Genomic DNA, 57,466 nt, shown 5'->3' with positions numbered 1-57,466 from the left:
AGGCGTGAAGCAGATGGTCAACACCCTCAACGAACAGGGCCGCAGCGAAACCCAGAACCACTGCGAAGTCTATCGTCCGTGGGGCTCCTACGACTCGGTGGACATGGGCGGGCGCTTCCAGGTCAAGCACATCTCGGTCAAGCCGGGCGCGTGCCTGTCGCTGCAGATGCACCACCACCGCGCCGAGCACTGGATCGTGGTCAGCGGCACCGCCGAGGTGACCTGTGACGAGAACGTGTTCCTGCTGACCGAGAACCAGTCGACCTACATTCCGATCGCGTCGGTGCATCGCCTGCGTAACCCGGGGAAGATTCCGTTGGAGATCATCGAGGTTCAATCCGGCAGCTACCTGGGTGAGGACGATATCGAGCGGTTTGAAGATATCTACGGGCGCTCGACGCCGGTTGAGCGTGGCGTGTCGGTGAAAACCATCGCGCAGTAACGTTCAGTAAAACAAGAAGCCCTCGTCCAGCCTGTTGCGTTCCCTATCCGCAGCAGGCTGGGCGGGGGCTTTTTTTGCACTGGATTTGTGTTGCCTTGGCTGGCCTGCTCGCGATGGGGCCAGTCAGCACACCCCCTAATCGCCCATCGCCAACCCCACCTGCGCTTAGGTAGGATGACCCTCTCTATTCTCGAGATTTCACGTCATGTTCATCGGCGTTCTACTGGTCATCACCTGGCTGATCCTGTTGCTGCGCTATCCGGCCAAGGCCTTGCCCGTATCCATGGCCGCCGCCGCGGGGCTGGGTATCGTCGCCACCTGGGTCATCTGGATGGACCACCACGAGCTCAAGCAGCTGCAACGCCTGGAGTTGCGCATCAGTTACGCGCCACAACAATGTCCCGCCGACCGCCCATTGCAATTGACCCTGAACAACGGCAATGACGTGCCGCTGACTGAGTTGCGCTGGCGGGTCGCGGCTTATGCACCGGGCGATACGGTGAACCTGGCCGACAATCAATACACCGCCCCGCGCTATCGCGGCCCCGGCGAATTGCAGGCCGGTGGTAACTGGGAAGACTGTTTGCCGCTGCCGCCACTGCGTCCTGGCTACCGTCCGGAAACCCTGGAGTTTCGCGCCGAGCGATTGCAGGGTAGTTTTTCCGACTGACCCCTCCTCCATTTTTTGCACAAGGAATGCGCCATGCCCGTTGCGTTGATTACCGGTTGTTCCAGCGGCATTGGCCGCGCCCTTGCCGATACGTTCAAGGTCGCCGGCTATGAAGTCTGGGCCAGTGCGCGCAAGGCCGAAGATGTCGCCATGCTGAGCGCTGCCGGATTTACCGCCGTGCAACTTGACGTAAATGACGGTGTTGCCCTTGAGCAGTTGAGCGAGCGCATCAACCAGGAGCGCGGCGGTCTCGACGTGCTGATCAACAACGCAGGTTATGGCGCCATGGGGCCGCTGCTCGATGGCGGCGTGCCGGCCATGCAGCGCCAGTTCGAAACCAATGTGTTCGCTGTCGTTGGCGTCACCCGCGCGATGTTTCCCGTGCTGCGCCGGACCAAAGGTTTGGTCGTGAATATCGGCAGCGTTTCGGGTGTGTTGGTCACGCCATTCGCCGGCGCCTACTGCGCCTCGAAAGCCGCCGTGCATGCCTTGAGCGATGCCTTGCGCATGGAACTGGCGCCATTTGGCGTGCGGGTGATGGAGGTTCAGCCCGGCGCCATCGCTTCGAGTTTTGCAAAGAATGCCGGACACGAAGCCGAGCAGTTGATCAGCGAGCAATCACCATGGTTTCCACTGCGCGAAGGCATACGCGCCCGGGCCAAAGCCTCTCAGGACAACCCGACCCCGGCCAGTGAATTTGCGGCCGGATTGCTCAAGGCGGTGCAGCAGGCCAAACCGCCACGGCTGATCCGCCTGGGTAATGGCAGCCGCGCGTTGCCGTTGCTTGCCGGATTGTTGCCGAAGGGGTTGCTGGAATCGGGATTGATGAAGCGGTTCGGGTTGCGTGGGCAACTCTGAGACCGAGTCGACGCCTTCGCGAGCAAGCCCGCTCCCACATTTGAAATGCGTTCCCCTGTGGGAGCGGGCTTGCCCGCGAAGGCGCCAGAACAGACTCCACAGAACTCAAGGAATCAAACATGACCGACTACACCGAATACTTCGACGAAGTGATCCAGGCGCACGTCGCCATCGAACAATGGCTGGCCGAGGAACGCGACGCGGCTGAACTCGAACAACTGCTGACGCGTTTCTCCCAACAGTTTTCCATGGTCTCGCCCTTAGGCCGAGTGCTGGATTTTGCAGCGCTGAGCGAACTGTTCCTGCTGGCGGGCGGCAAGAAGCTCGGCTTTCGTATTGAACTCAGCGAATTGCGTGGCATCGCCCTGCACGATGCAGGCGCGACCGTGAGTTACCGCGAGCAACAGACCGATGCGACCGGGCTGCACTCGGATCGCCGCTCGACTGTGGTGTTTGAGAAACACGTTGATGGCCGAGTGATCTGGCGGCATCTGCATGAGACGTTTTGCAAAGAGTGAACGCCCTCCTGACGGACCGCGTTGTACCCTTCGCGAGCAAGTCGGTCTATCGGTTATGCCCCCTCACCTTGCTTGACCACCACCGTACAAGTAATCCCCGCCGCCAACAGCACCCCTTCCGGCACTTCATCGATGTGAATCCGCACCGGCACCCGCTGTGCCAAACGCACCCAGTTAAACGTCGGGTTCACATCGGCAATCAGCTCTCGGCTCTGCGGATTATCGCGGTCGTAAATGCCGCGTGAAATGCTTTCCACATGGCCCTTGAGCAACTCGCCGCTCATCAGTTGCATGTCGGCCTTATCACCCACGCGCACATGGGGCAGCTTGGTTTCTTCGAAGAAGCCGTAGACCCAGAACGAGTTCATGTCGACCACGGCCATTTTCGCCTCGCCGATGCGCGCGTAGTCGCCACGATGCACATTGAGGTTGGTGACGTAGCCGTCCACCGCCGCACGCACTTGCGTACGCTTGAGGTTGAGTTCGGCGGCTTCCAGTTGCGCCTGGGCCTGCTGGTAATCGGCCAGGGCCGAGTCGGCGAGGTTACTGGCGTCGTCGCGGTTTTCCCGGGAGATCACCAGATTGTCCATGTCGGCACGACGATGGGCGTTGACCTTGCGCATCTCCCAGGTCGCCTTGCGCGATGCCACCAGACTCTGTGCCTGTTTCACCGCGAGACGGTAGTGCTCGGGGTCGATCTGCATCAGCAAATCACCCTTCTTCACCAGCTGGTTGTCGCGCACCGGCACGTCCACCACTTCGCCGGTGACGTCGGCGGCGACGTTGATGATATCGGCGCGCACGCGGCCGTCACGGGTCCATGGCGTGTTCATGTAGTGCTCCCACAAGGAGCGGCCGACCCACAGCGCGAGGGCCAGCACCAGCAAGGTCGCGAACAGGCTGAAAAACTTTTTCATCGGGGCATTCTTCAGAGATAGAGAGTCAGTGATAGAGAGTCAACGGTAGACAGTCAGCGCCAACGCGCCGAACAGACAGGTAAACAGGCTCAGGCGCAGCAACGCCGGATGCCAGAAAAAACGGTACAGGTCGAACCCGGACAGGAACCGGTCCAGCGCCCAGGCAAGCGCCGCCGCGATGAAAAACATCAGGGTCATGGTCGGCATGTACACGCCGTGGAAGGCGATTTCACGAGGCATGTGCAAGTCCTTGGGAATGACTGTTTGCGAACGTAGCAAGCGGTGATTGCGGATCGAGCAGCGAGGTACGGATGAAGTGCAGGTAGCTCTTCACCCGGCGCAGCGCCGAGGTATCGAAGTGCGGGGCGAAGGGTTCGTCGGTGGACTGCACACGGCTGATCGCGTGATCGACGGCGACCAGCGCGCGCTCCAGGTTGCTGCCGTTCGGTTGCAGGAACAGCCGCACCAGCGCACGCCCCATCACCCGGATCGCCTGACGCCACGGCCGGGATTCGGCATAGGCCGGATGCACCGGCAGAATCGCCTGCTCCTTGCGCAACTCGATGATCGCGTGGCCGACTTCCAGCACCACGAACATCCAGCGCAGCAAGTCCCGCTGCACTTGCGGCTGACCCGCTGCGAAGCCGTAGGCCTGGTGCACCAGATCGCGGGTACGGCTTTCGAAACTCGACGCCAGCCCCTTGAGCTTGCCGCTGATGGCGTACACCACCTGAGCACGCAGGTCCTGTTCCAGGCGACGCCACAGCCATCGGCTGTTGGGCGGCAGAATGATTGCCCCGGCCGCTGCGCACACCAGCATGCCCAGCACCATGGCGATGTAGTCGTTGATGAAGGTGTAGGGGTTATAGACCGTGAGGTTGTCCGGCACCGAACCGGTACTGAAAAAGATCAGCAAGCCCAGGCCGACGCCGACGTATTGCGGCCGCGAAGTCAGGAACGAGCCGAGTACGATCACCGGTGCGAGCATCACGCACAGCAATGGAAATCCGTCGATCCACGGGAAAATGAAAAACATCTCGACGAAGCCGATCAACGCCCCGAGCAACGTCCCGCACGCCATCTGAAAGGCCATGCGTTTCGGGTTCGGGGTGGCGGCGGACAGGCCCACGGTCGCGGCAGCAATCAGTGTCATGGTCGCGCCGCTCGGCCAGGCGGTTGCCACCCAATAGCTGCCCAATACCACCAGGATAAACGCTGCGCGTATCCCCGATGCTGCCGCTGCCATCCAGTTGGTTTGCGGGGTGAACGGCTCGTCCCAGCGCTCCCGTTCGTGACTGTGATCGGCCAGGGAGGCGTGTGTCTGCGCATAACTGTGCAGGTCGTCGACGAAGCGATAGAGCAGTTCGTACGCCGTGTGGAAGTCCAGCAGCTCGTCGTCGCTCGGTTCGCTCTCCTGAAAGATCGCCCGCAGGCTGCGCACCCGCGCCGGCAACCCTGCCTTGTAGGCACTCAGCACCGTGACCAGGCGCGCCGCATCGGCGCTGGTCAGGGCACGGCCACTGAAGCCGTCGAGCAGTTCGGCGAGGTCTTGCAAGCCCGGTTTTATCGCCGCCACGGCATGATCCGTATTGTTGCTGCGCAAACGTTCGAGCAACTGATGCAGGGCATTGAAGCGCGTGGTGATGCCCATGAACTCACTGTTCAGGCGGCTGAGTCGTCCATTGCGCCGACGCATGTGCGGGTCTTCGAACACGGTGACGCTGCGCAGCCCTTCCAGTCCGACTGCCTCGGCAATGAAGCGCACATTGCCAGCCTCGAACGCCTCGCGCTGACTGCGGCCACGCAAGCCGTCGGTGACGAACAGGGCAAACACGCCGAAGCGCTGATACAGGGCGTTGCGCATGGCGGCGCTGGCGGTTTGCGGCAGGATGGCTGCACTGATCAGTGTCGAACAGAGAATGCCCAACGAGATTTCCAGCACCCGCCAGACCGCGGCCATGAACGCGCCGTCCGGGTGGGCCAGCGCGGGCAAGCCGACCATTGCCGCGGTGTATCCGGCGAGTACGAAACCGTAGGCGCGGAAGTTGCGGCAGCGGGCGGCACCGGCCGTGCAGATACCGACCCAGATCGCCAGCGAACCGAGGAACAGCTCGGTGTTCTGCGCAAACAGGGCGATCAGCGCGACCATCACTGCCGATCCGGCCAGGGTGCCGAGAAATCGATAGAAACTCTTGGCGAACACCTGGCCGCTTTGCGGTTGCATGACGATGAACACGGTGATCATCGCCGTGCGCGGTTGCGGCAACTCCAGGCGCATGGCCAGCCACAGCGTCAGGAATGCCGCGAACAGCACCTTGAAGATGTAGACCCAGGTCACGCCGTCGCTGCGTGCCCAGTCGAAGAAACCCCGACGCCATTCCAGGGAGTACAGCCAGCGCAAGGGTGCGGGCAAAGGAGTCATCAAATGCTGCTCAGTTAGAAAAGACTTGGGATGAGGGCAATCCTGTGGCGAGCGAGCTTGCTCGCGCCGGGCTGCGTAGCGGCCCCAAAATTCCGGCACCCCGTGAACATTTTGTGAGTGCTGCGCACTCAAGCGGGAGCAAGCTCCCTCGCCACAAAAGCGGGTGTGCCTGAAACAATCTGGTCACTTCAAAAGGCTCGGGGTTTTCGGCGCCTGGGTCTGTTCGGCGTTCGGTACGTCATAACCGGCACCGAGACCACCGCCCAGCGCCGTCACCAATTGCGCATGGGCACTCAAACGCGCCGCCTGAACCTGCTGCTGCACTTGCTGCTGCTTGAACAGCAGGGTCTGGGCATTGAGCACGTTGAGGTAATCGGTCAGGCCGCGCTGGTAGGCGATCATCGCGATGTCGTAGGTCCTCTGCGCAGTGGCCACCGACTCGGCGGCGAAAGCCTGTTGCTTGTCCATGGACTCGCGACGGATCAACTGGTCGGAGATGTTTTTCAACGCGTTGACCAGGGTCTGGTTGTACTTGGCCACGGCGATGTCATAACCCGCCGAGGCTTCGCCCAACTCCGAGCGCAAGCGTCCGCCATCGAAGATCGGCAAGGAAATCGCCGGACCCACGCTGTAGTTGAGTTTCTTCCCGGTCAGGAACTCCAGCGCCCCGCCGCCGGTGGCCATGTAGCCGAGGCTGCCGACCAGATCGACGTTCGGGTAGAAGCCGGCATGGGCGACATCGATGCCCCGCGCCTGCGCCGCCACTTGCCAGCGGCTGGCGACCACGTCCGGCCGTTGGCCGAGCAATTGCGCCGGCAGCGACGATGGCAGTTTCAGCGGCGCACCCAGCGACAGCGTTGGCCGCTGCAACTGCGCGCCCTCCCCCGGCCCCTTGCCGGCGAGGGCAGCGAGCTGGTTGCGGCTCAAGGCGATTTCTTCGTCGAGGGCGTCGATCTGGCGATGGGTTTCCGGCAGCGGCGTCTCGGCCTGGCTGACCTCGAAATGAGTGCCGATCCCCCCGTCCAGGCGTTTTTGCGCCAACTCAAGGATCTGCTGTTGCTGCTTCAAGGTCGCTTCGACGATATCCCGCCGGGCGTAATGCAACGACAACTCGATGTAGACCCGTACGATGTTGTCCTGCAATTCGAGCTGGGCCTGGCGCGCTTCGGCGACGCTCATGTGCGCCATGTCCACGGCGCGCTCGGTGGCATTGCTTTCACGGCCCCAAAGGTCGAGGGCATAGCTGAAACCCAGCGCCGCGTTATTGTCCCAGGTAGTGCTGTTGGCCAGCTCGCCGGGACCATAGAACTGGTCGGTAGGCCAGTTGTGACGCTTGAGGGTGGACTCGCCATTGATCTGCAGCGACTCGGCCGCTTCGGCCACGCCGGCCATGGACTTGGCCTGACGCACCCGGGCGGCGGCCATGGCCAGGGTCGGGCTGCCTTGCAGGGCGAGATCGATCCAGCGATTCAGTTGCGGGTCGCCATAGGCTTGCCACCATTGCGTGGTGGGCCAGTGCGCATCCTGCGCGGCACTCTGGATCGCTTCGTCGGTGACCAGTAAATTGGCCTCCAGCGCCTTGCCCTGCGGGGCAATACCTCCGGTTCCGATGCAGCCGCTGATTGCCAGGGTTAAAGCCAAAACACTGAGCGGATGAAGCGCTCTGCTGATGCGACGCGGCACTGCTGCGATTTCCTGAGGTGGGGAGTTTTGCGAATTGCGCAATTCTATGGGGCGGCCTGAATGGCGATAAGCTGGGATTCCTGTGAATCTTTGTTACCGTTAACGAGATAATCCGCAAGTCGATCTTTAGTCGCCTGTAAACAAACAGAAACTTCGTGTCACAATTTGTCATTCGACGAGAGAGCACCCCATGGACACTTTGCAAAACATGCGCGCCTTCAGTTACGTGGCCGAAGCCGGCAGCTTCACCGCCGCCGCCGCGCAACTGGACACCACCACCGCCAACGTCTCGCGCGCGGTCTCCAACCTGGAAGCCCACCTGCAAACCCGCCTGCTCAATCGAACGACCCGACGCATTGCCCTGACCGAAGCCGGCAAGCGCTACCTGTTGCGCTGCGAACAGATCCTGGCCTACGTCGAAGAAGCCGAAGCCGAGGCCAGCGACGCCCACGCGCGCCCGGCCGGGCAACTGAAAGTGCACACCATGACCGGCATCGGCCAGCACTTCGTGATCGACGCCATCGCCCGCTACCGCAAGACCCACCCGGACGTGACCTTCGACCTGACCATGGCCAACCGCGTGCCGGACCTGCTCGACGAGGGCTACGACGTGTCCATCGTCCTCGCCAGCGAACTGCCGGATTCGGGTTTCGTCTCCCAGCGCCTGGGCATCACCTACAGCATCGTTTGCGCCTCACCGGCCTACGTCAAAACCAACGGCTGCGCACAAAAACCCAGCGACCTGCTCAACCACGCCTGCCTGCGCCTGGTCAGCCCGGTGATTCCGCTGGAGAAATGGGCCTTCGACGGTCCTGATGGCCAGGAAATGGTCACCATCAACAGTTCACCCTTCCTGGTGAACTCCGCCGACGCGATGAAAACCGCGATCATCAGCGGCATGGGCGTTGGCGTCCTGCCGCTGTACGCCGCGATAGAAGGCCTGCGCAACGGCACGCTGGTGCGCGTGATGCCCAACTACCGCTCCCAGGAACTTAACCTTTATGCCATCTACCCGTCGCGCCAGTACCTGGATGCGAAGATCAAGACCTGGGTCGAGTATTTGCGTGGATCGCTGCCGGAACTGCTGGCGGCGCATCAGGCGGAATTGGCGGCGTATGAACTGAGCGGGAGTCTGGGTGGGGTTCGGGTGGCGAATTGATCCATCGGTTCAAAGCAAGATTGATCCCTTGTGGGAGCAGGCTCTCTCCCACAGTTTGAGTTGTGTACATCCTTGACGGGCAGCTCGGCTGACAGGCCGCCATCGCAGGCAAGCCAGCTCCCACAAAGATTGGGGACATCTGCAAAAACCAGGTCGGCTGGCCGGCCGCTATCGCGAGCAAGTCGGATCGCCGCACCGTCGCTCCCACAGAAGAGCAAAGGCAGATCGGCGTACACAGACGCTCTTCACCACTCAACAGGCCGAGCGTTAGCTCGCCTGCAGCTCTTGATCCACCCGCCCCCTCGGGAGGCTGAGCGGAGGTGTTCATCCGGGGATTGGCGCGCAGCGCCGTTCGACGCAGTCGAACTCATTGCATGTAGGTCGAAGCGAAGCCGACCGGAGGGCAATGCCCCCGGATGGATACCGCAGCGAAGGAACCCCGAGCCTCAGCGAGGGGCCGTACGTAAGGGGCGAGACCTTTGGTTCCTTTGGGCTGGGCCGGCACTCCGGCGTTTGCCAAAGGGACTCGCCGTAAGGGCGAAACCATAGGTGGCCGTTACCGAAGAAACGGATATGTACACGGTCACCCACAACATGGTCGGCCCAAAGGCCGCCAAGACCTAACCAAACCGCAAACTGACAGCGCCGTCAGTTAGCCGTCACCCTCCTGACCAGCAAACAGGTTTATAAAGGAAACTACCTTACCCACCTACCGACCACCCAGCCCCGGCGCCCCACTCGCATGCGAATCCAGAAAAAATCCGCCCTGCTCGTCGCCCTTCTGATCGTCCTGGCAGCGCTGGGCCTGTGGTACGCCAACAAACCGGCCAAGGCCAAACTCGCCACCCCCACCGCCATCCCCGTGCGCGTGGTCGCCGTTGCCGAAAAAGACGTGCCGCGCTATATCAGTGGCATCGGCTCGGTGTTGTCCCTGCACAGCGTCGTAGTCCGCCCGCAAATCGACGGCATTCTCACCAAAATCATGGTCAAGGAAGGCCAACTGGTGAAAAAAGGTGACCTGCTGGCCACCATCGACGACCGGTCGATCCGCGCCAGCCTCGACCAGGCCCGGGCACAACTGGGCGAAAGCCAGGCGCAACTGCAAGTGGCGCAGGTCAACCTCAAGCGCTACAAGCTGTTGAGTGTCGACGACGGCGTGTCCAAGCAGACCTACGACCAGCAACAGGCCCTGGTCAACCAACTCAAGGCCACCGCCCAAGGCAACCAGGCTTCGATTGACTCCGCCGAGGTACAGCTTTCCTACACACAAATTCGCTCCCCGGTCAGCGGTCGTGTCGGCATTCGTACCGTCGACGAAGGCAACTTCCTGCGCATGACCGACACCCAAGGCCTGTTCACAGTGACCCAGATCGACCCGATCGCTGTGGAATTCTCCCTGCCGCAGCAAATGCTGCCGACCTTGCAGGGCCTGATCAACGACCCACGGCACGCCCGGGTCAAGGCCTACATCGGTGCCGACACCGACGGCGAAACCGGCAACCTGCTCGGCGAAGGTCACCTGACCCTGATCGACAACCAGATCAACGCCAACACCGGTACCATCCGCGCCAAGGCCGAATTCGACAATGACGCACAGAAGCTCTGGCCGGGCCTGCTGGTGACGGTAAAGATTCAGACAGCCCTGGATAAAGATGCGCTGGTGGTGCCGCCGACAGTCGTACAACGCGGCCTCGACCAGCACTTTGTGTACCGGGTCAATGGGGACAAGGTCGAAGCCGTGCAGGTGCAGATGGTCTATCAAGGCAGCGGCCAGGACATCATCAAGGGCGTGAAGCCGGGTGATGTACTGGTCAGCGATGGTCAGTCGCGGCTCAAGCCCGGCGCTACTGTGCAAGTACTGACCGAGCCGCCTCAAGTGGTGCGATCGGAGGCCGCGCAATGAAGGGCCATGGTTCGATTTCAGCCTGGTGCATCGACCACCCGGTGGCCACGGTCCTGCTGACGTTCGCCCTGGTGCTGCTGGGTGTCATCGCGTTTCCGCGCCTGCCGGTAGCGCCGTTGCCGGAGGCAGAATTCCCGACCATCCAGGTGGCTGCGCAACTGCCCGGCGCCAGCCCGGAAACCATGGCTTCCTCGGTGGCCACGCCCCTTGAAGTGCAATTCAGTGCCATTCCCGGCGTAACCCAGATGACCTCGAGCAGTGCACTGGGTTCGACCAACCTGACCCTGCAATTCACCCTCGACAAGAGCATCGACACCGCGGCCCAGGAAGTGCAGGCGGCGATCAACACCGCCGCGGGCAAACTGCCCAAGGACATGCCGAACCTGCCGACCTGGCGCAAGGTCAACCCGGCCGACAGCCCGGTGCTGATCCTCAGCGTCAACTCCTCGCTGATGCCTGGCCCTGAGCTCAGCGACCTGACGGAAACCTTGTTGTCCCGTCAGCTCAGTCAGGTCGACGGTGTAGGCCAGGTCGTCATCACCGGTCAGCAGCGTCCGGCGATCCGTGTCCAGGTGTCCGCCGACAAACTCGCCGCCATCGGCCTGACCCTCGCGGACATTCGCCTGGCGATCCAGCAGACCAGCCTCAATCTGGCCAAGGGTGCGCTGTACGGCGAATCGAGCATTTCAACCCTGTCGACCAACGACCAGCTGTTCCACCCCGACGAATACAGCCAGTTGATCGTTTCCTACAAGGATGGTGCACCGGTTCACCTCAAGGATGTCGCGAAAGTCGTCAACGGTTCGGAAGATGCCTACGTTCAGGCGTGGGCGGGTTCGCAACCGGGTGTGAACCTGGTGATCTTCCGCCAGCCAGGCGCCAACATCGTCGAGACAGTGGATCGCATTCAGGCCGCGTTGCCGGCACTGCAGGCGATGTTGCCCGCCTCGGTGCAGGTCAAGGTGTTGATCGACCGCACCCAGACCATCCGCGCTTCGCTGCGCGAGGTGGAAATCACCTTGATGATCGCCGTGATGCTGGTGGTGGCGGTGATGGCGCTGTTCCTGCGCCAACTGTCGGCCACGCTGATCGTGTCGGCAGTGCTCGGTGTATCGCTGATCGCCAGCTTTGCGCTGATGTACGTCATGGGCTTCAGCCTGAACAACCTCACGCTGGTGGCGATCGTGGTCGCCGTGGGCTTTGTGGTGGACGATGCGATCGTGGTGGTGGAAAACATCCACCGACATCTCGAGGCCGGCGACGGCATGCGCGAGGCGGCGATCAAGGGCGCTGGCGAGATCGGCTTCACGGTGGTGTCGATCAGTTTCTCGCTGGTCGCAGCGTTCATTCCGCTGCTGTTCATGGGCGGTGTGGTCGGCCGACTGTTCAAGGAGTTCGCCCTGACCGCCACCTCTACCATTTTGATTTCGGTGGTGGTTTCGCTGACATTGGCGCCAACGCTGGCAGCGCTGTTCATGCGGGCACCGGTGCATCACGCTCATAGCAAACCGGGCTTTGGTGAACGTCTGCTGGCGTGGTACGAAAAAGGCCTGCGCCGCGCCCTCGCCCACCAGAAAATGATGATCGGCGTGTTCACTTTGTCGCTGGGGCTGGCCGTTGCCGGCTACATCTTCATTCCCAAAGGTTTCTTCCCGATCCAGGACACCGGTTTCGTCCTTGGCACCACTGAAGCCGCCGCCGATATTTCCTACGGCGACATGGTGAAAAAACACCTGGCGATGGCCGAAATCGTTGCCGCCGACCCCGCTGTCGAAACCTTCTCGCACTCAGTCGGCGTCTCGGGCAGCAACCAGACCATTGCCAACGGCCGCTTCTGGATCACCCTGAAAAAACGCGGGGATCGCGACGTTTCGGCCAGCGAATTCATCGACCGGATTCGCCCACAACTGATGAAAGTCCCGGGCATCGTCCTGTACCTGCGTGCAGGGCAAGACATCAACCTCAGCTCCGGCCCCAGCCGCGCCCAGTACCAATACGTGCTCAAGAGCAACGACGGTGCGACCCTCAGCACCTGGACCCAGCGCCTGACGGAAAAACTGCGCGCCAACCCGGCGTTCCGCGACATTTCCAACGACCTGCAACTGGGCGGCAGCATCACCCACATCAGCATCGACCGCAGCGCCGCGGCACGTTTCGGCCTCACCGCCAGCGACGTCGACGAAGCCCTGTACGATGCCTTCGGTCAGCGCCAGGTCAATGAATTCCAGACCCAGATCAATCAGTACAACGTGATTCTGGAACTGGACACCAAACAGCGCGGCAAGGCCGAAAGCCTCAACTACTTCTACCTGCGCTCGCCCCTGAGCGGGGAAATGGTGCCGCTGTCGGCCCTGGCCAGGTTCGATGCGCCGACCATCGGCCCGCTGTCCATCGCCCATGACGGGATGTTTCCGGCGGCCAACCTGTCGTTCAACCTGGCCCCCGGCGTGGCGTTGGGCGATGCGGTGATCATGCTCAACCAGGCCAAGGCCGACATCGGCATGCCGACCGCCATCAGCGGTAATTTCCAGGGCGCGGCCCAGGCGTTTCAGAGTTCGCTGGCCAGCCAGCCATGGCTGATCCTGGCGGCGCTGTTGGCGGTGTACATCATTCTCGGTGTGCTCTACGAGAGCTTCGTGCACCCGCTGACGATCATTTCGACCTTGCCTTCGGCGGGCCTCGGCGCGGTGATCATGCTGTGGATCTGCGGCCAGGACTTTTCGATCATGGCGCTGATCGGGCTGGTGTTGCTGATCGGTATCGTGAAAAAGAACGGCATCCTGATGATCGACTTCGCCCTCGAAGCGCAGCGCAACGGCGGCTTGTCACCGGAAGAGGCGATCTTCAAGGCCTGCATCACGCGGTTCCGGCCGATCATCATGACCACCCTCGCCGCCCTGCTCGGCGCCCTGCCGCTGATGCTCGGCTATGGCACCGGTGCCGAGTTGCGCCAGCCCCTGGGGATCGCGGTGGTCGGCGGCTTGCTGGTGAGCCAGGCGCTGACGCTGTTCACCACGCCGGTCATATACTTGTGGCTTGAGCGGCTATTCCATCGACCTGAACCTGCGCCAGAACCGGTGCTGGCGACCACAGACTGAGGCGGGTCATGCGCGTTCTGATTATCGAAGACGAAGAAAAAACCGCGGACTATCTGCATCGCGGCCTGACGGAACAGGGTTTCACTGTGGATCTGGCCCGCGATGGCGTGGAAGGCCTGCACCTGGCGCTGGAGAGTGACTACGCGGTGATCGTCCTCGACGTGATGCTGCCGGGCCTCGACGGCTTCGGTGTGTTGCGCGCCCTGCGTGCGCGCAAGCAAACCCCGGTGATCATGCTCACCGCCCGCGAGCGTGTGGAAGATCGCATCAAGGGCCTGCGCGAAGGCGCCGATGACTATCTGGGCAAACCGTTTTCCTTCCTGGAACTGGTGGCGCGCCTGCAAGCGCTGACCCGCCGCAGCGGCGGCCATGAACCGGTGCAGGTGAGCATCGCCGACCTGTGGATAGATTTGATCAGCCGCAAGGCCACCCGCGCCGGTACACGCCTGGACCTGACCGCCAAGGAGTTCTCGCTGCTCAGCGTGCTGGCCCGGCGCCAGGGCGAAATCCTCTCGAAAACCGCCATTGCCGAGATGGTCTGGGACATCAATTTCGACAGCGACGCCAACGTCGTCGAAGTCGCGATCAAACGCCTGCGGGCCAAGCTCGACGGGCCGTTCGAAGAGAAACTGCTGCACACCATTCGCGGCATGGGTTATGTGCTGGAGAGCCGTGGTGTCCAGTAACAGCATTGCCCTGCGCCTGAGCGGGATGTTCACGCTGGTGGCGCTGCTAGTGTTCCTGCTGATCGGCTGGGCGCTGTACCAGCAGGTCGACAAAGGCCTGGGCCTGCTGCCAGAAGCCGAGTTGGACGCACGCTACAGCGTGCTCGAATCCACGGTCGGCCGTTACGGCACGCCCGAGCACTGGGTGAAGATCAACAACAAGCTCAACCTGCTGAGCGAAGAAGACAAGCGCATCAGTTTCTGGATCATCAGTGGCGATCCACGCTACGAATACGGCAACCTGACCCCGCAGATCCGCGCCTTTGCCCAAGGGCCGCTGGGCACGCGCGACATGCATCTGCCGGACCACCCGTATCCGCTGAAAGTGCTGGTCAGCGAGTTCCCGGCCAAGGATCAGCGCCCGCCGCTGCGCTTTATGATCGCCATCGACACCGAAACGTTTTTCCATACCCAGCATCACCTGCTGGTCGCGCTGATCAGCCTGGCGATTGTCGGCGTGCTGCTGGCCTCGGCACTGGGTTATTGGGTGGCGCGGATCGGGCTCAAGCCGCTGATCAAACTGTCCCAGGAAGCCCAGCGCCTGGCTCCGCCGTTGCGCTCGGGACGTTTGCGATTGTCACCGTTGCCGCCGGAACTCGATCAATTCGTCAGCTCGTTCAACTCGACCCTGGAACGGGTCGAGCAGGCCTACTCGCGTCTTGAGTCGTTCAACGCCGATGTCGCCCACGAACTGCGCTCGCCACTGACCAACCTGATCGGCCAGACCCAGGTCGCGTTGACCCGCGGACGCTCCGCCGAGCATTACTTCGAAGTGCTGCAATCGAACCTCGAAGAGCTGGAGCGACTGCGTTCGATCATCAACGACATGCTGTTCCTGGCCAGCGCCGATCAGGGCAGCAAGGCGACCAAACTCACCCCGACCTCGCTGGCCGATGAGGTGGCCACGACCCTGGAATATCTGGATTTCATTCTCGAGGACGCTCAGGTTCAGGTCGAGGTCAGTGGTGACGCGCAGGTGCGGATCGAGATCGCCCATCTGCGCCGGGCATTGATCAACTTGTTGAATAATGCCGTACAGCACACCGCGCCCGGGCAGGTGATCCAGGTGCGGATCGAAGCCCAGGAGCATCAAGTCAGCATCGGCATCGCCAACCCCGGCTCGCCGATTGCCAGTGAACACCTGCCTCGCCTGTTCGAGCGTTTCTACCGGGTCGATGCCTCACGCAGCAACAGCGGCCACAATCACGGCTTGGGGCTGGCCATCGTCAAGGCGATTGCGCTGATGCATGGCGGCGATGTGTTCGTGCGCAGCGATCATGGGATGAATACCTTCGGTATCCATCTCCCGGTCTGACATACCTGCGATCTTTGCTTTTGCTGTAACAGTCCTTTCATGAATCCGCTCTTTTTCCCCTCGTCTCATATCCTTATCTTTGCCCGCACCAAACAGCACTTGCCAAGCAAGAAGGTTTCCAAGATGTCCAACAGTATGGGTATTGCCAGCGCTTTCGTTTTGTCCTCTTTGTTCCTGTCGCCATTGGCGATGGCGGAAGAATCGCAGACTTTCGTCGCGCATAACGCCGCACGTGCCGCGACGTTCGAAGAGCATCGGATCGAGATGACGGCGAAGGCTGCGCAAGACTCCCAAGCCCCGCAGGCATCCAGCATCCAGGGCGAGCCGCTGGTCGAGAAAGACAGCTGACCGGCACCGATCACTACCGTTTTCAACGACACTTTTCATCGGCTCTTCCCTTTGAAAAGTTGTCTCCAAAGCCGCTGTTGTCAGCGGCTTTTTTTATAGTGGCGACTCAGCCTTCATTGCAATTTCTGCAACGAAAGTCACTGACGCCCGCGTCAACGGTCAATCGCTCGAGCAACAGGAAGGATTCACTCGGCTGCTACGTTTATGCAACTACGCTTAGAGCGTCCCTTTAGCAGACGTCAGCCCTATGACCGCAAGCCGCACCGCACATTTTCAAGGCCCGACCGGGCGCCCCGAAATCATGGTGATCCTGGGCAGCACCCTGACAGTCATCTCGATCCTGTGCATCGTCACTTTCCTGCTGATCCGCGAACACGCCAACGCCCAGCAGACCGCCACCCGCAGCGCGACCACCATTGCGCAACTGATCGATGCCGACGTCCTGCGTACGGTCGAGCTCTATGACTTGACCTTGCAGGGCCTGATTGCCGCCGCCCAACGGGACGACCTTAAACAGGTTGCACCGCAGATCCGTCATCTGGTGTTGTTCGACCGCTCCACCACCACACGCTACAAGGGTGACATCCTGCTGCTGGACAAGCACGGCGACGTGCTCGCCGACTCATCATTGATCGAACCGAAACCGGGCAACTTCGCTGATCGCGATTACTTCCTGGCCCATGCCTTCAATCGCGACACCGGCATGTTTATCAGCCGGCCGTTCAAGCCACGGTGCGACTGCAATGACAGCGACGAATGGCGCATCAGTTTCAGCCGGCGCATTTCATCGCCCACGGGTGAATTCCTGGGGGTCGCGGTGGCGTCGATGCGCATGAGCTATTTCGATCAGCTGTTCAGCAGCCTCGACATCGGCAACGGCAGTACGCTGGGCATCATCAACGACGACGGGATCCTCCTGGCACAGAAACCGTACCGGGAACCCAACACCATCGGTAAAAGCCTCTCCAGCCGCCCCAACGTCGCACGCATGCTGCGCGAGCGCAGTGGCACCTTTGAAAGCGTGTCGAGTGTCGACCATCAACGGCGCCTGTACACCTTTACCCGGGTCGGCAATCTGCCGCTGACCGTCATCGTGGCCCTTTCCATCGACGAAGTGTTCGCTGCCTGGAACCGCACGGCCTACGCGATCAGCGGTGCAACAGGGGTTTTGTGCATCGGCCTGTTGTGGCTGACCTGGCTGCTCTGCCGCGAGCTGCGACGGCGTCAAAATGCCGAGCAGGAATTGGCGCAACTGGCGGCCACCGATGCCTTGACGGGCGTGGCCAACCGTCGATCCCTTGACCAGACCCTGCGCCATGAATGGTTTCGCGCGCAGCGCAGCGGCAAGCCGTTGTCGTTGCTGATGATCGATGCCGATCACTTCAAGGCCTTCAATGACCGGCACGGGCATCAGGCCGGCGACGAAGCCTTGCGGGCGTTGGCCGAGGTCATCCGCGCCAATGTCCATCGCCCGGCGGATCTGGTGGCTCGTTATGGTGGCGAGGAGTTTTCAGTAGTCCTGGCTGAAACTGGCAGTGAAGGCGCGAAGCAAATCGCCGAACACATCCGCGAAGCGGTGCAGAAACTGCCACTAGTAGACCCTGGTGAGCCGCCGATGAGCGTGAGTATCGGTATTGCCACCTGGACGGTGGCCAGTGATATCAACCTGGAGCAATTGCTGTTCAGCGCCGACAAGGCGTTGTATCAGGCCAAGGAAGGGGGGCGTAACCGGGTGGTGTGCGCCGGCTGAATTCTATGCTGAATCGACTGGCCTCTTCGTCGGAACGCCGCCCGGAGCAAGCCCGCTCCCACAGGGAATCGCGGTCAACTGTGGGAGCGGGCTTGCTCGCGAAAGCGGCCTGTCAGGCAACACAAAATTCAGGGCATAAAAAAAGGCCACCAGAAGGCAGCCTTTAAAAAACTAGAGAGGTTTTTTGCTTACACCGCCGCAACCGGGCGCATGTAAGAGATTGGTGCGGTGCTGGCGTCTTCGAACGTCACGACTTCCCAGGCATCTGTCTGCTCAATCAACTTGCGCAGCAGCTGGTTGTTCAGTGCGTGGCCGGACTTGAAGCCCTTGAACTCACCAATCAGGCTATTGCCCAGCAGGTACAGGTCGCCAATTGCATCGAGGATCTTGTGCTTCACGAATTCGTCTTCATAGCGAAGGCCGTCTTCGTTCAGTACGCCATCGGCGTCGACCACGATTGCGTTTTCAACGCTGCCGCCGAGTGCGAGGTTGTGCTTGCGCAGGTACTCGATGTCACTCATGAAACCGAAAGTACGGGCGCGGCTGACTTCTTTTACGAACGAAGTGCTGGAAAAATCCACGCTTGCACTTTGGGTGCGGTCCCGGAAAACCGGGTGATCGAAATCGATCTCGAAGCTCACCTTGAACCCTTCGAAAGGGACGAAAGTGGCGCGCTTGTCGCCGTCTTCCACTGTCACTTCACGCAGGATGCGGATGAATTTCTTGGCGGCGTCCTGTTCTTCCAGGCCTGCCGATTGAATCAGGAATACGAAAGGTCCAGCGCTGCCATCCATGATCGGGACTTCGGACGCGGAGAGCTCGACGTAGGCGTTATCGATGCCCAGGCCAGCCATGGCCGAGAGCAAGTGCTCTACCGTGTCCACTTTGACGTCGCCATTGATCAGCGTGGTCGACATAGTGGTTTCACCGACGTTTTCCGCGCGGGCAGGAATCTGCACCACGGGGTCGAGGTCAGCGCGACAAAACACAATGCCAGTGTCGACAGGCGCAGGCTTGAGGGTCAGGTAGACCTTCTCCCCGGAGTGCAGGCCTACACCTGTGGCACGGATAATATTTTTCAGTGTGCGTTGTTTAATCATGGCTTGGGCCGCTTCAGCGCAAATTGCGAACTGGTATCAACAAAGGCTGGCGATGATAGCAGACCGAGCCTTTGCTGAACACCAATCACCTTCATAGCCCTGATACATTCCATCAATCGGCCTGACGACGCAGGAAAGCCGGGATGTCCAGGTAGTCCAGGTCATCTTGCGGATTCATCTTCGCGGCAGTCGCAGCACCGGCCTGGGCCTGGTTGCGCATGACGGTCGGACGGTCCAGGTCACGGTAGTTCACCGCTGGAGCTTCCTGACGAACAGGGGCCTGTTGTTGTGGCTGTGCAGCCATCGAAGTGTGAACGGTGTTGTCGATGACCTTCACAGGCTTCTCGATTTTAGCGCCCAGACCTGTGGCAACGACAGTCACGTGCAACTCGTCACGCATGTCCGGATCGATAACGGTACCGACCTTGACCATCGCGTGCTCGGAAGCGAAGGCTTCGATGATGCTACCCACGTCGGAGTACTCACCCAGGGACAGGTCAGGACCGGCGGTGATGTTCACCAGGATGCCGCGTGCGCCTTGCAGGTTCACGTCTTCGAGCAGCGGATTGCGGATGGCCGCTTCGGTCGCTTCACGTGCACGGTTCGGACCGCTGGCGCAGCCAGTGCCCATCATCGCCATGCCCATTTCGCTCATCACGGTACGCACGTCGGCGAAGTCGACGTTGATCATGCCCGGACGCTTGATGATGTCGGAGATACCGCGAACGGCACCGGCCAGCACATCGTCGGCCTTGGCGAAAGCCGACAGCAGGCTTGCGTCTTTACCGAGGATGGTCAGCAACTTCTCGTTGGGAATGGTGATCAACGAGTCGACGCTTTCCGACAGCAGGCGGATGCCTTCGTCGGCGATCTGCATGCGCTTGCGACCTTCGAACGGGAATGGACGGGTCACCACCGCAACGGTGAGGATCCCCATTTCCTTGGCCACTTCGGCGATGATCGGCGCAGCACCGGTACCGGTACCACCGCCCATGCCGGTTGTAATGAACACCATGTTGGTGCCCTGCAGGACTTCGGCAATGCGCTCACGGTCTTCGAGAGCGGCCTGACGACCTACTTCAGGGTTGGCACCGGCTCCCAGGCCTTTGGTCACGCCGGTACCCAGTTGCAGGATGGTCCGCGCGCCGATGGATTTCAGCGCCTGGGCATCAGTGTTGGCGCAGATGAACTCAACGCCTTCAATGTTGCTCTTGACCATGTGGTTGACAGCGTTGCCGCCGCCACCGCCGACACCGATAACTTTGATTACCGGGCTTGCGGGGATGTTGTCTACGAGTTCGAACATTTTCCCTCTCCTTTCAATTCTCTAGTTTTTTCGCCTACTGCGTGCTTCGGTGTAACGGTATTGCGGTAAATCTTCAGAAATTGCCCTGGACCCACTTCTTCAGGCGGTCCAGCAGCGGAGCCTGCGGCTCTTCGTTGCTGTAGCTGTCGCGGCTGCCGATGCCCGAGAACGAGATGCCGTCGGACTGCTTCTGCAGGCCATACATCAACAGGCCGACGCCGGTGGAATAGATCGGGTTGCGCACCACGTCATCCAGACCTTTGACGCCGTGAGGCACGCCCAGGCGCACCGGCATGTGGAAGATTTCCTCGGCCAGTTCAGTGGCGCCTTCCATCTTCGCGGTACCGCCGGTCAGCACGATGCCGGCCGGGATCAGGTCTTCGTAGCCGCTGCGGCGCAGTTCGGCCTGGATCAGCGTGAACAGTTCGTCGTAGCGTGGCTCGACCACTTCGGCCAGGGCCTGGCGGGACAGTTCGCGCGGCGGACGGTCGCCGACGCTTGGCACCTTGATGGTCTCACCGGCACCGGCCAGCTTGGCCAGGGCGCAGGCGTAGCGGATCTTGATTTCTTCGGCGTACTGGGTCGGAGTGCGCAACGCCATGGCGATGTCGTTGGTCACCTGGTCGCCGGCAATAGGGATCACCGCGGTGTGACGGATCGCGCCTTCGGTGAAGATCGCGATGTCGGTGGTGCCGCCACCGATGTCCACCAGGCACACGCCCAGCTCTTTCTCGTCATCGGTCAGTACCGAATAGGCCGAAGCCAGCTGTTCGAGAATGATGTCGTCGATTTCCAGACCGCAGCGACGCACGCATTTTTCAATGTTCTGTGCGGCGTTGACGGCGCAGGTGACCACGTGGACCTTGGCTTCCAGACGTACGCCGGACATGCCCAGAGGCTCGCGGACGCCTTCCTGGTTATCGATCACGTAATCCTGCGGCAGGGTGTGCAGCACGCGCTGGTCAGCCGGGATCGCCACGGCCTGGGCAGCGTCGAGCACGCGCTCAAGGTCGGCCGAGCTGACTTCGCGATCACGAATCGCCACGATGCCGTGGGAGTTCAGGCTGCGGATGTGATTGCCGGCCACGCCGACGAACGCCGAGTGGATGCGGCAACCAGCCATCAGCTGCGCTTCTTCGATGGCGCGCTGGATCGATTGCACGGTGGACTCGATGTTCACCACCACGCCTTTTTTCAGGCCACGGGACGGATGGGTACCGATCCCGACGATTTCCAGCGTGCCGTCGTCCGCGACCTCGCCCACCAGCGCCACCACCTTGGAGGTGCCGATATCGAGACCGACGATCATTTTGCCGCTTTGCACGTTTGCCATGGGTCCTGCCTCTTCTTAATTCTTCGCGACAGCGGGTTGGGCTGCCGTGGGCGCTACAGGTTCCCGCCAGCCAACAGCGAGGCCGTTGGCGTAGCGCAGATCGATGCGCGCAATGTTCGTAATCTGTTCTTTAAGCGTCTTGTCATAGATGGCGATGAAACGGCGCATCTTTTCCACCTGGTTGCCACGTCCCAGCAGCAGTTCGATCCCGGGACCCGCGCTGCCGGGGCCGGTGGTCAGGAACCAGCTGCCGCGATCACGCAGTTCCAGGCGTGCAATCGAGAAGCCCAGCGGCCTGAGCATCTGGCTCAGCACCTGGTATTGCTGCATTACCTGCTGCTGGGCCCGCAGTGGGCCGAACAGCTGTGGCAGGTGTTCATAGTTCGCCAACTCGCGCGGCGTGAAGGCCTGGCCCTGGTTGTTCAACAGCGACTCGTCGCCCCAACGGGCCACCGGCAGTTGTTCTTCCAGGCGGATCACCACTTGATCCGGCCATACCCTGCGCACTTCGGCGTGGGCAATCCATGGCATCGTTTCAAGTTCGGTGCGCATGCTCGCCAGGTCGATGGTGAAGAAGCTCGACGCCACGTAAGGGGCGATCCGTTGCTGCACCGCTTGCTGGCTGATGTAACTCAAGTCGCCCTGCACGTTGACCTTGGTGATCGGTCGGTCGGCATACGGCAACAGCCGTGTCGCGCCTTCGTAAGTACCGAACCCCAAGGCCACCAGCAGTACCGGCCAGAACAACGCTTTGAGAAAACCGAAGTTGGCTTTCGGCAGGCGCGCGGACATCGGCTCTTTGGCCACCATTCGGCTGGCACCCCGCGGTACCGGCTTGCGGCCGGTCGGTACGGTGGGCTGATGTCTGAGCTGAGCGCCTTGCATGGCCTTAACCTCTCATTGACTCTTGGTTACCGGCAGTCTTGCCGACAACGCTCTCGGCCAGAATGGCCAGGACCAGTTGCTGGAAATCCAGACCGGCGGCACGGGCCGCCATCGGCACCAGGCTGTGATCGGTCATGCCCGGTGCGGTGTTGACTTCCAGGAACCAGAACTGCCCGTCGGCGTCCTGCATCACGTCTGCCCTGCCCCAACCGGCGATACCCAGCGCTTCACAGGCTTTCGCCGTGAGGTCCATGAGTTCCTTTTCCTTGGCACTGTCCAGACCGCACGGAATGCGGTACTGGGTATCGTTGGCGATGTATTTGGCGTCGTAGTCGTAGAAGCTGTGCGTCGTGCCCAGGGCAATCGGTGGCAACACCTGGTCACGCAGGGTGGCGATGGTGAACTCCGGACCGTGAATCCATTGCTCGACCAACACTTGCGAATCGTAGGTACTGGCCGCTTTCCATGCGTCGATCAATTCGGACGCGGAACTCACTTTGGCCATCCCGATACTTGAACCTTCATGGGCCGGTTTGACGATCAAAGGGAAGCCCAGTTCCGTCGCCGCCGAAATACAATCGGCCTCGCTGCAAAGGACCGCGTGACGAGGGGTCGGAATGCCCAGGCTGTGCCAAACCTGCTTGGTGCGCAGCTTGTCCATGGCCAGGGCCGACGCCAGGATGCCGCTGCCGGTGTACGGAATGCCCAGGCATTCGAGCAGGCCCTGCATGCTGCCGTCTTCACCGCCACGACCGTGGAGGATGATGAAGGCGCGGTCGATCTTTTCGCTCTGCAGACGCTGCAGCAGGTCATCGCCCACGTCGAGGCCGAACGCGTCCACACCGGCGGTTTGCAGTGCGTCCAGAACAGCGTTGCCGGATTTCAGGGACACTTCGCGCTCGGCGCTCTTGCCGCCGAACAGCACAGCGACGCGGCCGAAGTCTTTCGGCGCGATCGTGGAGACCAGGTTGGCGTAGGCAGCACTCATTTCAACTTCCCCTTCTCCGGCGCGGCAACGGCACCGGCGAACAACTCACTTTTCAACAGTTTTGGTGCGAGACCGCCGATATCGCCGGCGCCCTGGCACAGCAGGATGTCGCCGGCACGCAACAGTGGCTTGACCACTGGCGCGAGGTCGACACCACGCTCGATGTAGATCGGGTCAAGCTGGCCACGCTGACGGATGCTGTTGCACAGCTTGCGGCTGTCGGCCCCCGGAATCGGCTCTTCGCCGGCCGGATAGACTTCCATCAGCAGCAGGACGTTGGCGTCGGCCAGTACATTGACGAAATCGTCGTACAAGTCACGGGTGCGGCTGTAACGGTGCGGCTGGTAGACCATCACCAGGCGGCGCTCCGGCCAGCCACCGCGTACGGCCTTGATCACGGCCGCGACTTCCGTCGGGTGGTGACCGTAGTCATCGACCAGCATCACATTGCCGCCCTCCACCGGCAGTTCGCCGTAGACCTGGAAGCGGCGGCCGACACCCTGGAACCCGGACAGGCCCTGGACGATGGCTTCATCGCTGACGCCTTCGTCGGTGGCGATGCAGATGGTCGCCAGTGCGTTCAATACGTTGTGGTTGCCCGGCATGTTGACCGAAACATCCAGCGGCTCGCGGTCAGGGCGCAGCACGGTGAAGAAGGTCTGCATGCCTTGCTGGCGCACGTTGATGGCGCGCACGTCACAGTCTTCGCCGAAACCATAGGTGACCGTCGGGCGTTTGACCTGCGGGAGGATTTCACGCACCACCGGATCGTCCAGGCACACCACCGCCAGACCGTAGAACGGCAGGTTGTGGAGGAATTCGACGAAGGTTTTCTTCAGTTTGTTGAAGTCACCGTCGTAGGTCGCCATGTGGTCGGCGTCGATGTTGGTGACCACGGCCACCAGCGGCTGCAGGTGCAGGAAGCTGGCGTCGCTTTCGTCGGCTTCGGCAATCAGGTAGCGGCTGGTGCCGAGCTGGGCATTGGTGCCCGCGGCGTTCAGGCGTCCACCGATCACGAATGTCGGGTCCAGGCCACCGGCGGCGAACACCGAAGCGATCAGGCTGGTGGTGGTGGTTTTACCGTGGGTACCGGCCACTGCGATGCCGTGGCGATAGCGCATCAGTTCGGCCAGCATTTCCGCACGCGGCACCACCGGGATACGGCGTTCCAGCGCGGTAGCGACTTCCGGGTTGGACGTGTTCACGGCGCTCGACACCACCAGCACGTCAGCGGCCGCGGCGTTCTCGGCGCGGTGGCCGATGAAGATCTGCGCACCGAAGGACTCCAGACGCTCGGTCACCGGCGATGCCTTCAGGTCAGAGCCGGACACGGCATAACCCAGGTTCAGCAGCACCTCGGCAATCCCGCACATGCCCACACCGCCGATACCGACGAAGTGGATGCGGCGGATGCGGCGCATTTCCGGTTGCGGCATGGCTTTCTGACTCTCAACCATGGGCCACCTCCAGGCAGCTATCGACCACGTTACGGGTGGCATCGGGTTTGGCCAGGCGGCGTGCCGCGGCGGCCATTTCGTTGAGTCGTTGTGGTTGCATCAGGACCTCTGTCAGGCGAGCGGCAAGATCCGCTGCGCCGGTCGTTCTTTGTGGCATCAGGAAGGCTGCGCCTTCACGGGCCAAATATTCGGCGTTGCGGGTCTGGTGATCGTCGATGGCGTGAGGCAAAGGCACCAGCATCGAGGGCAGACCGGCGGCGGCCAGTTCACTGATGGTCAGCGCGCCTGCGCGACATACCACCAGGTCGGCCCAGCTGTAGGCTTGGGCCATGTCTTTGATGAAGGGCTGCACCTGCGCCTCGACGCCAGCCGCGCGATAGCGCTCTGCAGTCACTTCATCGTGGTTTTTGCCGGCCTGATGGAACACTTCCGGACGCAAGTCGGCAGCGACTTGCGACAGGGCTTCAGGCAGCAATTTGTTCAACGGTTCTGCGCCCAGGCTTCCGCCCAGGATCAGCAAACGCGCCTTGCGACCGGCCAGGGCAGGTCGCGATGTTTCGAGGAACAGCTCGGTGCGCACCGGATTACCGGTGGTCCGGCGGCTGTCCGACAGGGTAAAGGTGTCGGGGAACGCTTCACAGACTCGGGCGGCCAACGGCACCAGCAACCGATTGGCGGTACCGGCCACGGCGTTCTGTTCGTGAACGATCACCGGCACACCGGCCAGTTTTGCCGCGACGCCGCCAGGACCGGTCACAAAGCCACCAAAACCCACGACACAGACCGGTTGCAGACGGCGAATGATCGCCCGCGCCTGCCAGACTGATTTGAGCAACATGAACGGTGCCTTGAGCAGGGACAATTTGCCCTTGCCCCGCAGACCGCTGGCATTGATCCGATGCAGTTCGATACCGGCCGCCGGCACCAGATCGTTCTCGATCCCACGCGGGGTGCCGAGCCAGTGCACGGTATAGCCGCGCGCCTGGAATTCGCGGGCACAGGCCAGCGCCGGGAACACGTGCCCACCGGTGCCGCCAGCCATGATCATGACGTTAGCGCCCATGGTTCGGCTCCTCGGCGAAGTCGCTCTCATGGAACTCCATCTCTTCACTGCCCAAGTGGGTTCGACTTTCCCACTCGATGCGCAGCAACAAGCCGAGACAGGCACAGCAGATCACCAACGAACTACCGCCATAACTGAGGAACGGCAGGGTCAAACCTTTGGTCGGCAGCAGACCGACATTCACGCCGATGTTGATCAGGAACTGGCCGATCCACAGGAACGACAGGCCGTATGCCACATAAGCTGCAAAAAACTGCTTGGCCTTTTCAGCCCACAAACCGATGTACATGCCACGAATACACACGAAGACGAACAGTGCCACGGTGCACAACGACCCCACTGCACCCAGCTCTTCGGCCAGGACCGAGAACACGAAGTCAGTGTGGGCTTCGGGCAGGTAGAACTGCTTCTGCACGCTGTTGCCCAGGCCGACGCCCAGCCATTCGCCGCGACCGAAAGCGATCAAGGCCTGGGACAGCTGATAGCCGGCGCCGAACTGGTCGGCCCACGGGTCGGCAAAGTTGGTCAGGCGCGCCATTCGATAGGGCTGCATTTGAATCAACAGCACCACCGCGCCGACGGCCAGGACCACCATCAGGGAAAAACGGAACAGCCCGACCCCGCCGAGGAACAGCATCGCCGCCGCAGCACCCATCATCACGACGGTGGCACCGAAGTCCGGTTCCATCAGCAGCAGGCCCGCCATCGGCAGCAGCACGATGAACGGCTTGAAGAAGCCCATCCAGCTTTCGCGCACTTCTTTCTGGCGACGCACCAGATAACCGGCGAGGTAGATCACCACGAACACCTTGGCGATCTCGGAAGGCTGGACGTTGAAGAAACTGAAGCCGATCCAGCGCATCGAGCCGTTAACCTCACGGCCGATCCCCGGAATGATCACCATCACCAGCAAGCCGAACGCCCCCAGCAGCATCAGCCAGCCCAGGCGTTGCCAGGTGGCAATCGGGATCATCATGGTGACGATGCAGGCACCCAGGCCCAGCACCACGTAAATAAGGTGGCGGATCATGTAGTACAGGGCGCTGCCCGACTGCACGGCCGCCACTTCGGTCGATGCCGAGGCGATCATGATCAGCCCCAGGCCGAGCAGCGTCAGGCAACCGGCGAGCATCGGGAAGTCGAGGTCGATACCGCGCCCGGTGATGAGCGGCGATGGATACGGCTTGATGATGCCTTTGAGGCTCATGCCAGATCCTCCACGGCTTGGACGAACTGGTGGCCACGGTCTTCGTAGTTCTTGAACATGTCGAAACTGGCGCAGGCTGGCGACAGCAACACCACATCGCCCGGCTGGGCTGCGGCGCGGCATTGCTCGATAGCTTCGATCAGGGTGCCGGCGCGGATCAGCGGTACGGCATCGCCGATGGCTTCGCCGATCTTGTCGGAGTCACGGCCCATCAGGACCACGGCACGGCAGTTGGCCGCCACCGGATCGCGCAGATCCTTGAACTCGGCACCCTTGCCGTCGCCACCGGCGATCAGCACGACCTTGCCGTCAATGTCCGCGCCCAGGCCTTCGATGGCCGCCAGCGCGGCACCGACGTTGGTGGCCTTGGAATCGTTGTAGTAGCCCACGCCGTCGAGGTCACGGACCCACTGGCAGCGGTGCTCGAGACCGGCGAAGGTGCGCAGGGCCGAGAGCATGGCGTCGAACGGCAGACCGACCGCATGACCCAGGGCCAGGGCGGCAAGGGCGTTGGACTGGTTGTGGACGCCGCGAATCTTCAATTCGCGCACCGGCATCAGGTTCTGGAATTCGAAGGCCAGGTATTTCTCGCCCTCTTCTTCACGGATGCCGAAGGCTTTGAAATCGGGTTTGCTCAGGCCGAAGGTCCAGCACGGCTGGCCCTCGCCCATCAACGGACGACTCAAAGCGTCCTGGCGATTGACCACGAACTGCCTGGCACCCCGGAAGATCCGGTGCTTGGCCAGGTGGTAGGCCGGCAGACCGCTGTAACGGTCCATGTGGTCTTCGCTGACGTTGAGCACGGTCGCCACTTCGGCGTTGAGCTGATCGGTGGTTTCCAGCTGGAAACTCGACAGCTCCATCACGTACAACTCGATGTCGTCGCTAAGCAAATCCAACGCCGGGATACCGAGATTGCCACCGACGGCAACACGTTTGCCGGCCGCAGCCGCCATCTCGCCGACCAGCGTGGTGACGGTGCTTTTCGCGTTGGAACCGCTGATGGCCACGATCGGCGCCTTCGCGTTACGCGCGAACAGCTCGATGTCGCCGGACAACTTCACGCCACGGGCGGCGGCAGCCTGCAGGGCCGGGGTCGCCAGCGCCAGGCCGGGGCTCACGTAGAGCTCGTCGGCACGGCACAGGAATTCGACGTCCAGCTCGCCACAACGCACTTCCACGTGGGGATAGTCACGCTTGAGCGTGGCCAGTTCCGGTGGATTTTCCCGCGTATCGGCCACGGCAAACGCCACGCCCCGGTTCGCCAGGAAGCGAACCAGGGACATGCCGCTCTTGCCGAGGCCGACAACGATGCGGAAGTGGTCAGAAGCGATCAGAGACACGTGTTTCTACCTCAGCTTCAGGGTGGCAAGGCCGACCAGCACGAGAATCACGGTGATGATCCAGAAACGGACGATCACGCGCGGCTCGGGCCAACCCTTGAGTTCAAAGTGGTGGTGAATGGGCGCCATGCGGAATACGCGGCGACCGGTCAGTTTAAAAGAGGCGACCTGAATGACGACTGACAGGGTTTCCATCACGAACACACCGCCCATGATGAAGAGGACGATTTCCTGACGGACGATCACCGCGATGGTGCCCAGGGCCGCGCCCAACGCCAGTGCGCCGACGTCCCCCATGAAGACTTGTGCCGGATAGGTGTTGAACCAGAGGAAGCCCAGGCCCGCTCCGATCAGTGCGCCACAGAACACGATCAACTCACCGGCGCCCGGTACGTAAGGAATCAGCAGGTATTCGGCGAATTTCACGTTACCCGACAGGTAGCAGAAAATGCCCAGGCCACCACCGACCATCACGGTCGGCATGATCGCCAGGCCGTCGAGGCCGTCGGTCAGGTTGACCGCGTTGCTCGAACCGACGATCACAAAGTAGGTCAGCACGATGAAACCGGCGCCCAGCGGAATGCTGTAGTCCTTGAGCATCGGCAGGATCAGGGTGGTTTCCACTGGCGTGGCGGCAGTCATATAAAGGAAGACCGCTGCCCCCAGACCGAACACCGATTGCCAGAAATATTTCCAGCGGCTCGGCAAGCCACGGGAGTTCTTCTCGATGACCTTGCGGTAGTCGTCGACCCAGCCGATGGCGCCGAACAGCAGGGTCACCAGCAACACGACCCAGACATAGCGGTTGCTCAGGTCAGCCCACAGCAGGGTGCTGACACCGATGGACGACAGAATCAGCGCGCCGCCCATGGTCGGTGTACCCGACTTGGACAGGTGCGACTGCGGGCCGTCGTTGCGAACGGATTGACCGATCTGACGGTTCTGCAACGTGCGGATCATCCATGGGCCATAGCACAGCGACAAGACCAGCGCGGTCAGTACACCGAGAATCCCGCGCAGGGTCAGGTACTGGAAGACCGCGAAGCCTTTGTAGAACTGTTGCAGATACTCCGCTAGCAGCAGCAGCATTAATGTTTCTCCAGACTGGACCCGCACAAGGCGGCAACGACGTTTTCCATCGCAGCGCTGCGCGACCCCTTGATCAAAATGGTGGTGTTTGTATCTTGCTCGGCGCCCAGGGCCTTGATCAGTTCAGCCTGCGTGCTGAAGTGAAAAGCCTGTGGACCGAATGCGTTCACGGCGTGAGCCATCATTGGCCCAACGGCGTACAGCGCAGAAACCTTGCCACGGGCGTACTCGCCCACGTCGCGGTGCCCCTGCTCCGCCCATTCGCCCAACTCGCCGATATCCCCGAGCACCAGGACGGTGCGACCGGAAAAGCCGGCCAGTATATCAACGGCAGCGCACATGGAGGTGGGGTTGGCGTTATAAGTGTCATCGATCACGCGCATGCCATTGCTGGCCAGTTGCGCGACGGTGCGGCCCTTGACCGGTTGCACCGCACCAAGGCCGGTGGCGATACCGAACAGCGACACGCCCAAGGCATGAGCAGCAGCGGCGGCAGCCATGGCATTGGCGACGTTATGGGTGCCAAGCAGGTTCAGTTGCACGCGCTCCACACCTTCAGGGCTGTGCAGGTTGAATGCCGGGCAGCCACGAGCATCGGTGGCCAGGTCACTGGCATGGAAATCGGCGCTGGAGTTGCTCAACGCAAACGTCAGCACTTTGCGGTCGCCGGCGCGGGCCTTCCAGATCCCGAATGCCTTGTCGTCGAGATTGAGAACGGCGACGCCATCGGCATCCAGCCCTTCGATAATCTCGCCCTTGGCTTCGACGATTTTTTCCGGACCGCCGAACTCGCCGACGTGGGCGGTCCCGGCATTGTTGAGAATGGCCACGTGCGGCCTGGTCAGGCCGACGGTGTAGGCAATTTCGCCCAGGCGCGAAGCACCCAACTCGATCACGGCAGCGGTGTGCTCCGGCGCCAGTTCGAGCAAGGTAAGCGGTACGCCGAGGTCGTTGTTCAGGTTGCCACGCGTGGCCAGCACCGCGCCGCGCGTGCGCAGGATGCTCGCAAGCATCTCCTTGACCGTGGTCTTGCCGCTGGAACCGGTGACGGCCGCGACCGGATGGGTGTAGGCGGCGCGATTCAGCGCACCCAATTGACCCAACGCCTGGCGGGTGTCGCTGACCAGCAACTGCGGCAGCGTGCTGTCGGCCACTTCACGTTCGACCAGCGCAGCCACGGCGCCCTTGGCGGCGACATCATTGAGATAGTCATGACCGTCAAAACGCGGACCGGTCAGGGCAATAAACAGTTGGCCCGGCTTGATCGCGCGGCTGTCAATGCTGACGCCGTCGAAGCTGGCATCGGCGGACACCAGGCGAGCATTCAGCGCAGCGGTCAGTTCACTCAGCTTCAAGGCCTTAAGCATGGGCCACCTCCCACGCGGTCAAGGCGTGATCGGCCTCGACCAGATCGGAAAAGGCATGACGCTCGCCGTTGATTTCCTGATAGTCCTCGTGACCTTTACCGGCCAGGACAATCACGTCATCCGCCGAGGCACTGGCGATCAGCCGGGCAATCGCCTGACCACGACCGGCAACGAACTCCACTTTATCCGCAGCCGTGAAACCGGCGCGGATGTCATCGAAAATCACCGATGGATCTTCAGTGCGCGGATTGTCATCGGTCACCAGCACGCCATCGGCCAGGCGCTCAACCACTTCGGCCATCAACGGACGCTTGCCGCGATCGCGGTCGCCGCCACAGCCGAACAGGCACAGCAACCGGCCCTTGGCGTGTGGACGCAGGGCCAGCAATACTTTTTCCAGGGCATCCGGAGTGTGGGCGTAATCGACCACCACCAGCGGCTGCGAGCCACCGCCCAGACGCTGCATGCGACCGGCAGGGCCTTCAAGCTTCGGCAGGACCGTGAGGATTTCGTCCAGGGCGTAATCCAGACCGAGCAACGCACCGACCGCGGCCAGGACATTGCTCAGGTTGAAGCGACCGAGCAAGGTGCTGCGCAAGTGGTGCTCGCCCTGTGGCGTGACCAGCGTGGCGCGCACGCCTTCGTCGTCGAATTGCGCCTGACGGCAATACAGGTAGGCACTGGAATCTTCCAGGCTGTAGGTGATCACCCGCGACTCGCGCTTGTCGGCGGCCAGTTGCCGGCCGAACTCGTCGTCGAGGTTGACCACGCGGCATTTCAAGTCATTCCAGTCAAATAGCCGGGCCTTGGCTTCGCCATAAGCCTGCATGGTGCCGTGATAATCCAGGTGATCGCGAGACAAGTTGGTCATCACAGCCACATCGAACGCCAGTGCAGTCACACGGCCCTGGTCCAGGCCATGGGAAGAAACCTCCATCGCCACGGCTTTGGCGCCGGCCTTTTTCAGGTCCGCCAGGGTCGCTTGCACAGCAATCGGGTTTGGCGTGGTGTGCAGGCCGCTTTCCAGCGCGCCGTAGAAACCCGAACCGAGCGTGCCGACCAGGCCGCAGTGCTGACCGAGCAGATCCAGCGCCTGGGCAACCAATTGCGTCACGCTGGTCTTGCCGTTGGTGCCGGTCACGCCCACCAGGTTCAGGTGATGGCTCGGCTCGCCATAAAAGCGCCCGGCGATGTCCGACAGCTGAGCCGCCAGACCTTTGACCGGAATCAGTGGCACTTCAGTGATCGGCAGGACCGTGGCGCCTTCTACTTCATAGGCCACCGCGGCTGCACCGCGCTGCAAGGCGTCGGCAATATGCGCGCGCCCATCGAACTTCCCGCCTGGCACGGCGAGGAACAGATCGCCCGCGCGCACATTGCGGCTGTCCAGGGCGAGTTCGCGAATCAGCAAATCGTGGCCGGCATGAGGGAAAATCTTGTTCAGGCTCAGAGACATCAGCCGCGCCCTCCATTGGCTTTCAGCGGAACGACCGGTGTTGCGTTCGCTTGTTGAGTTGGTGGCAGGTTGTCCGGCGTGATGTTCATCAGGCGCAGGGTGCCCGACATCACGCGACTGAACACCGGCGCGGAAACCAGGCCACCGAAGTAACCGGCCTTGGTCGGCTCGTCGATTACGACCACTATGGCGTAACGCGGATCGCTCATCGGGCCGAAGCCGGCGAACAGCGAACGGTAGGAGTTCTCGGCGTAACCCTTGGTGCCGACCGAGGTTTTGCGTGCAGTACCCGACTTGCCGCCCACGTGATACGCCGGTACCTGCGCACGGAACACACCGCGCGGGGCTTCGATCACTTGTTGCAGCATGCCTTGCATGGTTTTCGCGACCGCCTCCGGCAACACCTGGGTGGTTTGCGGCGCCTTGTCGGTCTTGATCAGGGTCAGCGGTGCGAGGCGACCATTGTTGGCCAGGGCCGAGAAGGCATGGACCAGCTGGATCGCTGTCACGGAAACACCGTAGCCATAGGACAGCGTCGCGGTCTCGGCCTTACGCCACTCGCGGTAGTTCGGCAGGTTGCCGACACGCTCACCCGGGAAGCCCAGGCCGGTGTCCTGGCCGAGCCCGACTTTCTGCGCCAGACGGAAAATGGTTTCGCCGCCGATATCGAACGCGACCTTGCTCATGCCGACGTTACTGGAATTGATCAGAATGCCGGTCAGGTCGAGCACCGGGCCTTCGGTCTTGGATACGTCCTTGATGGTGTACTTGCCAATCTGCAGGGAGCCCGGATACACCTCGACGGTGTCGCTCGGCTTCCAGCGGCCGGTTTCGATGGCAGCGCTCATCGAGATCGCTTTCATGGTCGAGCCTGGCTCGAACACGTCGATCATGGCGCGGTTACGCATCATCGCCGGCTGCAGGTTGCGGCGATTGTTCGGGTTGTAGGTCGGCTGGTTGACCATCGCGAGAATCTCGCCGGTCTTCACGTCCATGATCACCAGGCTGCCGGCCTTGGCGCCGTTCTCGATGATCGCGTTACGCAACTCGCGGTTGGCCAGGTATTGCAGGCGCAGGTCAATGGACAACGCCAAGGGCTTTCCGGCCTTGGCGTTTTTGGTGACCTGGACATCCTTGATCAACCGGCCGCGCCGGTCCTTGATGACTTGTCGTTTACCCGGCACCCCGGCCAGCCATTCGTCATAGGCCAGTTCGATACCTTCCTTTCCATGGTCATCGATGTCGGTAAAACCGACCATATGCGCGGTCACTTCACCGGCCGGATAGAAACGGCGGAACTCTTCGATGCCATAGACGCCTGGCACTTTCAGATCGAGCACGGCCTGGCCCTGCTCAGGCGTCAGCCCGCGCACCAGGTAAATGAATTCTTTATTGGCTTGCGCTTCAAGGCGCTCGGCCAAGGCTTTAGGGTCTTGCCCCAGCGCAGCGGCCAATGCTGGCCACTTCTCTTTGGCCGTTTGCATCTCCTTGGCATTGGCCCAAAGGGTGGTGACAGGAGTACTCACGGCCAATGGCTCGCCGTTACGGTCGGTGATCAGACCACGGTGAGCCGGAATCGGAATATGACGAACACTGCGGGCATCGCCCTGACCTTTAAGGAAGGCACGGTCGACCACTTGCAAATCGATGATGCGCCAGGCAATCGCGGCCACCATTATCCCTAGCAAACCCAGCACCACGCGGAACCGCCAAGGAAAGAGTGCACCTTCGAGTTTCATCATGGCGCCACCATCTTCACGTCAGCGGCACCGGGGATGTGCATTTTCAATTGTTCGGTGGCCAGCACTTCGATACGGCTGTGGGCGGTCCAGGTGCTCTGCTCCAGAATCAACCGGCCCCACTCCGCCTGCGCCTTGTCGCGCACGCTCAGTTCGTTGTACAGCGAATTCAATAGCTGACGGTTCCAGTGCGCGCTGTAGGACACGCCGATGGCCGACACGAGCACGCCGACAAACAGCAGCAGCATGAAGAAGCTTCCGCCGGGCAATGGCTTGGCGAAAAGCTTGCTCACCGCAGCTTCTCCGCCACACGCATGACAGCGCTACGGGAACGTGGGTTGGCTTTGAGTTCGGCGTCGGAGGCCGTCTGCGCTTTGCCATGGACTTTGATTTTCGGTTCGAAGGCGACATGCCGAACCGGCAGGTTACGCGGCAGGTTGTCGGCTTCGCCTTTGACCAGCTTGCGCATGAACAGTTTGACGATACGGTCTTCAAGGGAGTGGAAGCTGATCACCACCAGGCGACCACCCACTTCCAGGCATTCCAGAGCGGCTTCGAGGCCGGTTTCCAGATCACCCAGTTCGTTGTTGACGTGAATACGCAATCCCTGGAACGCGCGGGTTGCAGGGTTCTTGCCCTTTTCCCACGCCGGGTTGGCGACCTTCAGGACTTCTGCCAGGTCACCGGTACGCTCGAATGGCCTGATGTCGCGGCGCTCGGCCACGGCACGGGCCATGCGACCGGAGAAACGCTCTTCGCCGTATTCCTTGAACACCCGGGCGATTTCCTCCACGGGCGCGGTGTTGACGAATTCGGCGGCGCTGATGCCACGGGACGGATCCATGCGCATGTCCAGCGGGCCGTCATTGAGGAAGCTGAAGCCGCGTTCAGGATCATCGAGCTGTGGCGAAGACACCCCCAGATCCAGCAGCACGCCGCTGACCTTGCCGGCCAGACCGCGTTCGGCGACTTCCGAACCGAGCTCGGCAAAGCTGCGCTGCACAACGACAAAGCGGCCGTCTTCGGCCGCTAGCGCTTGCCCGGTGGCAATCGCTTGTGGATCTTTATCGAATCCGAGCAACCGACCATCGGGTCCGAGCTGGCTGAGGATCAACCGGCTGTGTCCGCCGCGCCCGAACGTACCGTCCAGATAGCAGCCATCAGGACGTACGGCGAGAGCCTCGACGGCTTCGTCAAGCAGTACGGTGATGTGGTTAAAGCCGCTATCAATAGTCACAGGATCAAATCACGCAGTTCATCAGGCATCGCGCCCGGTTGTTGAATGGCAGCCAGGTCAGCGGCAGAAACCGCGTTCCAGGCATCCTCGTCCCACAATTGGAACTTGTTCAGTTGGCCTACCAACATCGCGCGCTTATCCAACTTGGCATATTCACGAAGACGCGGTGGAACCAGAAAACGACCACTGCCATCGAGCTCGAGGTCGACGGCATTACCAATCAGTAAACGTTGCAGGCGACGGTTCTCTTCGCGAAGCGAAGGCAATGCGCGCAGTTTGGTTTCAATAATTTCCCACTCATCGAGGGGGTAAACACACAAACAAGGATCAACGGCATCAATTGTCACGATCAATTGACCGGAGCTACGCGAATCGAGCTCGTCACGGTACCGGCTCGGCATAGCGAGACGGCCCTTTGCATCGAGACTGATAGCGTTGGCTCCGCGAAACACGTCAGCGTTTCTCCAAATTCTAGCGTTTTGAGTTCAAAAAACCCACTTCATGCCACTTTCCGCCACTTGCGCACACTATAGGAATGCGCCCACCACACCGTCAAGGCGCGGAGTAAAGGAAAACCCTTACAGAACTGAGATTTAGGAGCATTAACGGAGAGGTAACGAGAATCCGGCAGATGAAACTGACCAATAACTTGAATCAGCACAGAAGGCTGCGTTCGAAAGTTAAAGTAATTTATTAAGAGTAAGATTTTTTTGGTATTACAAAAGAGGTTCTGCGGATGATTGTGTAAGGAGGGAAATTGCTATCACTTGCCCCCCTGCCTGATGATTCAAGCAGAGGAAAGAAAAAGGTGGAGAGTCGATCTGTAAGCCGGGTTCTGTCTTGAACAGTCATTCGTCTACGATGGCCATCACTGGACATCTTTAGCAACCTACCCGGTCCCAGCGCGGGCCACGCCTTGGGACCCTATTTGGTCTTGCTCCAAGTGGGGTTTACCTAGCCACGAACTGTTGCCAGACGTGCGGTGCGCTCTTACCGCACCTTTTCACCCTTACCGGCGCCGAAGCGCTTAGGCGGTTATTTTCTGTGGCACTTTCCGTAGGCTCACGCCTCCCAGGCATTACCTGGCACTTCGCCCTATGGAGCCCGGACTTTCCTCCCCCCCCTAATTTTCATAGAGGGCAGCGACTGTCCGATCGACTCTCCGCCGCGAAGGTTACCGGCAGAGCGCCTGAAGAACAAGCACCAAGCGCCATAGAGCACGCCTGTGCGTCGGCTTTTACTCGCCCTTCTGCTGATCCAGCGCGATCTGGTACAGCACATTCTTTCGCTCGCCGGTGATTTGCGCCGCCAAAGCCGCCGCACGCTTGAGCGGCATTTCTTCGAGCAACAGGTTGAGGATGCGCATCGCCTCGCTGCTGACGGTGCCTTCCTCCTCGGGCGCGGACCAGCCCGCCACCAGCACCACGCACTCGCCACGCTGCTGATTGCTGTCCGACTCGACAAACTCGCGCAGCTCAGCCAACGGCAGCCCCTTGAGAGTCTCAAACGTCTTGGTCAGCTCACGGGCAAGCAGCGCCGGGCGCTCGGGACCGAACACCAACTCCATGTCCTGAAGGCATTCCAGGATGCGATGCGGGGCCTCATAGAAGATCAATGTACGAGACTCTTCCTTTACCTGCTCGAGACGCGCACGCCGCCCCACCGCCTTGGCCGGCAGAAAACCTTCGAAAATGAATCGGTCGGAAGGCAGCCCGGCCGCCGACAACGCCGCAATCAATGCGCAAGCACCCGGAACCGGCACCACACTGATGCCCGCTGCCCTGGCCTGCCGCACCAGGTGATAACCCGGATCGGAAATCAGCGGCGTGCCGGCATCCGAGATCAACGCCACGCTGTCACCGGCAAGCAGGCGCGTGATAAAGCGGCTACCTTCATCACGCTCGTTGTGCTCATGGCAGGCCGCCAATGGCGTCGAGATGCCGAAATGTTGCATCAAGCGCTGGGAGTGACGGGTGTCTTCCGCGGCAATCAAGGCCACTTCGCGCAGAATCTTCAGCGCCCGCGCACTGATGTCATCCAGGTTGCCGATGGGCGTCGCCACCACATAAAGCGAGCCAGCAGCGGAATTCAAAGCACCTGGAGCAGTCAAAGCGCACACCTCATGATCGGTAAAAGTCGCCATTGTAGCGCGTAGCGAGACTCTCGAACCCGTAAGCAAACAAGGTATCGGTGACCGTTTGTGCGCTGGCGCAACATTTACACCAGCTAAATTGATCGATTCACGCCAGTAACATCGCGCCCCGGCCAGTGCTTGGGTACAATTCCACGCTAATTTGATCGAGTATCAGGAACGCTTACATGATCGCTTGCCTGCGGCTGTTATCTGCCCTCTGCCTCGCTGCCTTGCTGGCGGCTTGCGCCAGCTCGCCCTCGTCCAGCCTTGGCGAACTACCACGGACACCGGATGCCAGTATCGAGCAACTGCTTGAGAAGGCCTCCCAAAGCAAATCACCGGAAGATGCTGCCTTGCTGCGCTTGAGCGCTGCCGACCTGGCCTATCGCCAGGGCAATGCCGGCCAGTCCGCGCAAATCCTGCAACAGGTTCCTGTCGAACAGCTCAAGCCGGCCCCACAGGTTTTCGCCAACACCCTGGCGGCTGAACTGGCCATGACCCGCAATCAGCCCAAGGCCGCGCTGGCCGCATTGAGCCATCCGAGCCTGCAGTACTTGAGCGAACTGCCCGACGAACAACAGGTCCGCACCGGCACCGTTCACGCCCGCGCCCTTGAAGCCGATGGCCAGACCCTCGCCGCCGCTCGCCAGCGCATTTTCATCGCCCCGATGCTCGAAGGTGAAGCCGCAAGCAAAAACCATGAAGCCATCTGGACCCTGATCGCTTCGCTGCCGACCGATCAGCTGCAGCCAAACACCACCGACGATCTCGGCGGCTGGATGGCCTTGGCACTGGCCGTGAAATCCGCCGGCACCCTGGAGCAGCAACAGGCCGCCATCGACAACTGGCGCGCGCAGAATCCGAAGCACCCGGCAGCCAAACAATTGCCGCAGCCACTGACCCAACTCAAGGAGCTGGCCAGCCAGCCCCTGAACAAGATTGCCCTGCTGCTGCCTCAGGACGGCCAACTGGCCTCGGTTGGCAAAGCGCTGCGCGACGGTTTCATGGCCGCTCACTACCAGGCCCAGCAGGCCGGGCAGAAACCACCCGCCATCGAGTTCTATGACAGCTCGCGCCTGACGTCCATGGACGAGTTCTACCGCAAGGCCCAGGCCGATGGCGTGCAACTGGTCGTCGGCCCGCTGGAGAAGCCGCTGGTCAAACAGCTGAGCACTCGTCCGCAGTTACCGATCACCACCCTGGCGCTCAATTACAGCGAGGGCGATCAAGGCCCGGCGCAGTTGTTCCAGTTCGGTCTTGCCGCTGAAGACGAAGCCCGCGAAGTGTCGCGCCGCGCTCGCGCCGACGGCCTGCATCGCGCAGCCATCATGGTGCCAAAAGGTGAATGGGGCGAGCGCGTGCTCAAGGCGTTCAGCCAGGATTGGCAAGCCAATGGCGGCACCATCGTCGCCACCGAACGCGTCGACCAGCCGGTCCAGTTGGCCCAGCAGATTGCCGACATGTTCCAGCTGCGTCAGAGCGAAGGTCGCGCCAAGAGCCTGCAAAGCACCGTTGGCTCGCAAGTGGCCGCCCAGCCATCGCGCCGCCAGGACATCGAGTTCATTTTCCTCGCCGCAACGCCGCAACAGGCCCAGCAGATCAAACCGACCCTGAACTTCCAGTACGCAGGTGATGTTCCGGTCTACGCCACCTCCCACGTGTTCAGCGCCAGCGGTGACGTCAACCAGTACAACGACATGAATGGCATTCGCTTCTGCGAGACGCCATGGTTGCTGGACGCCAACGATCCACTGCGCCGCCAGGTCACTGCCCAGTGGCCACAAGCCGCCGGCAGCCTGGGGCGCCTGTATGCCATGGGTGTGGACGCCTATCGCCTGGCACCACGCCTGGGCCAGCTCAAGTCACTGCCGGACAGCCGCATCGACGGTGAGTCGGGCAGCCTTGGCATGTCTCAGAGCCAGCGGGTCGTGCGCCAGTTGCCATGGGCCGAGTTCGTCAATGGCCAGGTTCAGCGCCTGCCGGACACCGCTCGCTGATGCCCGACAGGTCACGCCAGCAAAGCGGCAAGGATGCCGAGCGCCATGCGCTCGAGCATCTTCAACAACAGGGTCTGCGCCTGCTGGCGCAGAACTGGTTGTGTAAACGCGGCGAGCTTGATCTGGTCATGCTAGATGGCGATACAGTAGTATTCGTTGAAGTCCGCTACAGAAAAAACACTCAATGGGGTGGCGCGCTCGATAGCATCGATGAGCGCAAACGGCAAAAACTGATTTTCGCCGCGCAATATTTTCTTCAGCGCGAGCCGCGCTGGGCCAATTCCCCTTGCCGCTTCGACGTGATTGCCATCGACAGCAACCTCGATCAGTTGAATTGGCTACAGAATGCCTTCGACGGCTGATCGCCGGCATTGCGAACCGGACACTATCACCCAACATTTTTGCTCTTTGCTTTGCGGGCTGCACATTCACGTGCCGAACAGCCGCGCTACTTAAGGTCACACAGATGGACATGCAATCGCGAATTCGCCAGCTTTTTCAGGCCAGTATCGACACCAAGCAACAGGCGATGGAAGTACTTGCACCGCACATCGAGCAAGCCAGCCAGGTCATGGTCAACGCCCTGCTCAACGAAGGCAAAATGCTTTCCTGCGGCAACGGCGGCTCTGCCGGCGATGCCCAGCACTTCTCGTCCGAACTGCTCAATCGCTTTGAGCGCGAACGCCCGAGCCTGCCGGCCATCGCCCTGACGACCGACAGCTCGACGATCACCTCGATCGCCAACGACTACAGCTACAACGAAATCTTCTCCAAGCAGATCCGTGCACTCGGCCAACCGGGCGATGTGTTGCTGGCTATCTCCACCAGCGGCAACTCGGCCAACATAATTCAAGCGATCCAGGCCGCACATGATCGCGAAATGATTGTCGTAGCATTGACGGGGCGTGATGGCGGCGGCATGGCGTCGCTCCTGTTGCCCGAGGACGTCGAGATTCGCGTGCCGGCCAACGTCACCGCTCGTATTCAAGAAGTCCACCTGCTGGCGATCCACTGCCTTTGCGACTTGATCGACAGCCAATTGTTCGGGAGTGAAGAATGACCCCTAATCGCCTTGGCCTACTGGCCTTGACCCTGTGCCTCGGCATCAGCGGCTGCACCTCGGTGGTGACTGCCAGCCGCGAAGCACCGATTGAAGATGACCGTGGCACTCGCACACTGGGCAGCAAGATCGACGATTCCCTGATCGACACCAAGGTTGGTGTGAACGTCGCCAAGGCCGACCCGGCCCTGGATAAGGATTCGCACATCGTCGTCACCAGCTTCAACGGTGTCGTGCTGCTCGCCGGGCAAACGCCACGCGCGGACCTCAAGGCCAAGGCCGAACAGGCCGCCGCCGCCGTCCAGCGCGTGAAACAGGTACACAACGAACTGCAAGTCCTGCCACCGTCCTCGTTGCTGGCACGCCAGAACGACATCTGGCTGACCACCAAGATCAAGACCCAGATGCTCGCCGATGCGAACATCCCCGGCTCGCGCATCAAGGTTGTCACTGAAAACGGCATCGTCTACTTGCTGGGCCTGCTGACCAAGCAGGAAGCCGCGCAGGCGACCAACCTGGTACAAGGCGTATCCGGCGTGCAGAAGATTGTGAAGCTGTTCGAGTACATCGACTGACCTGCAAATCCCACGCATAAAAAAGGCGATCCATCTGGATCGCCTTTTTTATTACTTCACCACTTTCAGACTGGGGCGACCGCTTGGACGCGGCGGCTCACTGTCGGGTGGCGGTAGATCGTCATCCGGTTCGATCTCGTCGTCCTCGCCCATGGGCGACTCCAGATCGAACACCATGCCCTGGCCATTCTCCCGGGCGTAGATGCCCAGGATCGAAGCAATCGGCACGTACAAGGTGTGCGGTACGCCACCAAAGCGCCCTTCGAAACTGACCGCTTCGTTATCCATGTGCAAATGACGCACGGCTTGTGGCGATACGTTCAGGACGATCTGTCCGTCACTGGCAAACCCCTGAGGCACCTGCACCGACGGGTACTCGGAATTGACCAGCATGTGCGGGGTGCAATCGTTGTCCACAATCCACTCATAGAGCGCACGGACCAGATAAGGTCGACTGGAGTTCATAACGGCTCCTTAAGCCTTAGCGCATGTCGCGTTCGACACCAGACAGACTCGCCTGGAAAGCCTCACGCGCAAACTGGCGCTCCATATAATCAAGCAGCGGCTTGGCCGGCCGCGGCAGTTCTATACCCAGAATCGGCAATCGCCAGAGTATTGGCAATAGGCAGCAATCCACCAGACTTTGTTCCTCACTGAGGAAAAACGGTTTGTCGGCAAACAGTGGCGACACACCCGTCAGGCTTTCGCGCAACTCTTTTCGAGCCACGGCACGGGCCGCTTCCTTGGTCCGCGAATCCAGAATCAGGTCCACCAGACCACACCAGTCGCGCTGAATGCGGTGTATCAGCAGGCGACTGTTGGCACGCGCCACGGGATAAACCGGCAGTAGCGGCGGATGCGGGTAACGCTCATCCAGGTATTCCATCACCACAGTCGACTCCCACAACGCCAGGTCACGATCGACCAGTGTGGGCAGACTGCCATAAGGGTTCACCTCAATCAGTTTAGGCGGCTGCCGACCAGCCTCCACGTAAATGATCTCGGCGCTGACACCCTTCTCTGCCAGTACGATGCGCACTCGGTGGGAATAGTGGTCGGCGGGGTCGGAGTAACAGGCCAACCGATTGGTCACGCCCATGGCGATCCTCCTCGCTTGTAGAAATTATCGAAAGCTCAAAAACGAGCGCGCCCAGAGGGCGCCTCCCGTAACGACTGGATCACCAGTTTCGCTACATCTTCAGAGGCGCCCTTGGGCGCGCGCGATTAACAGCAATAGCTTGAAGCTTTATCAGTGCACGTCTTTCCAGTATTCGCGCTTGAGCAGGTAAGCGAAGACGAAGAAGAACGCCAGGTACAACAATACGTATGTACCGATGCGCTGATGTTGCAGCTTAACCGGGTTAGCCGAGTAAGCCAGGAAGGTTACCAGATTCTTGACCTTCTCATCGAACTGCTCTGCAGTCAGGGCACCGCTTTTCGGCACGATGGTCAACTGATCGCATGCTTCATGAGTCAGCGCCGTACCGGTCAGAGGATCATATTGCTTCTTGCCGCCCTCGACGATCTGAACCTGTTTGCAGCCAACCACCTGGCGACCTTGCAGGCCGGCCAGGACGTTAGGCATGCCCACGTTCGGGAAGACCTTGTTGTTCACGCCCCATGGACGCGCAGGGTCTTCGTAGAACGACCTCAGGTAACCGTAGAGCCAGTCGGTGCCGCGAACACGGGCAACCAGGGTCAGGTCCGGCGGCGCTGCGCCAAACCAGGCCTTGGCGTCCGCCGGCTGCATGCCGATACTCATGTGGTCGCCGATCTTGGCGCCAGTGAACACCAGCTTCTCGAGCATCAACTCGTGGGGAATGCCCAGGTCGTCGGCAACACGCTCATAGCGTTGAAACTTGGCACTGTGGCAACCCATGCAGTAGTTGGCGAACGTACGCGCGCCGTCCTGCATGGCCGCTTTATCGGAAACGTCGATATCGACCTTTTCCAGCTCGGGGCCACCGTGCTCAGCCGCGAAAGCAAACACTGGCAGCGCAGCAAGCATCAATACAGCAAATAGTTTTTTCATCAGCCAGTCACCCTTTCCGGAACCGGTTTGGTCTTCTCGAGCCTGGTGTAGAACGGCATCAGAATGAAGTAGGCGAAGTACAGGAAGGTACATACCTGCGACAACAGCGTACGCTCAGGGGTTGGGGCCAATACGCCCAGCACGCCCAGGATCACGAACGAGATGCAGAACACCCAGAGCCAGATCTTGCTCAGCCAGCCCTTGTAGCGCATCGACTTGACCGGGCTACGGTCCAGCCATGGCAGGACGAACAGCACAGCGATGGCCGCACCCATGGCGATCACACCCAGGAGCTTGTCCGGAATCGCACGCAAGATGGCGTAGAACGGGGTGAAGTACCAGACCGGAGCGATGTGCTCTGGGGTCTTGAAGGCGTTCGCCACTTCAAAGTTCGGCTTCTCGAGGAAGTAGCCGCCCATTTCCGGGAAGAAGAACACGATCGAGCAGAAGATGAACAGGAACACCACCACACCGACGATATCTTTCACGGTGTAGTACGGGTGGAAGGCAATGCCGTCCAGCGGGATGCCGTTTTCGTCCTTGTGCTTCTTGATGTCGACGCCGTCCGGGTTGTTCGAACCGACTTCGTGCAACGCCAGGATGTGCAGCACCACCAGACCCAGGATAACGATAGGCAGGGCAACCACGTGAAGGGCGAAGAAGCGGTTCAGGGTAATACCGGAAATCAGGTAGTCACCACGAATCCACTGGGTCAGGTCGTTGCCGATGACCGGGATCGCACCGAACAGCGAGATGATCACCTGGGCACCCCAGTAGGACATCTGGCCCCACGGCAGCAGGTAGCCCATGAAGGCTTCGGCCATCAGCGCCAGGTAGATCAGCATGCCGAAGACCCACACCAGCTCACGAGGCTTCTGGTACGAACCGTAGAGCAGGCCACGGAACATGTGCAGATAGACCACGATGAAGAACGCCGAAGCGCCGGTGGAGTGCAACAGACGCAGGATCGAGCCGTACTCGACGTCACGCATGATGTATTCGACGGAGGCGAACGCCTCTTCCGCCGACGGGTTGTAGCTCATGGTCAGCCAGACACCGGTGACGATCTGGTTGACCAGAACGAGCAGCGCCAGGGAGCCAAAGAAGTAGAAGAAGTTGAAGTTCTTCGGTGCGTAATACTTGCTGAGATGGTCTTCCCACATTTTGGTGGCGGGAAAGCGCGCATCAACCCAATCCATGAACTTGCTCATCACGCTTTCTCCGTATCGACGCCAATGATAATAATTTCATCGGTCTCATAGGAATGCGGGGGAACTGGCAGGTTCAAAGGCGCAGGCTGCGACTTGTAGACGCGACCAGCCAGATCGTAGTGGGAGCCGTGGCAAGGGCAGAAATAGCCGCCTACCCAGTCTTTACCCAGATCCGCAGGTGCCACTTCGGGACGGAAGGTCGGCGAGCAACCCAGGTGCGTGCAGATACCGATCAGCAGCAGGACCTCGGGTTTGATCGAACGGGTTTCCGGATCAACGTAAGTCGGTTGTGTCGAGTTCTTGGAGGTCGGGTCAGCGAGCTGGCCCTCGATCTTCTTCAGATTCCCCAGGATTTCCTGTGTACGGCGGACGATGAACACCGGCTGGCCGCGCCACTCAGCAATCATCTGCTGGCCTGGCTCGATCTTGCTGACATTCACTTTCACCGGTGCACCTGCGGCTTTCGCCTTGGCACTGGGAAACCATGACCCCACGAACGGGACCGCAGCCCCCACCGCTCCTGCAGCACCCACCACGGATGTGGCTGCTACCAAGAAGCGACGCCGGCCTGCATTCACGCCGTCATTGCTCATTCAGTCCTCTCCCATCAGCTTTGTGGCCTGTTAAATCAGGCGTCTACTAAGTAAAACTATGTACTTATAAAAATTTTGCCGAATGGTAATGAAAAGCCCCAATTCTGACAAGGTAATTACCGGAACCCATCACCCCCAAGCCTTGTAGTATAGGGCGTCTGCGGATGTGGCAAGTTGTCACAGCGCAATTCTTTGATAAATCGCAGACATAAAAAAACGCCCAGCTCCGTGAGGAAACTGGGCGTTCTTTTTTGAACGTGAAAGCGAATTAACGCTTCGAGTACTGCGGACGCTTACGCGCTTTACGCAGACCGACTTTCTTACGTTCAACTTCACGAGCATCGCGGGTTACGAAGCCGGCTTTACGCAGGGCGCTGCGCAGAGTCTCGTCGTAGTCCATCAGGGCACGAGTGATGCCGTGGCGGATTGCGCCAGCCTGACCACTCACACCACCGCCGATCACGGTGACGTAGATGTCGAACTTCTCGACAGTCTCAGTCAGCTCCAGCGGCTGACGAACTACCATGCGGGCAGTTTCGCGGCCGAAGAAGTTATCCAGCGAACGGTTGTTGATGGAGATGTTACCAGTACCCGGACGCAGGAAAACGCGTGCGGTTGCGGTCTTGCGACGGCCAGTGCCGTAATTTTGAGTCGCCGACATAATGTACTATTCCGTTAAAACTTCAGTTCTTGGGGCTGCTGAGCAGTATGTGGGTGTGCAGCGCCCGCATAGACTTTCAGCTTACGGTACATGTCGCGACCCAGTGGGTTTTTAGGCAGCATGCCTTTAACCGCGGTCTCGATCACGCGCTCAGGGGCCTTGGCGATCAGCTTTTCAAAGTTGATCGACTTGATGCCGCCCGGGAAACCGGAGTGGGAGTAGTACATTTTGTCAGTGGTTTTAGCACCGGTAACACGGATCTGCTCAGCGTTGATTACGACGATGTAGTCGCCGGTGTCAACGTGAGGAGTGTACTCAGGCTTGTGCTTGCCACGCAGACGGCTCGCGATTTCGGTGGCCAGACGACCCAGGGTCTGACCAGCAGCGTCGACGACAAACCAGTCGCGCTTTACTGTTTCTGGTTTAGCAGTAAAAGTTTTCATTCTTTATAGCCTCAGGGGCCGCCCTGTAAATTAGACGGCGGATCTTACTGAATAGTGCGTACTTTGACAAGTCAAAGGCAGCCGGATACAGACGCTTTCGGGGGCTCGGGTCGGCGCGTCCGTTCAACGGCAAGATTCTTCGGCGGCGGCGCATCACTTCCACTGCAGAAAGAGGTGCGCAATTATGCAGATTGCGAAAAATAATTCAACCTGCTTTTATGATTGTTTTGCCCAAGGAGCACACGATGGACTATCGCCAGCTAGGCCGAACCAATCTGAACGTGAGTGCCCTCTGCCTCGGAACCATGACCTGGGGCGAGCAAAACAGCGAGGCAGAGGCCTTCGCCCAGATTGAGCGGGCCAAGCGTGCCGGGATCAACTTCATCGACACAGCCGAGATGTACCCGGTGCCACCCAAGGCCGAAACCTACGCCACCACCGAACGCTACATCGGCAACTACTTCAAAAGCCGCGGCGACCGCGGCGACTGGATCCTGGCCAGCAAGATCGCCGGCCCCGGCAACACCATCGACTACATCCGCGATAAAAACCTGCGCCACAACCGCCAGCACATCACCGAAGCGGTGGATGCCAGCCTCCAGCGCCTGCAAACTGACTACATCGACCTGTACCAACTGCACTGGCCGGAGCGCAGCACCAACTTTTTCGGACAACTGGGCTACAAGCACAAGATCGAAGCCAACCTGACCCCACTGGAGGACACCCTCGAAGCGCTGGACGAGCAGGTCCGCGCCGGCAAGATCCGCCACATCGGCCTGTCCAACGAGACACCATGGGGCACCATGCGCTTCCTGGCCCTGGCCGAAGCCCGAGGCTGGCCGCGAGCGGTGTCGATCCAGAACCCGTACAACCTGCTCAACCGCAGCTTTGAAGTCGGCCTGGCGGAAATCGCCATCCGCGAACAGTGCGGCCTGCTGGCCTATTCACCGCTGGCGTTCGGCTTCCTGTCAGGCAAGTACGAAGGTGGCGCCCGCCCACCAAAAGGTCGCCTGAGCCTCTACAGCCGCTTCAGCCGCTATTTCAATCCGCAGTCGGAAGCCGCCTGCAGCCGTTACGTGGCCCTGGCTCGCGAGCACGGCCTGGACCCGGCGCAAATGGCCCTGGCGTTCGTCACGCAGCAGCCGTTCGTGACCAGCAACATCATTGGCGCGACGACGATGGAGCAACTGGAGAGCAACATCGGCAGTTTCGACTTGAAGCTGTCGGAGGAAGTGCTGGAAGGGATCGAGGCGATTCACAAGGATCATCCGAATCCGGCTCCATAATTTGTCATGACCACGAAAAGATCGCAGCCTTCGGCAGCTCCTACAGGGTGTACGCCAATTCTGTGTAGGAGCTGCCGGAGGCTGCGATCTTTTCAACCATCAGCGCCAATCAAAGCGACCGCGCAATAATCTCCTTCATGATTTCATTGGTGCCGGCATAGATCCGCTGCACCCGCGCATCCGCCCATGCCCGGGCAATCGGGTACTCCCACATGAACCCATAGCCACCGTGCAACTGCACACACTCGTCGAGCACCTTGCACTGCAGGTCGGTGCCCCAGTACTTGGCCATCGCCGCCGTCGGCACGTCGAGTTTTCCTTGCAGGTGCAGTTCCAGGCAGCGGTCGACAAAGACGCGGCCGATCTGGATTTCCGTGGCCATCTCCGCCAGCTTGAACCGGGTATTCTGGAAATCCGCGATCGACTTGCCGAACGCCTTGCGCTCGCGGGTGTAGTCCAGCGTCCATTGCAGCGCCGCTTCGGCTGAAGCCAGCCCGCCAATGGCCACGGTAAGGCGCTCCTGGGGCAATTCCTGCATCAGGTAGGCAAAGCCCATCCCGGCCTGGCCCAGCAGGTTTTCCTTGGGTACACGCACGTCCTGGAAGAACAGCTCCGAGGTGTCCTGGGCTTTCATCCCGACTTTTTCCAGGCGCTTTCCCTTGTCGAAGCCCGGCGTATTGGCTTCCACCAGAAACAGACTGGTGCCCTTCGCGCCCGCCTTCGGATCGGTCTTGGCGACGACGATCACCAGATCGGCCAGGTAGCCATTGGTGATAAAGGTCTTGGAGCCGTTGATCACGTACTCATCGCCATCGAGCACGGCCGTGGTTTTCACCCCTTGCAGATCGGAACCGGCGCCCGGTTCGGTCATGGCAATCGCGGTAACCATCTCGCCGGACACCAGTTTCGGCAGGTATTTATGCTTCAGCGCCTCACTGCCGTAATGCAGGATGTAGGGCGCCACGATGTCCGAGTGCAGGGAAAAACCGATGCCGGTCAGGCCCAGTCGCCCCACTTCTTCGATCACCACCGCACTGTAGAGAAAGTCCGCTCCCAGGCCGCCGTACTCTTCCGGCAAGTGCGAGCAAAGCATCCCCGCCTCCCCCGCCTTGTTCCACAGTTTGCGGTCGATATAGCCCTGTTTTTCCCATTGCCCATGGAACGGCACCGCCTCTTTTTCGAGGAACGTCCGCACGCTGTCGCGGAAAAGCTCGTGCTCGGAACTGAACAGGGTTCTGGGGATCATGCGGCACCTTTTCTTTGTTTTTAGAATGAGTTGACGTTCAGAGACTAAGCCTCGCTTCCGATACAGGACACTGGACACATCCGACAAAAAATAAGACGATCCAGCCGTCTGGTGACCACTTCCCCCTATAAAAATAAAGTTGAATTATGTCTAACCAAGCCTCCACGCCCCTGCGGCGCGTCAGCATCCTGGCCATCGACCGGGTTTTCGCTTCCACCCTCATGCAAGCCAAGGATTTCTTCCACCTCGCCAGCCTGCGCTACGGCAAACAGCTGGGCCAGGGCCTGACACCGGCGTTCGAAACCCGTCTGGTCAGCCCCGACGGCAAACCGGTCAACACTTTCAGTGATGTGATGATTCCGGTGGACGGCGGGCTGGAAAACGCCGACATCATCGTTCTTCCGGCGTTCTGGGATGATTTCGACAGCCTCTGCAAGCGTTACCCGCAAGTCCTGCCCTGGCTGCGCCAGCAACATGCGCGCGGCGCCGTACTGTGCGGCGAAGCCACCGGTGTTTTCTGGCTGGCCGAAGCCGGGTTGCTCAATGGCAAGGAAGCGACCACCTACTGGCGCTTCTTCAATGCCTTCGCCGAACGTTTCCCCCAGGTCCAGCTCAATCAGGACAAGCACCTGACCGACGCCGACAACCTGTACTGCGCCGGCGGCACCACCTCGGCCTGCGATTTGTACATTTACCTGATCGAGCGCTTCTGCGGCGCCAACGTGTCCCAGGCCGTGGCCCGGGACATCCTCTACGAAGTGCAGCGCAGTTATTCACCGGGACGGATTGGATTCGGCGGGCAGAAGCTGCACCAGGACGTGATCATCCTGCAGATCCAGCACTGGCTCGAAGATCACTTCGCCGACAAGTTCCGTTTCGAGGACGTCGCCCGCGAACACGGCATGAGCATCCGCAACTTCATGCGCCGCTTCCAGACCGCCACCGGCGACAAGCCACTGCATTACCTGCAACGCCTGCGCATCGAAACCGCCAAGGGCTTGCTGTCCGGCAGCCGCAAGAGCATCAAGACCATCAGCTATGAAGTCGGCTATGACGATGCGAGCTTCTTCGCCCGGTTGTTCCGCCAGCACACGGAGCTGTCGCCGAATCAGTATCGGCAGCAGTTTCAGCAGGCTGCGTAGGCCTCAAGCCTAAAAAATCCCATGTAGGAGCGAGCCTGCTCGCTCCCACATTGAATCTTGCGCCGGCCACGCAGTTCTTTTCGCAGTGCATTTTCCTACGCAAAAGGCGGAATACAGAGCGCCGGAGAGCCCAGCCCGGCCCACAGACGCAGCCCCTTAAAAACTTCAACATCTTCCCCCGCAAACACCATCAGGGAAGATCAATCATGACTATCGGATCAAGCTACAACTACCCGTCATACATCGCCAAGGAGGCCGCCCGAACAAAGCGCTCGGCTAAAAACAAATGGGCGGCTCGCTTTCCCAATCCTCCGGACTTGTGCTTTGACTATCGTGCGCTGGTAGAACAGGAAAACGGCATCGCCAGGGCAACTGACCCGCAACATAAAATCTGCATCATCGGCGCCGGCGTCACAGGCTTGACCGCCGCAAGAGAGCTCTATCGCTGCGGCTTTACCCATATCACTCTCATCGAACAATCCAGACGCATCGGTGGCAGGCATCTGACCGTTCCCGGTAGCCGAAACTCGGCAGAAAGCCATACACCGTTTGAAATGGGCGCCATGCGCATGCCCTTCTTCAACCGGGCGGATGAGCCACCGACAGAAGGTCGGTCGCTGATGGCTTACTACGCCAATCAATTTGAATTGGCGTTTTCAGACTTCGCCAACCCCGGTAGCCAATGGGTTAACTCGACAGGCATCTATCTCCGGGAGGGCAGCATCGACGGCGGATCGGCGTCGCAAATGTTGATATGGAAAAACGAAGACGGCGTCACACCGCCTCCCGGCGATGAATTACAAAAGGTTTATTCCAAGTGGAAAGCCTTTGCCGATCGCATGACCCGCCACGTTGCTGAGCTCTATGCGAGCCAGGAATGGGAAGCCATATGGGCTTCTATCGTTGAAAAATACGAGAGTGTCTCGTTCCGCGAACTGGTCAGCATGCCAGCACTGGAAGCTTGGGATAGCCGCTCACCCGGGGATTTCGGCGGAATGGGAATGTCTGCGCAAGAGTCCGCAATTTTTTACGCGATAGGTATAGGTGACGGTAGCTGGGGAGCTTTTTACGACGTCTGCTGCCTCTACCCTCTGCGTACCGCGATTTTCGGCTTCAGCAGCCAATTGCAACTGATCCATGGTCGAGTGGACTCAAACGGCGATCCACTGGATTCGCCCTACCTGAATAGCGAAGCCGTTTTTGACTCAATGGGGCAGCGTTTCGACAGACCCCGCTACATCGGCCTCGCCGCGTTGGACGAATGCCTGCTGTTTGTGAAAGCCGACGAAACCGGAAAGTCCATCTACGAACATTTCCTCGAAAGAAGCAATGGGCTTCTCACCGACTCATCCGTCACAAAACTGGAAAAGCTGACCAATCAAAAAATACGCGTCTATTTCAACTGGAAACACAGTCAACCCGAGCAAATCCAGGAGCAATTTGATGACTTTGACTCAGTCATCATGACACTACCCTCCTGGCTGATTGAAACTCGAATCAAGCTCGAAAATTTCACCCGGGAGATGCTGCCTTTCGAGACGATTAACGCCTACAAAACCGCACACTGGGAAACTAGCTGCAAAGTGTTTGCACCGCTGAAAAAATCATTTCTCTCGAAAAACAAAAATATCCCGCAAGCCATCGTAACAGACAGCTTTATCCATGATGTCTATACCTACCGCTACAACGACAATTACAGCTATGACTGCATCCTGCTGAGTTATACCTGGGAAGATGATGCAACCAAGCTCGCCTCATTCAGCGATAAGGAGCTTGTATCAAAATGCGCCGAAGAGCTGGATCGCATACTCATGAACTCTGCCAACGTCCAGGAAAAAATCTCTCCCTACATCGGCATTGATCAAGCAGTGGTTCAGCGTTGGATCACTGATAAAAATGCTCTGGGCTGTGCCAAGCTTTACCGACCGGGCACCTACTACGATGCCGTCGGCCTGATGAAGTACAACCGGGACTTTGCTCATGTATCAGGCTTGTATTTGTCCGGCGAGTCATTTTCCGTCGATGCCGGTTGGACGGAGCCATGTTTTCGCGGTGCTGTCGATGCAGTGATTCATATCTGCAACAAAACCGCCGCGACCTTCAATGGCGGATTTTCCTTGAGCGACTACCCGCACTACCAACTCAAAATCTGATCACATCCCCGTTCCAGAGCCATGCATGCAATACACGGCTCTACCTCTCGCGCCGGCTACCCACTGCCATCAAACATCACACTGATCCATTTTAGGACAAGGACTACGACCTAAACGGAAATAGCTGACTTACACCCCATTCCTGATTCCCCTCTTATACACACGCCATTTAACAGCTTGAAAAACAATAAAAAGAGGAACGACGGAATGACTGAGCCAACAAGTCCTGTTCGTGTAGCAGTCGTACAATTCGATCCACAAGTCGGCATCGAGAATTGTGTAGGTAATCTGCGTCGCAGCCTGGAATTGGCGCTTGAAGCGGTAAACGGAGGTGCGAATCTCATCGTTCTGCCCGAGCTTTCCAATACTGGCTATTTCTTCAGTAATCGACAGGATGCCTTCGCCCACGCCGAATCGGTTCCCGACGGGCCAAGCGTGCAGTGCTGGATCGATTTCGCCCGCGAACACAACGTTTACCTCGTGGCCGGTCTGGCCGAACGCGACGGCATGCGACTCTTCAACTCCGGCGTTCTGGTGGGACCAGAAGGTTTTATCGGCAAGTACCGCAAAGCCCATTTGTGGAATCTGGAGAAGCTCTGGTTCACACCCGGCGACCTGGGCTTCCCGGTTTTCGACACACCGATCGGCCGCATCGGGCTGCTGATCTGCTGGGACATCTGGTTCCCGGAGGTGCCACGGATCCTCGCCCAGCAAGGCGCAGACATCATTTGCAGCCTGAACAACTGGGTCTGGACACCGCCGCCGCTGTTCGATGATGCCGGTAAGTGCATGGCGTCGTATTTGACGATGACCGCCGCTCACGTCAACAACGTGTTTATCGCTGCTGCCAGCCGGATCGGCGAGGAGCGCGGCGCGCGCTACCTGGGTTGCTCGTTGATTGCCGGAACCAACGGCTGGCCGATTGGCGCCGTGGCTTCGGCAGACAGACAGGAAATCCTGCTTGCCGATATCGACCTGAGCAGCTCCCGCAGTGCGCCCATCTGGAACAACCTGAACGATCTGCATCGCGATCGCCGAGCCGATCTTTACGATCAGATGCTCGGCTACACCCAACACCCTTGCCTTCCACGTTGATCAGGAGGCCTATTGCATGGAAGTTACAACCGACAAAAACAAACCATCGCGAAAATCATCAATTGATACAGCCGTCGTCCTGCTAATGATCGGCGCGATACTGCTGATCGCCTGGCTTTCTTTCAGCAACCGGACTTTCTGGGGAGCGCATTGGCCCGGGTACGGCGACATGGTATCGCTGCTACCCGAACCGAGTGCCTGGCTGCGTTGGGTGTTAGGTGACATCAGCGAGGTGGCTTTCTACAAGCACGAGTTCGCCTCGATCGGCCTGCTGGCGGGCGCTTATCTGGCTTACTGGGCGAATCGAACCGGGAAATCCTGGCAAGGGTTTGCCATCTCCTATGGAACGGGACTTTGGCCCTGGCTGGTCACCAGTTCGTTGCTCGGGCTACTGCTGAGCAATCTGCTGTGGGGCTGGACGGTGACAGCCACAACCTGGCAACCCACATTCGTAGCATTCGTCTCGCTGCCAGCCGCGATGGTGCTGATGTTTGGAGGAGGCTGGAGGGTCACGATCAACGGCGCGCTCATGGGCGCCGTACTCGTCACACCGATGTGCCTGCTGATCGTCAACTACGTGTGCCAACCGCTGGCCTTGCCTGCAGTGATCGGCAATGTGCTGGGCATGGCGATTGCCAGCATCCTGGCGTTTCTGTTCTGCCGCTATTGGCCGAACCTGGTGAAATCCAGCTCGCCGGAAACGCCACCCGCCTCGATCGCCCCCGCCAAGGCGCCCGATTATGGCGTCACCTGGAGCCTGCGCCGGATTCTGGCGGACTTTTCCGAAGCACCGTTCTTCGGCAATGAACTGGCCAGCCTTGGCCTGATACTGGGTGCATTGCTGGCGTACAGCTTGAACCCTTCAAGCCCCGCGTACGGATCGGGTCTGTTGCTGCACATCATCGGCGCGCAGGCATTGGCTTCGGCAATCGGCGTGCTGATCTGGCGTCAACAATGGATGTTGCGCGGCTGGTATCCCACTTACATCCCGCTGGTTTCAGTGGTGCCCGCGGCGATCCTGACCTATGGCGGTAGCTGGCAGATTATCGTCTCAAGTGCGCTGCTGGGGGCGTTACTCGCACCTCCGCTGGCCTGTGTGATCGCCAGGAAATTACCGGCCGACATGCATGCCTATATCGCCAATGTACTGTCGATGGCCATCAGCACACTGCTGATCGTGCCGCTGATCGGTTTTTTTATCGCTGATTAATGCCCCAGTCATTCGGCTGTATCGCGGCCTCAAAAGCGGATACAGCCACTTTTCATTACAAACATGCGAGGTATCCCATGGACCTGCCCAAACTGTCCATCGCGGCACTTGGCGGCACGGTAAGCATGCAAGCGAGCAATGCCGGTGAAGGCGTCATCCCGACCGTCAGCGGCGAAGCCCTGCTGACTTCCATACCGGAACTGACGACACTGGCCGGAGTCACCGTCGAGACCCTCGGCCTGCTGCCCAGTGCATCCCTGGATTTCGAGTTTTTGCTGAACGTATTGTCCTGGGCTGAGTTTCAGGTCAAACAGGGAACCGATGGGGTCGTGATAACCCAGGGCACCGACACCCTCGAAGAAGCCGCGGTGTTTTTCGATTACCTGTGGCCCTACGACACCCCCTTGGTGCTGACCGGTGCCATGCGTTCCGCAGCGCAGCCAGGTGCCGATGGACCGGCCAATCTTCTGGATGCATGTCGCGTTGCCTTGGCGCAGAACAGCCAGCAGCGCGGTGTCCAGGTCGTGATGAACGGACAGATTCATCAAGCGTGCAGCGTCCGCAAAACCGATTCGCTGGCATTACAGGCGTTTTCCTCTCCGGTCGTGGGGCCCGTGGGCCTACTGTTGGAAGACCGTGTTCGCTACCTGCGCCCGCCAGGGCCACGCACGGTGTTACCGCTGCCGCAACAGACCACGCAGAAGGTTGCGCTGCTTGAGGCCTCACTTTCGGCCGACACCCTGCTACTGGAAAATATTCTCGCACTCGATTACGACGGGCTGGTGATCGGCGGTTTCGGCGCCGGCCACATCTCGCAGCGCTGGGCGACAATGATTGAACATATTGCCGAACGAATCCCCGTGATCATTGCGACCCGAACCGGTTCCGGCTCCACCGCACGTGCCTCTTACGGTTTTGGCGGTGGTGAAATGGACTTAATTCGCAAGGGGGCATCGATGGCGGGTTTTCTATGTCCGCGAAAAGCCAGAATTCTGCTTTGGCTGCTGCTTGGTTGCCAACGGCAGCACGAGCTTGCGCATTATCTCAACGAGGACATTTGACTTCAAAACAATGTACAAACCTGTGGGCGGAGGATTTGCGCTGACAAAAAAGGCCTGCAATCGCAGGCCTTTTTTATTTTCCGAATCGTCCTACGGCTTGTGCGCCCGGGCCAGGAATTCGTGGGATTGCATTTCCAGCAGTCGGCTCAAGGTACGCTGGAACTCGAAGTTCAGGCGACCACCTGTGTACAGGTCTTTAAGCTCGACTTCGGCGGAAATGATCAGCTTCACGTTACGGTCGTAGAACTCGTCGACCATGTTGATGAAGCGTCGGGCGATGTCGTCGGTGGTAACGCTCATTTGCTCGACATCGCTGAGCAGCACGGCGTGGAAGATCTTGCCCAACTCGATGTAGTCGTTCTGGCTGCGCGGGCCATCGCACAGTTCACGGAAGTTGAACCAGGCCACGTCATCGCAGGTGCGCACGGCACGAATTTCACGGTTCTCGATCATCAGCACATCATTTTCGACCGCCGCCGTGCATTCCGGTGTCAGCGCACGGAAGCTCTTGCGCAGGCTTTCGTTGGCGGCTTCGTCGAGCGGATAGTGGAACAGCTCGGCTTGTTCGAGGTGACGCAGACGATAGTCGACGCCGCTGTCGACGTTGACGATCTCGGTATTCTGCTTGATCAGCGCAATGGCCGGCAGGAAGCGCGCGCGTTGCAGGCCGTCCTTGTAGAGGCCGTCCGGCACGATGTTCGACGTCGCGACCAGGGTCACGCCGTTCTTGAACAGTTCTTCCATCAGGGTGCCAAGGATCATGGCGTCGGTGATGTCGGAAACGAAAAATTCATCGAAGCAGATGACCCGGGCTTCGGTGGCAAAACGCTTGGCGATGATGGTCAGCGGGTTTTTCTCGCCACCCAGGGTTTTCATCTCTTCGTGCACGCGCTTCATGAAGCGGTGGAAGTGCGTACGGGACTTTTCCTTGAAGGGCAGCGCTTCAAAGAAGGTATCCACCAGGTAAGTCTTGCCGCGACCTACGCCGCCCCAGAAATACAGGCCCTTGACCGGGGTCTGATCCTTCTTGCCAAACAACTTGCCCAGCAGGCCCGGCTTGTTTTGCTCGGCCGCGACCAGGTCGTCGTACAGGCGCTGCAAATGACGCACGGCAGTTTCCTGTGCGGCGTCATGGAAGAATTCCGGGCGTTTCAGATCAGCTTGATATCGTTCTAGGGGCGTCATAATTCGTTAGCAAGGCAACAAAAACGGGCCGACACTGTAGCGACGGCCCCGAGGAATGGCAATCGGCCCTTGGTCGGGCCGAACCGTTGTTTATTCCTGAACAGGCGTCAGGGCGATGCGCAAAGCCTCGACGGCAGCGTCACGGGCGGCGCTGTCGGCAAACGCCGGGCTGTCGGCAATGCATTCGCCTTCCAGCCAGACACTGAAGCTCAGCGCCTCACTGCGTACGTCCAGTGACTGGCCCGCTTGCAGTTGCTTGGTCACCTGCCCCGCGGTTTTACCGTCGGCGAAGTTGCGCGACAGCAGCAGTTGTTCGCCATCGGCCGCCAGCAGACGGAAGCGGAAACTGCCGTCGTCTTCACGGAAGCTGACAAAACGTGCAGCCTTCACGGTTTTCTTCTTGGTGGTCGCCGCCACTTGGGTCTGGGCAACGAACGAGCGCAGGCCCACCGCCTCACGCAGTTCGTTGAGGAATGGCGTCGCCACCGCACGGGCTTTTTTCGCGCCGTGTTGCAGGATGTCTTCCAGATCCGCCGGGCGCTCGATCAGCTGGTTATAACGCTCGCGGGATTCGCCCAGTTCGTTGTCGAGCAACTGGAACAGACGATTCTTCGCCTCGCCCCAACCCAGGCCCTGTAACAGTTCGCTACGGAACTCGTCGGCCTGCGCCGGGGTGGCGAACGCCTGGAACAAGGTGAACAGGTGCGAATTGTCCGGATCCTTGGCTTCGCCCGGCGCGCGGGAGTCGGTGACGATCCGCGAAATCGCGTCCTTCATCTCTTTGGCGCTGGAGAACAGCGGGATGGTGTTGTCGTAGCTCTTCGACATCTTGCGGCCATCCAGGCCCGGCAACGTGGCGACGCTCTCTTCGATCAACGCCTCGGGCATGGTGAAGAACTCCTTGCCCTGGCCAAACAGGTGGTTGAAGCGCTGGCCGATGTCCCGCGCCATTTCCACGTGCTGGATCTGGTCACGACCGACCGGCACCTTGTGCGCGTTGAACA

General features: G+C 60.2%; 52 protein-coding genes and 1 other RNA gene (2 of these 53 only partly in view). 21 read left to right on the top strand and 32 right to left on the bottom strand.

Annotated elements, in window-relative coordinates; genetic code table 11:
• From ACM6G4_RS21485 to ACM6G4_RS21470, 4 genes are all read left to right on the top strand, one after another.
• Positions 1-442: the 3' portion of a mannose-1-phosphate guanylyltransferase/mannose-6-phosphate isomerase gene (locus ACM6G4_RS21485; RefSeq protein ID WP_056726199.1), read on the top strand. It extends 1,010 nt beyond the left edge of the window; the window shows 442 of its 1,452 coding nt (coding positions 1,011-1,452); its start codon lies off the left edge, out of view; its stop codon occupies positions 440-442.
• Between the two features lie 205 nt (positions 443-647).
• The gene (locus ACM6G4_RS21480; protein ID WP_056726200.1) at positions 648-1,112 is read left to right on the top strand and encodes a hypothetical protein; all 465 of its coding nucleotides are present in this window, start codon (positions 648-650) and stop codon (positions 1,110-1,112) included.
• 33 nt (positions 1,113-1,145) lie between these two features.
• Positions 1,146-1,970 carry an SDR family oxidoreductase gene (locus ACM6G4_RS21475; protein ID WP_414914579.1) on the top strand — a complete coding sequence of 275 codons (825 nt, stop codon included), beginning with the start codon at positions 1,146-1,148 and terminating at the stop codon, positions 1,968-1,970.
• Positions 1,971-2,089: 119 nt separating this feature from the next.
• Entirely contained in the window at positions 2,090-2,488 is a 399-nt protein-coding gene (locus ACM6G4_RS21470) for a DUF4440 domain-containing protein (RefSeq protein ID WP_414914578.1), read from the top strand.
• Positions 2,489-2,541: 53 nt separating this feature from the next.
• On the opposite strand, the gene ACM6G4_RS21465 is transcribed toward ACM6G4_RS21470, so the two are convergent.
• From ACM6G4_RS21465 to ACM6G4_RS21450, 4 genes are all read right to left on the bottom strand, one after another.
• Positions 2,542-3,405, bottom strand: coding sequence for an efflux RND transporter periplasmic adaptor subunit (locus ACM6G4_RS21465; RefSeq protein WP_414914577.1), 864 nt, complete (start codon positions 3,403-3,405; stop codon positions 2,542-2,544).
• A gap of 39 nt (positions 3,406-3,444) precedes the next feature.
• Entirely contained in the window at positions 3,445-3,645 is a 201-nt protein-coding gene (locus tag ACM6G4_RS21460) for a DUF1656 domain-containing protein (RefSeq protein WP_007896379.1), read from the bottom strand.
• A complete protein-coding gene (locus tag ACM6G4_RS21455; protein ID WP_414914576.1) occupies positions 3,635-5,827 on the bottom strand; it encodes an FUSC family protein in 2,193 nt (730 codons plus the stop codon). Before ACM6G4_RS21455 ends, ACM6G4_RS21460 begins: the two co-directional genes overlap by 11 nt.
• A gap of 183 nt (positions 5,828-6,010) precedes the next feature.
• The gene (locus tag ACM6G4_RS21450; protein WP_414914575.1) at positions 6,011-7,510 is read right to left on the bottom strand and encodes an efflux transporter outer membrane subunit; all 1,500 of its coding nucleotides are present in this window, start codon (positions 7,508-7,510) and stop codon (positions 6,011-6,013) included.
• A gap of 190 nt (positions 7,511-7,700) precedes the next feature.
• Here ACM6G4_RS21450 and ACM6G4_RS21445 point away from each other — a divergent pair, with 190 nt between their 5' ends.
• The 7 genes from ACM6G4_RS21445 (at position 7,701) to ACM6G4_RS21415 (ending at position 17,808) form a co-directional block, all read left to right on the top strand.
• Entirely contained in the window at positions 7,701-8,669 is a 969-nt protein-coding gene (locus ACM6G4_RS21445) for a LysR family transcriptional regulator (protein WP_056726206.1), read from the top strand.
• 742 nt (positions 8,670-9,411) lie between these two features.
• Complete coding sequence (locus tag ACM6G4_RS21440) at positions 9,412-10,572, top strand: efflux RND transporter periplasmic adaptor subunit (protein ID WP_414914574.1); 1,161 nt, start codon at positions 9,412-9,414, stop codon at positions 10,570-10,572.
• Positions 10,569-13,670 (top strand): multidrug efflux RND transporter permease subunit, encoded by a 3,102-nt coding sequence (locus ACM6G4_RS21435; RefSeq protein WP_414914573.1) that lies wholly within the window; start codon positions 10,569-10,571, stop codon positions 13,668-13,670. The genes ACM6G4_RS21440 and ACM6G4_RS21435 overlap by 4 nt, the downstream gene beginning before the upstream one ends.
• An 8-nt stretch (positions 13,671-13,678) precedes the next feature.
• Positions 13,679-14,356 carry a heavy metal response regulator transcription factor gene (locus ACM6G4_RS21430; RefSeq protein ID WP_056726212.1) on the top strand — a complete coding sequence of 226 codons (678 nt, stop codon included), beginning with the start codon at positions 13,679-13,681 and terminating at the stop codon, positions 14,354-14,356.
• Entirely contained in the window at positions 14,346-15,710 is a 1,365-nt protein-coding gene (locus tag ACM6G4_RS21425; protein ID WP_414914572.1) for a heavy metal sensor histidine kinase, read from the top strand. The genes ACM6G4_RS21430 and ACM6G4_RS21425 overlap by 11 nt, the downstream gene beginning before the upstream one ends.
• 123 nt (positions 15,711-15,833) lie before the next feature.
• A complete protein-coding gene (locus tag ACM6G4_RS21420; RefSeq protein WP_414914655.1) occupies positions 15,834-16,058 on the top strand; it encodes a hypothetical protein in 225 nt (74 codons plus the stop codon).
• Positions 16,059-16,305: 247 nt separating this feature from the next.
• Positions 16,306-17,808, top strand: a complete 1,503-nt coding sequence (locus ACM6G4_RS21415) for a diguanylate cyclase (RefSeq protein ID WP_414914571.1) — start codon at positions 16,306-16,308, stop codon at positions 17,806-17,808.
• 188 nt (positions 17,809-17,996) lie between these two features.
• Here the strand turns inward: ACM6G4_RS21415 and lpxC are convergent, their stop codons facing one another.
• From lpxC to rsmI, 18 genes are all read right to left on the bottom strand, one after another.
• On the bottom strand, positions 17,997-18,908 hold the full coding sequence (gene lpxC, locus ACM6G4_RS21410; RefSeq protein ID WP_007916984.1) for a UDP-3-O-acyl-N-acetylglucosamine deacetylase: 912 nt from the start codon (positions 18,906-18,908) through the stop codon (positions 17,997-17,999).
• A 112-nt stretch (positions 18,909-19,020) separates the two neighbouring features.
• Entirely contained in the window at positions 19,021-20,214 is a 1,194-nt protein-coding gene (gene ftsZ / locus ACM6G4_RS21405) for a cell division protein FtsZ (protein WP_046041931.1), read from the bottom strand.
• A 73-nt stretch (positions 20,215-20,287) separates the two neighbouring features.
• Positions 20,288-21,547: a cell division protein FtsA gene (gene ftsA, locus ACM6G4_RS21400; RefSeq protein ID WP_007972611.1), complete on the bottom strand. Its 1,260-nt coding sequence runs from the start codon at positions 21,545-21,547 to the stop codon at positions 20,288-20,290.
• Positions 21,548-21,562: 15 nt separating this feature from the next.
• Positions 21,563-22,432, bottom strand: a complete 870-nt coding sequence (locus ACM6G4_RS21395) for a cell division protein FtsQ/DivIB (RefSeq protein ID WP_056726216.1) — start codon at positions 22,430-22,432, stop codon at positions 21,563-21,565.
• 4 nt (positions 22,433-22,436) lie between these two features.
• Positions 22,437-23,420, bottom strand: a complete 984-nt coding sequence (locus ACM6G4_RS21390) for a D-alanine--D-alanine ligase (RefSeq protein WP_056726217.1) — start codon at positions 23,418-23,420, stop codon at positions 22,437-22,439.
• Complete coding sequence (murC, locus tag ACM6G4_RS21385) at positions 23,417-24,877, bottom strand: UDP-N-acetylmuramate--L-alanine ligase (protein ID WP_056726218.1); 1,461 nt, start codon at positions 24,875-24,877, stop codon at positions 23,417-23,419. Before murC ends, ACM6G4_RS21390 begins: the two co-directional genes overlap by 4 nt.
• Positions 24,870-25,940 carry an undecaprenyldiphospho-muramoylpentapeptide beta-N-acetylglucosaminyltransferase gene (gene murG, locus ACM6G4_RS21380; protein WP_056726219.1) on the bottom strand — a complete coding sequence of 357 codons (1,071 nt, stop codon included), beginning with the start codon at positions 25,938-25,940 and terminating at the stop codon, positions 24,870-24,872. The genes murC and murG overlap by 8 nt, the downstream gene beginning before the upstream one ends.
• The gene (ftsW, locus tag ACM6G4_RS21375) at positions 25,930-27,147 is read right to left on the bottom strand and encodes a putative lipid II flippase FtsW (protein ID WP_056726220.1); all 1,218 of its coding nucleotides are present in this window, start codon (positions 27,145-27,147) and stop codon (positions 25,930-25,932) included. Before ftsW ends, murG begins: the two co-directional genes overlap by 11 nt.
• On the bottom strand, positions 27,144-28,490 hold the full coding sequence (gene murD / locus ACM6G4_RS21370) for a UDP-N-acetylmuramoyl-L-alanine--D-glutamate ligase (protein WP_414914570.1): 1,347 nt from the start codon (positions 28,488-28,490) through the stop codon (positions 27,144-27,146). The genes ftsW and murD overlap by 4 nt, the downstream gene beginning before the upstream one ends.
• Before the next feature lie 6 nt (positions 28,491-28,496).
• Complete coding sequence (gene mraY, locus ACM6G4_RS21365) at positions 28,497-29,579, bottom strand: phospho-N-acetylmuramoyl-pentapeptide-transferase (RefSeq protein ID WP_008045924.1); 1,083 nt, start codon at positions 29,577-29,579, stop codon at positions 28,497-28,499.
• Positions 29,579-30,946 (bottom strand): UDP-N-acetylmuramoyl-tripeptide--D-alanyl-D-alanine ligase, encoded by a 1,368-nt coding sequence (locus tag ACM6G4_RS21360; RefSeq protein WP_056726222.1) that lies wholly within the window; start codon positions 30,944-30,946, stop codon positions 29,579-29,581. The genes mraY and ACM6G4_RS21360 overlap by 1 nt, the downstream gene beginning before the upstream one ends.
• Positions 30,939-32,402, bottom strand: a complete 1,464-nt coding sequence (locus tag ACM6G4_RS21355) for a UDP-N-acetylmuramoyl-L-alanyl-D-glutamate--2,6-diaminopimelate ligase (RefSeq protein WP_056726223.1) — start codon at positions 32,400-32,402, stop codon at positions 30,939-30,941. Before ACM6G4_RS21355 ends, ACM6G4_RS21360 begins: the two co-directional genes overlap by 8 nt.
• The gene (locus tag ACM6G4_RS21350; RefSeq protein WP_173900782.1) at positions 32,402-34,141 is read right to left on the bottom strand and encodes a peptidoglycan D,D-transpeptidase FtsI family protein; all 1,740 of its coding nucleotides are present in this window, start codon (positions 34,139-34,141) and stop codon (positions 32,402-32,404) included. The genes ACM6G4_RS21355 and ACM6G4_RS21350 overlap by 1 nt, the downstream gene beginning before the upstream one ends.
• Entirely contained in the window at positions 34,141-34,434 is a 294-nt protein-coding gene (ftsL, locus tag ACM6G4_RS21345; RefSeq protein WP_007998257.1) for a cell division protein FtsL, read from the bottom strand. The genes ACM6G4_RS21350 and ftsL overlap by 1 nt, the downstream gene beginning before the upstream one ends.
• Entirely contained in the window at positions 34,431-35,378 is a 948-nt protein-coding gene (rsmH, locus tag ACM6G4_RS21340; RefSeq protein WP_056726226.1) for a 16S rRNA (cytosine(1402)-N(4))-methyltransferase RsmH, read from the bottom strand. The genes ftsL and rsmH overlap by 4 nt, the downstream gene beginning before the upstream one ends.
• The gene (mraZ, locus tag ACM6G4_RS21335; RefSeq protein ID WP_007917012.1) at positions 35,375-35,830 is read right to left on the bottom strand and encodes a division/cell wall cluster transcriptional repressor MraZ; all 456 of its coding nucleotides are present in this window, start codon (positions 35,828-35,830) and stop codon (positions 35,375-35,377) included. Before mraZ ends, rsmH begins: the two co-directional genes overlap by 4 nt.
• Before the next feature lie 356 nt (positions 35,831-36,186).
• An RNA gene (gene rnpB / locus ACM6G4_RS21330) (RNase P RNA component class A) lies at positions 36,187-36,540 on the bottom strand.
• 75 nt (positions 36,541-36,615) lie between these two features.
• On the bottom strand, positions 36,616-37,521 hold the full coding sequence (gene rsmI / locus ACM6G4_RS21325) for a 16S rRNA (cytidine(1402)-2'-O)-methyltransferase (protein WP_414914569.1): 906 nt from the start codon (positions 37,519-37,521) through the stop codon (positions 36,616-36,618).
• A 176-nt stretch (positions 37,522-37,697) separates the two neighbouring features.
• Between rsmI and ACM6G4_RS21320 the strand changes: the two genes are divergently transcribed.
• The 4 genes from ACM6G4_RS21320 to ACM6G4_RS21305 all read left to right on the top strand — a co-directional run bounded on the left by ACM6G4_RS21320 (position 37,698) and on the right by ACM6G4_RS21305 (position 41,144).
• A complete protein-coding gene (locus tag ACM6G4_RS21320; protein WP_414914568.1) occupies positions 37,698-39,509 on the top strand; it encodes a penicillin-binding protein activator in 1,812 nt (603 codons plus the stop codon).
• Positions 39,509-39,871 (top strand): YraN family protein, encoded by a 363-nt coding sequence (locus ACM6G4_RS21315; protein ID WP_008045939.1) that lies wholly within the window; start codon positions 39,509-39,511, stop codon positions 39,869-39,871. Before ACM6G4_RS21320 ends, ACM6G4_RS21315 begins: the two co-directional genes overlap by 1 nt.
• A 104-nt stretch (positions 39,872-39,975) precedes the next feature.
• On the top strand, positions 39,976-40,569 hold the full coding sequence (locus ACM6G4_RS21310; protein WP_007972584.1) for a phosphoheptose isomerase: 594 nt from the start codon (positions 39,976-39,978) through the stop codon (positions 40,567-40,569).
• Positions 40,566-41,144: a BON domain-containing protein gene (locus ACM6G4_RS21305; RefSeq protein ID WP_056726229.1), complete on the top strand. Its 579-nt coding sequence runs from the start codon at positions 40,566-40,568 to the stop codon at positions 41,142-41,144. The genes ACM6G4_RS21310 and ACM6G4_RS21305 overlap by 4 nt, the downstream gene beginning before the upstream one ends.
• A 51-nt stretch (positions 41,145-41,195) precedes the next feature.
• Here the strand turns inward: ACM6G4_RS21305 and ACM6G4_RS21300 are convergent, their stop codons facing one another.
• The 7 genes from ACM6G4_RS21300 to rplM all read right to left on the bottom strand — a co-directional run bounded on the left by ACM6G4_RS21300 (position 41,196) and on the right by rplM (position 46,084).
• Positions 41,196-41,609 (bottom strand): ClpXP protease specificity-enhancing factor, encoded by a 414-nt coding sequence (locus ACM6G4_RS21300; RefSeq protein WP_007998247.1) that lies wholly within the window; start codon positions 41,607-41,609, stop codon positions 41,196-41,198.
• A 16-nt stretch (positions 41,610-41,625) separates the two neighbouring features.
• On the bottom strand, positions 41,626-42,243 hold the full coding sequence (locus ACM6G4_RS21295; RefSeq protein WP_007972581.1) for a glutathione S-transferase N-terminal domain-containing protein: 618 nt from the start codon (positions 42,241-42,243) through the stop codon (positions 41,626-41,628).
• Positions 42,244-42,393: 150 nt separating this feature from the next.
• Positions 42,394-43,176: a cytochrome c1 gene (locus tag ACM6G4_RS21290; protein ID WP_056726230.1), complete on the bottom strand. Its 783-nt coding sequence runs from the start codon at positions 43,174-43,176 to the stop codon at positions 42,394-42,396.
• Positions 43,176-44,387 carry a cytochrome b gene (locus ACM6G4_RS21285; protein WP_008045954.1) on the bottom strand — a complete coding sequence of 404 codons (1,212 nt, stop codon included), beginning with the start codon at positions 44,385-44,387 and terminating at the stop codon, positions 43,176-43,178. The genes ACM6G4_RS21290 and ACM6G4_RS21285 overlap by 1 nt, the downstream gene beginning before the upstream one ends.
• On the bottom strand, positions 44,387-44,980 hold the full coding sequence (gene petA / locus ACM6G4_RS21280; protein WP_046041913.1) for a ubiquinol-cytochrome c reductase iron-sulfur subunit: 594 nt from the start codon (positions 44,978-44,980) through the stop codon (positions 44,387-44,389). The genes ACM6G4_RS21285 and petA overlap by 1 nt, the downstream gene beginning before the upstream one ends.
• A 268-nt stretch (positions 44,981-45,248) precedes the next feature.
• On the bottom strand, positions 45,249-45,641 hold the full coding sequence (gene rpsI, locus ACM6G4_RS21275; RefSeq protein ID WP_003228056.1) for a 30S ribosomal protein S9: 393 nt from the start codon (positions 45,639-45,641) through the stop codon (positions 45,249-45,251).
• A 14-nt stretch (positions 45,642-45,655) separates the two neighbouring features.
• Complete coding sequence (gene rplM, locus ACM6G4_RS21270) at positions 45,656-46,084, bottom strand: 50S ribosomal protein L13 (protein WP_007917032.1); 429 nt, start codon at positions 46,082-46,084, stop codon at positions 45,656-45,658.
• A gap of 245 nt (positions 46,085-46,329) precedes the next feature.
• Here rplM and ACM6G4_RS21265 point away from each other — a divergent pair, with 245 nt between their 5' ends.
• Entirely contained in the window at positions 46,330-47,370 is a 1,041-nt protein-coding gene (locus tag ACM6G4_RS21265; protein ID WP_056726231.1) for an NADP(H)-dependent aldo-keto reductase, read from the top strand.
• Between the two features lie 109 nt (positions 47,371-47,479).
• On the opposite strand, the gene ACM6G4_RS21260 is transcribed toward ACM6G4_RS21265, so the two are convergent.
• Positions 47,480-48,616 (bottom strand): acyl-CoA dehydrogenase family protein, encoded by a 1,137-nt coding sequence (locus tag ACM6G4_RS21260; protein ID WP_046041911.1) that lies wholly within the window; start codon positions 48,614-48,616, stop codon positions 47,480-47,482.
• Between the two features lie 221 nt (positions 48,617-48,837).
• Between ACM6G4_RS21260 and ACM6G4_RS21255 the strand changes: the two genes are divergently transcribed.
• The 5 genes from ACM6G4_RS21255 (at position 48,838) to ACM6G4_RS21235 (ending at position 55,277) form a co-directional block, all read left to right on the top strand.
• Entirely contained in the window at positions 48,838-49,758 is a 921-nt protein-coding gene (locus tag ACM6G4_RS21255) for a GlxA family transcriptional regulator (protein WP_177336483.1), read from the top strand.
• A gap of 206 nt (positions 49,759-49,964) precedes the next feature.
• Positions 49,965-51,911 carry a flavin monoamine oxidase family protein gene (locus ACM6G4_RS21250; RefSeq protein WP_414914567.1) on the top strand — a complete coding sequence of 649 codons (1,947 nt, stop codon included), beginning with the start codon at positions 49,965-49,967 and terminating at the stop codon, positions 51,909-51,911.
• Positions 51,912-52,118: 207 nt separating this feature from the next.
• Entirely contained in the window at positions 52,119-53,006 is an 888-nt protein-coding gene (locus ACM6G4_RS21245; RefSeq protein WP_414914654.1) for a nitrilase family protein, read from the top strand.
• Between the two features lie 16 nt (positions 53,007-53,022).
• A complete protein-coding gene (locus ACM6G4_RS21240; protein ID WP_414914566.1) occupies positions 53,023-54,216 on the top strand; it encodes a hypothetical protein in 1,194 nt (397 codons plus the stop codon).
• Positions 54,217-54,293: 77 nt separating this feature from the next.
• Entirely contained in the window at positions 54,294-55,277 is a 984-nt protein-coding gene (locus ACM6G4_RS21235; protein ID WP_414914565.1) for an asparaginase, read from the top strand.
• 90 nt (positions 55,278-55,367) lie between these two features.
• Here ACM6G4_RS21235 and zapE read toward each other — a convergent pair whose 3' ends face one another.
• Both zapE and ACM6G4_RS21225 read right to left on the bottom strand, forming a co-directional pair.
• Positions 55,368-56,462, bottom strand: a complete 1,095-nt coding sequence (gene zapE / locus ACM6G4_RS21230) for a cell division protein ZapE (RefSeq protein WP_108228482.1) — start codon at positions 56,460-56,462, stop codon at positions 55,368-55,370.
• 90 nt (positions 56,463-56,552) lie between these two features.
• A protein-coding gene (locus ACM6G4_RS21225) for a tryptophan--tRNA ligase (RefSeq protein ID WP_414914564.1) crosses the window boundary here: on the bottom strand, positions 56,553-57,466 show its 3' portion. Its footprint extends 442 nt past the window's final position; only the last 914 of its 1,356 coding nucleotides appear in the window; its start codon lies beyond the right edge, outside the window; the stop codon is at positions 56,553-56,555.

The organism is Pseudomonas sp. IT-P258, assembly GCF_949767825.1.
Classification (GTDB): Bacteria; Pseudomonadota; Gammaproteobacteria; order Pseudomonadales; family Pseudomonadaceae; genus Aquipseudomonas; species Aquipseudomonas monachiensis.
Note: the sequence above shows the minus strand (reverse complement) of the source record. Positions and strands in the feature narration are given on the sequence as shown.

Bases quoted from the DNA above. Each gene is read 5' to 3' on its own strand.
- ACM6G4_RS21480 (WP_056726200.1), top strand. From the start codon at position 648: ATGTTCATCGGCGTTCTACTGGTCATCACCTGGCTGATCCTGTTGCTG.
- ACM6G4_RS21475 (WP_414914579.1), top strand. From the start codon at position 1,146: ATGCCCGTTGCGTTGATTACCGGTTGTTCCAGCGGCATTGGCCGCGCC.
- ACM6G4_RS21470 (WP_414914578.1), top strand. From the start codon at position 2,090: ATGACCGACTACACCGAATACTTCGACGAAGTGATCCAGGCGCACGTC.
- ACM6G4_RS21465 (WP_414914577.1), bottom strand. From the start codon at position 3,405: ATGAAAAAGTTTTTCAGCCTGTTCGCGACCTTGCTGGTGCTGGCCCTC.
- ACM6G4_RS21460 (WP_007896379.1), bottom strand. From the start codon at position 3,645: ATGCCTCGTGAAATCGCCTTCCACGGCGTGTACATGCCGACCATGACC.
- ACM6G4_RS21455 (WP_414914576.1), bottom strand. From the start codon at position 5,827: ATGACTCCTTTGCCCGCACCCTTGCGCTGGCTGTACTCCCTGGAATGG.
- ACM6G4_RS21445 (WP_056726206.1), top strand. From the start codon at position 7,701: ATGGACACTTTGCAAAACATGCGCGCCTTCAGTTACGTGGCCGAAGCC.
- ACM6G4_RS21440 (WP_414914574.1), top strand. From the start codon at position 9,412: ATGCGAATCCAGAAAAAATCCGCCCTGCTCGTCGCCCTTCTGATCGTC.
- ACM6G4_RS21435 (WP_414914573.1), top strand. From the start codon at position 10,569: ATGAAGGGCCATGGTTCGATTTCAGCCTGGTGCATCGACCACCCGGTG.
- ACM6G4_RS21430 (WP_056726212.1), top strand. From the start codon at position 13,679: ATGCGCGTTCTGATTATCGAAGACGAAGAAAAAACCGCGGACTATCTG.
- ACM6G4_RS21420 (WP_414914655.1), top strand. From the start codon at position 15,834: ATGTCCAACAGTATGGGTATTGCCAGCGCTTTCGTTTTGTCCTCTTTG.
- ACM6G4_RS21415 (WP_414914571.1), top strand. From the start codon at position 16,306: ATGACCGCAAGCCGCACCGCACATTTTCAAGGCCCGACCGGGCGCCCC.
- lpxC (WP_007916984.1), bottom strand. From the start codon at position 18,908: ATGATTAAACAACGCACACTGAAAAATATTATCCGTGCCACAGGTGTA.
- ftsZ (WP_046041931.1), bottom strand. From the start codon at position 20,214: ATGTTCGAACTCGTAGACAACATCCCCGCAAGCCCGGTAATCAAAGTT.
- ftsA (WP_007972611.1), bottom strand. From the start codon at position 21,547: ATGGCAAACGTGCAAAGCGGCAAAATGATCGTCGGTCTCGATATCGGC.
- ACM6G4_RS21395 (WP_056726216.1), bottom strand. From the start codon at position 22,432: ATGCAAGGCGCTCAGCTCAGACATCAGCCCACCGTACCGACCGGCCGC.
- ACM6G4_RS21390 (WP_056726217.1), bottom strand. From the start codon at position 23,420: ATGAGTGCTGCCTACGCCAACCTGGTCTCCACGATCGCGCCGAAAGAC.
- murC (WP_056726218.1), bottom strand. From the start codon at position 24,877: ATGGTTGAGAGTCAGAAAGCCATGCCGCAACCGGAAATGCGCCGCATC.
- murG (WP_056726219.1), bottom strand. From the start codon at position 25,940: ATGGGCGCTAACGTCATGATCATGGCTGGCGGCACCGGTGGGCACGTG.
- ftsW (WP_056726220.1), bottom strand. From the start codon at position 27,147: ATGAGCCTCAAAGGCATCATCAAGCCGTATCCATCGCCGCTCATCACC.
- mraY (WP_008045924.1), bottom strand. From the start codon at position 29,579: ATGCTGCTGCTGCTAGCGGAGTATCTGCAACAGTTCTACAAAGGCTTC.
- ACM6G4_RS21360 (WP_056726222.1), bottom strand. From the start codon at position 30,946: ATGCTTAAGGCCTTGAAGCTGAGTGAACTGACCGCTGCGCTGAATGCT.
- ACM6G4_RS21355 (WP_056726223.1), bottom strand. From the start codon at position 32,402: ATGTCTCTGAGCCTGAACAAGATTTTCCCTCATGCCGGCCACGATTTG.
- ACM6G4_RS21350 (WP_173900782.1), bottom strand. From the start codon at position 34,141: ATGAAACTCGAAGGTGCACTCTTTCCTTGGCGGTTCCGCGTGGTGCTG.
- rsmI (WP_414914569.1), bottom strand. From the start codon at position 37,521: ATGGCGACTTTTACCGATCATGAGGTGTGCGCTTTGACTGCTCCAGGT.
- ACM6G4_RS21320 (WP_414914568.1), top strand. From the start codon at position 37,698: ATGATCGCTTGCCTGCGGCTGTTATCTGCCCTCTGCCTCGCTGCCTTG.
- ACM6G4_RS21315 (WP_008045939.1), top strand. From the start codon at position 39,509: ATGCCCGACAGGTCACGCCAGCAAAGCGGCAAGGATGCCGAGCGCCAT.
- ACM6G4_RS21310 (WP_007972584.1), top strand. From the start codon at position 39,976: ATGGACATGCAATCGCGAATTCGCCAGCTTTTTCAGGCCAGTATCGAC.
- ACM6G4_RS21305 (WP_056726229.1), top strand. From the start codon at position 40,566: ATGACCCCTAATCGCCTTGGCCTACTGGCCTTGACCCTGTGCCTCGGC.
- ACM6G4_RS21300 (WP_007998247.1), bottom strand. From the start codon at position 41,609: ATGAACTCCAGTCGACCTTATCTGGTCCGTGCGCTCTATGAGTGGATT.
- ACM6G4_RS21295 (WP_007972581.1), bottom strand. From the start codon at position 42,243: ATGGGCGTGACCAATCGGTTGGCCTGTTACTCCGACCCCGCCGACCAC.
- ACM6G4_RS21290 (WP_056726230.1), bottom strand. From the start codon at position 43,176: ATGAAAAAACTATTTGCTGTATTGATGCTTGCTGCGCTGCCAGTGTTT.
- ACM6G4_RS21285 (WP_008045954.1), bottom strand. From the start codon at position 44,387: ATGAGCAAGTTCATGGATTGGGTTGATGCGCGCTTTCCCGCCACCAAA.
- petA (WP_046041913.1), bottom strand. From the start codon at position 44,980: ATGAGCAATGACGGCGTGAATGCAGGCCGGCGTCGCTTCTTGGTAGCA.
- rpsI (WP_003228056.1), bottom strand. From the start codon at position 45,641: ATGTCGGCGACTCAAAATTACGGCACTGGCCGTCGCAAGACCGCAACC.
- rplM (WP_007917032.1), bottom strand. From the start codon at position 46,084: ATGAAAACTTTTACTGCTAAACCAGAAACAGTAAAGCGCGACTGGTTT.
- ACM6G4_RS21265 (WP_056726231.1), top strand. From the start codon at position 46,330: ATGGACTATCGCCAGCTAGGCCGAACCAATCTGAACGTGAGTGCCCTC.
- ACM6G4_RS21260 (WP_046041911.1), bottom strand. From the start codon at position 48,616: ATGATCCCCAGAACCCTGTTCAGTTCCGAGCACGAGCTTTTCCGCGAC.
- ACM6G4_RS21255 (WP_177336483.1), top strand. From the start codon at position 48,838: ATGCAAGCCAAGGATTTCTTCCACCTCGCCAGCCTGCGCTACGGCAAA.
- ACM6G4_RS21250 (WP_414914567.1), top strand. From the start codon at position 49,965: ATGACTATCGGATCAAGCTACAACTACCCGTCATACATCGCCAAGGAG.
- ACM6G4_RS21245 (WP_414914654.1), top strand. From the start codon at position 52,119: ATGACTGAGCCAACAAGTCCTGTTCGTGTAGCAGTCGTACAATTCGAT.
- ACM6G4_RS21240 (WP_414914566.1), top strand. From the start codon at position 53,023: ATGGAAGTTACAACCGACAAAAACAAACCATCGCGAAAATCATCAATT.
- ACM6G4_RS21235 (WP_414914565.1), top strand. From the start codon at position 54,294: ATGGACCTGCCCAAACTGTCCATCGCGGCACTTGGCGGCACGGTAAGC.
- zapE (WP_108228482.1), bottom strand. From the start codon at position 56,462: ATGACGCCCCTAGAACGATATCAAGCTGATCTGAAACGCCCGGAATTC.